Here is a 57,671-nt window from a genome sequence, read left to right as displayed (position 1 = left end):
TGCCAGCGCAGGCCGCCGTCGACCTGGCGCGTGCGGATGGCCGGCAGGGCGGCGTTGCGGTTGGCGGTGTCGTCGGGTGCGACTCCGCTTTCCTCCAGCCCCTGCGCATAGCTGGCATAGGCGGCCAGGCGCGGACCGAGCAGGGCCGAGGCGGCGGCGTTGAACAGCAGGGGCTTGTCCTGCGTGGCCACGGCTGCCAGGCCCGGCTGGGCGACGTGTTTTTCGTAGTCGGTATGCTGCACGCCGAGGTTCAGTTCGCCGACCTTGCGCCAGCGCAGTTCGTAGCCCAGGCCGACGATGGATTGGCTGACCTCGTCGCGCGTGCGCGGCCCGAACACGAAGCCTGCCGGTTCGGCGACCGGGCGCGCTTCGCCCAGCGGACGCTGGCCCAGGTCCAGCGGCGCGGCGGAGCCGCCGTACAGGCTTTCGACACGGCGGCCGCGCATCACCATGTGCAGCAGATGCAGGCGCGGCCCGGCGCTGAAGCTGCGGCTGGCGCGCAGCTCGCCGCTGCTGGACGCGGAAACCTGGCGCGGATCGGCAATGATGATCTCGCGGGTGAGTCCTTCGCGCGTGGTGCCGGTGAACAATTCCGCAAATCCACTCGGTACGTCGTAGCGCGAATGGAACAGGCCGCCAGCCACGGCCCAGTGCTGGCCGATGCGTGCCTTGGCGATCACGCCGGTGTTCGTGCTTTCGCTTTCCTGGTCGGTCCAGCGCTGGCCGAAGTGCCGGCGCAGGCGTACCTGCGGCGGCTGGTACGGCCCGGCGGTGACGATGACCGGCGCGATTTCCTCGTCGCGGCCGCGCGACAGGCTCCAGAACGGAATGATTTCCACCGTCTCGCTGGGCCGCCAGCGCGGTGCGAAGCCGGCGCGCACGTAGTTGGCGTCGGCGCCGTCGTAATACTCCTCGCGTGCCGCGGCGATGCCGGCGGCGACATTGAGCGTGCCGGGCAGCAGCGGCTGCTTGATGCCCAGCTCGAACGAACTGCCGTTGTACGGCCCGACCGCGGCGATGGCGCTGAGCACGCCCTGGTCGCCGGCCTTGGCCAGGCGGTAGTCGACGATGCCGGTCGGCGCCGGGAAGGCATAGCCCTGCGCGCTCAGGCCGACGCGGATGGACGAGCCTTCCGCCAGTTGCGGCGGCAGCGTGCCCTGGCGGTCGAAATACAGGCCTTCGATGCGCACATTGCCGGCTTCGATCGGCGAAAAGCCGCGCACGCGCCGCGCACTGTATAAACCGATACTTTCGTTGCCGAGCGTGGCGCCGAAGGCGTCCTCGGCGGCGGTGACGGCATTGTCGTCGGCGCGCTGCGCCGCGGCGGGCGCAAGGCCGCACAAGGTCAGGCTTCCCAGCAATAGCGTGCGGCGCATCTCACAGCTCCTTGGGCCAGCGGCGCAGGCGCCAGCCGGCAATGGCGCCGAGCAGGGCGGCAGCGGCGAGCAGCCAGGCCAGCAGCGGCAGGACCGCGCGTACGCGCGCGGCAGCGGGTTCGTCGGCGGGCGCAAACGCGGGAATGTCGGCGTGGGCGGTGAAATTCAGGCGCGCGTAGCTGCCCGCCGGGCGCGGCGTCGGCGCGGCGATCTCGCGGCGGATGCGCGTAGAGAACCAGTCGCGCAGCTGCAGCTGGTAGGCGCGCACCTGGGCTTCGTAGCGGGCCTGGCGCGCAGCGTCGGTACCGGCCAGCACGGCCAGCGCCGATTCCAGTCCCAGCGGCACGGCGATCAGTCCGGCTGCCTGGCCCAGGCGTTCGCGCGCGGCGCGGGCCTGGGCGAAGCGGTCCGGCCAGTCCTGCAGCTGCTGTTCGCGCACGGGCGCGAGGAAGCTCATGCGCGTCGCGTAGTCGAGGCCGGCGATGCGGTCGATATGCGGGGCCAGCAGGGGATCGGCGCGGAAGGCCCGGGTCAGCACGCTGTCGCGCTGCTGGTTCAGTGCATCGTCGATGCGGCGCTGGGCATCGACATACAGCACGCGCGAAGGCAGCGGCAGCCAGGCATCGGCGGCGAGCTTGCCCAGCAGCGGCAGACCCAGCGCGAACAGCAGCCAGGCCGACAGCAAGCCGCCCAGGGCGGCGCTGGCGCCGGGCCAGGCACTCAGCACGACCGCGGCCAGTGCCAGCCAGAACAGCACATAGGCGGCGAGCAGCGCCTGCGCGGCGAGGAATTCGGGCCAGGCGGCGGCGAGGTCGGCGCCGCCGAGCAGCAGGGCCAGGCTCAGTGCCAGCGCCAGCAGCGGCAGCAGCCACGCGGCCAGGGCGAGCAGGCGCACGCCTAGCCAGAGGCGCGGATGGATCGCCTGCGCCGCGATCAGGCGCAACATGCCGCGGTCGCGCTCCAGCGTGGCCAGCAGCGCCACCAGCACGATCAGCGCCAGCGGCAGCACGCCGACGATGGCAAAGCCCAGGTCGAAGCGGCCCAGGGCGAGGCCGCGGGGCGATTCGAAGTCGTAGCCGGGTTCCAGTCCGAATGGCGTCTCCAGTTTCACCGGCCAGCGCGACGGTGCCAGGTCGCTGCCGCCGACGGCCAGGGCCGCCAGCGGCAGCACCGGCTTGTAGGCGTGCTGGCGCAGTTGGTAGCGGCTGAAGCCGGCCAGGTCGCTGGGGTCTTGCCAGTAAGGTGCGGGCTGCGCGGCGGGGCGCGCGTAGGCCTTTACGCGGGCCAGGGTCTCGCGCATCCAGGCCGCATCGGCCTCGGCCTGCCGCTGCTGCGCCTGCTGCTGCGCCTGTTGCAGGCCGCCGCCGGACCAGGCACCGACGCAGAACGCCAGTGCGACCAGGCCGCTGACCGCCCACAGCAAGGGGTTGCGGCCGATGCAGCGCCATTCCCAGGCAAACAGTGCGCGCCAGGGGGCGGGCTGTCCAGCTGCGGTTTCTACATGTGGCAATATAAATTCTGTCGCATTCATGTGCGGTAGCTCCGCGCGCCGTACAGCAGGCCGGCCAGGGCGACGAGCAGCCAGGCGGCCAATGCCGGCAGTGCACTCAGTTGCGCCAGGTGCAGGCGCGGCGGCGAATAGTCGAAGGCGGGCTGGGCGGCCCACAGGGCGGCATCGCCCTTGTGCGCCTTGCCGGCCGCGTCCGGCGCGTGCGCGGCAACCTGTTCGTTCATGCGGTTGACCAGGGCGCGGCGATACTGCTCGGCGGCGTCGACGAATTGCCGGTGCTGGGCGAAATCGGTGCCGCTCAAGGCCATCGACAGCTGGTTGGCCGCAATCGCCGGCGACAGCCAGGCCTGGGCGCGATAGGCCGCGTCCTGAGCCAGTACACGGTCGTGGAAGGCGCCGAGGACGCGGTCGAACACGGCGTGGGAATGGCGTTCGGCCAAGTCCAGCTCCAGGCCGCGGTAGTTGCCGCCGAGTGCCTCGCGGCTGGCTGCTCCGCTGCGGGCGAGGATGGCGGCTTCGTTGGCGCGCGAGGTTTCCGCGCTCCAGAACGCCGGCGCTTCGTCGAGCAATTGCTGTTTCACCGACTGGGTCGACGGCAGCGGCTGCACTGCCTCGGCGGCGGAACTGGCCAGCCGCGGCAGCGCCAGCGTGAACAGCGCCCAGGCGCCGAACAGGGCCGCCAGCGCCGTGCGCAGGCCGCGGGCGCGCAGTGCCACGGCGACAGCCGCCGCCGCGGCAATGGCCAGATAGATGGCCATGACGGCAGCCCAGCCGGCCAGGCGCAGCAGCGTGTCGCCGCTCCAGCCGCCGGTGCAGAACGCGGTAGCCAGCAGCAGTGGCAGCAACAGCACCAGCAGCAAGGCCAGCCAGATCGCCAGGCATTTGCCCAGCGCCAGCCGGCGCGGATCGCGCGCCGCGCCCAGGGCCAGGCGCAAGGTGCCGCGTTCACGTTCCCGTGCCACGCCGCTGAGGGCCAGCACGAAGGCGGCCAGCGGCGCGAAGGCGATCAGCAGCGACGCCGGATGGCGCAGGCCGCTGCGTTCCAGCGGTGTGGCATCGGCCTGGGGGCGGTACAGCAGGTCATTCTGTACATGGGCTTCCAGCCAGACCGCCTGGCCGACGAAGGGCTCTATGCCCAGGTCGAGCAGGGCCAGCGCCGGCGCCGGCTTGAAGGCATAGATGCTGTAGTGCGCGGCGGAGTGCGGATCCTTGGCTTCCTGGCCCAGCCAGCGCGCGCGTTCCGCTGCTGCCACGCGGGCCTTGTCAGCCTGGTCGCGGGCCAGGCCCCAGGCATTCGCCAGCAGCGTCGCCAGCAGCAGCGTGGCCAGGCCGGCCAGCGTGAGCGCCGCCCAGCGGTCGCGCCAGAGCAGTTTCCATTCGTATATCAGTAGTGAACTATTCATGCGGCCAGCTGCTGCAGATACAGCGTCTCGATCTGCGCCGGGTTCAGCGCGGCCGTATCGCGCTGCAGTACCAGGCGGCCGCCGCGCAGCAGTCCCAGCCGGTCGGCCACCTCAGTGACGCGGAACAGATCGTGCGTCGCCATCAGCACGGCGATGCCGCGGGCAGCGGCAGCGCGCAGGCAGCGGCTCAGATCGTTCGCCGCGGCGGCGTCCAGGCCCGAGGTCGGTTCGTCCAGCAGCAGCAGTTCGGCGCGCTTGGCCAGGGCGATGGCGACACCGACTTTCTGCCGCATGCCCTTGGAAAAACCCTCGGCGCGGCGCGTATGCGCGTCGGCCTGCAGGCCGGCTTCGGCCAGCAGCTGGCGTGCCTGCGCCGCATCGATGCGGCGGCCGCCGAGCAGGGCGAAATAGCGCAGGTTCTCGATCGCGTCGAAGCTCGGATGCAGCATCACCGTTTCCGGCAGATAGGCGAGCCTGGCGCGGGCGCCCAGTGCATCGCGCGTCACGTCGATGCCGCCGACGGCGATGCGTCCGCTGTCGGCGGCGACGAAGCCGAGAATCAGGTTGATCGTCGTGCTCTTGCCGGCGCCGTTGGGGCCGAGCAAGGCATAGATTTCGCCGGGCGCCAGGCAAAGACTCAGCGATTGCACGGCCTGCTGTTCGCCGTAGCGTTTGCTCACTTCGTGCAATTCGAGGGCGGAAGCGGCGCTCATCGCGTCACCATCCAGCTCAGTTCGACGCTGCGCGGTGCGCCCAGGATCAGCTGGTCCGCGGCGCCGCCGCTCCAGTCGGCGTACAGCGCATCGCCGAGATTGCGCCCGCGCAGGCTCAGGCGGCCCAGCGGCAGCTGCCAGTCGATCGCCGCATCGACGACGGTATGGCCGGCCACGCGCAGGGTATTGGCGTTGTTGCTGAAGTAACGCCCGACATGGCGCGCGCCCAGGCTCAGCGCCAGCGGCGTATTCGCAATGCGGTAGTGGGCAAACAGGCTGGCGAAACGCTCGGGCACATTGGCCGGCGTGTTGCCGCGCCGGTCTGCGCCGCCGGCTTCGCGCAGTTCGTCGAAGCGCGCGTCGAGCAGGGCGAGGCTCGCGTCCAGGCTGAAGTTGTCGCTGAGCCGCGCCGAGGCGCCCAGTTCGATGCCGCGCGAGGACTGCCGGCCGCCCTGGATGCTCAGGCTGGCATTGGCCGGGTCGCGCGTGACGATGTCGTCCTGGCGCAGCTGGTACAGCGCGGCGGTCAGGTTCAGCCTGTCCTGCCAGGTTGAAGATTTGACGCCGATTTCAATGGCGTCGCCGTGGGTCAGGTCGAAGCGCGCATTGGCCTGGGAGATCAGGAACAAGCTGCCGACCGGCGCGACGGCACGACTGTACTGGCCGTAGAGCTGGGTCTGCGGCGTGGCATCGAACACCGTGCCCAGGCGCCAGGACAGCGGCGAATAGCTGCGCTCGAACTGGCTGCGTGCGCCGCTGTTGTAGTCGATGACCTTGCGCTGCAGGGCGATGGAATCCTGGCGCAGGCCGCCCAGCAGCAGCCAGCGGCTGCCCAGGTTCAGCGCGTTCTCGACGAACAGCGCGCTGACCTGCGAAGCGGAATCGAAGTCGACCCGGTTGCCGGCGCCGGGGAACAGGGTGGCTTCGTCGCCGCGGGGGAAGGTGCCGCGCACCGGCGCGTAGGGATCGAGCGGCGTGGCCGTGCCGAAGCGACGAATATTGTAGAAGTTGCTTTCGCTATATTCGGCGCCGATGCTGAAGCGGTTGCGCCGGCCGGCCAGTTCGCCGTCGGCGGCGAAGCTGGCGCGCTCGATCCAATACTCGTGGTCGTGGCCAATGCGGGTGGTGCTGCGGCGCAGATTGGCGGCGGCCGCGTCCCAGGTATAGGTTTCGGTGTTCTGCCATTCGCGCGTGGCGTCGTAGTAGTCCAGCTCGTTGACGAAGCGCCAGGTGCTGCCGATCTGCCAGCTGATCTGGCTGCGCGCCCAGTCGGCGACCGAGCGTGAATAGCCATCGGCGACATTGAAATTCGCCTTGCGCAACGCGCGGTCGATCACGTAGCCGTTGCTGCTGCGCACCAGCGAGGCCGGGTCGCGCGCGACGCTGGACGGTACCAACGGCGTGCCCCAGTACGGCGTTTCGTTGTCGTCGCGGAAACGATCCACGGCCAGATCGACGCGCAAGGCGTCGCTCGGCATGAAGCTGAAGGCGAGCGTGCCGGCGCTGGCATCGCTGTCGCTGTCGGCGATATAGCCGTCGCTGCGACGGCTGCTGGCGACGGCGCGCAAGGCGGCTTGTTCGCCGGTCGGCAGGTTCAGGTCGACCGCGGCGCGATAGCTGCCGAAGCTGCCGCCGCTGAGCAGGACCTGGGCCTGGGTGGCAGCGAACTGCGGCCGCTTCGGCACCAGGTTGATCGCGCCGGCCAGCGCACCTTCGCCGTACAGCACCGAGGCCGGTCCCTTCAGCACTTCGATGCGTTCGAAGCTCCAGCTGTCCAGGTCGCGGGTGATCAGCGGACCGGCTGTCTGGCGCACGCCGTCCTGCAGCAGCGCAATCGCACCGCCGCTGAAGCCACGCATGCTGGCGATGCCGGGCGAAGAGGGGAGGTTGCCGGCGAGCACGCCTGCCGTCGCGTTGAGCGCTTCGATGCTGCTGCGTGCGCCGCGCTGCTGCAGGTGTTCCTGATCCAGCACCTCGATCGCCGCCGGGGTTTCGCGCGCCGACAGGCCCAGGCGCGAGCCGGTGTCGGTGGTCTCGTCCAGTGCCGAGGCGCTGGCCTGGCCGGTGACCTCGATGCGGTCCAGGGTCCGCGCCGAGTCGGCCGCATCGGGCGTATCTGCCGCGGTTGCTGCGCCGGCCGTGGCCAGGGACGCAAGCACACACCATCGCAAGGTCGGCGGCCGACCCAAGTTCCTGACACGCATGACATCCCCGGACAATGACTAACAATAGAGATGTTATAACATAACAAATACGCGTCAAGATCTTATCGCTGCCGTGCTCATGACATCGAGTGATTAGCCGCCTGCCTGGCCGGCGCCGCGGTCTTTGCGGTGCCATCCGGCGCCCGCTGCCCAGGCTGGGTACGCGCATGCGGTGATCCGGCCGAAGCCAGTAATGGAAATTGCACGGCAGGGCGTTACCATCGCTGCCCTGCCTGCTGCCGGCCTGCCGCCTCATGCTTGAGGATCACGACCCGTTACCGCCGGGCGATGTGCGGGAACCGCCGTTGTCCGCTGCGCTGCAGGCGTATGCGCTGGATCAACTAATACAAATGGAAGCGCAGCTGCGCCGGCGCGGCCGGCAGCGCCATGCCGGCATTCACGAAGCGCGCAAGGCGGCGCGGCGGTTTCGTTCGGTAGTGCTGCTGGGCACCGGCGCGGCGCAGACAGCGGCAGCCGAAGCCGCCGTGGCGATACGCCTGGTGTGCAAGCGCCTGTCGCGCCTGCGCGATGCGCATGTGGTTTCGGAACTGGCCTCGGCCGGACCGGCGGGGCTGGATGCCGCCAGCATGAAGCTGCTGCGGCAGCGGCTCAAGCAGGTGCGCGACGAGCTGGCCGAAGAACTGCTGCAGCGCGATCCGGAACTTCGCCGTAAACGCCGCAAAGTTCACAAAGCGCGGACTGCGCTGCTGGCCGAGCCCTGGCCTGCCTTGTCCGCCGAAGGCCTGCTGCTGGCGCTGCGCCGCAATGCGGCGCGCATGCACAAGGCGCAGCGCGACGCCGAGAAAACCGATTCGCTGGCCTTGCGCCATCGCTGGCGCCGGCGCGTACGCCGCCTGCGCGTGCAATTGCAGATCCTGGCCGAGATCGGCCACGACAAGGCCTGGCCGGCGACGACCCGCGCCGCGGCGAAATGGGTATTGGCCGAGGCCGCCGACTGCATGCCGTCGGTGGACGAACTGCGTGCGCTGGGCGATGCGCTGGGCCAGCAACAGGATCGCGCCCTGCTGCGCAGCGCCGTTCGGCGTGCATTCGGGCCACCGCAGCGCGAAGTGCTGCTGCAGCTGCTGCAGCCTGGCAGGTCGAAAAAAACCGTGCGCCCCTGAAACGCCCGGCCTTTCGCCCGCCGCAGCCCGCCGGCAACCGGCGAAAGAACGCACCGTAGGGCGCGATGAGCAACGCGAATTGCGCCGCAAGGTCCACGGCATGCGCCCAGGCTAAAGGCCGCGGCGGTGCCATTCGCTGCGCTCATCGCACCCTACGAAAAGCGTCGGCTGCTTCCGGCAGCTGCTGCGGGCTCAGGCAGCCGCTGCGGGGGTGCGTAGCGAAGATCAGGCGATCGCGCTATTCGCCGGCGAGTGTGGTGCCCGCGCCGGTGCATCCAGTTCCACGGTCACGTCGTCGCCCTGGTGCTGCGAGGCCAGCAGCGAATAGAACACCGGCACGACGAACAGGGTGAACACAGTGCCGACTACCATGCCAGCTACCAGGATGATGCCGATGCTGTTGCGCGCCTCGGCACCAGGACCGCTGGCCAGTACCAGCGGCAGCTGGCCGAAGATCATCGCAGCCGACGTCATCAGCACCGGACGCAGGCGCGTCAGCGCCGCTTCGCGCAAGGCCTGCTCGCGGCCCAGGCCGGCGGACTGGCGCGCATTGGCGAATTCGACGATGAGGATGCCGCCCTTGGCGATCAGTCCGACCAGGGTGATCAGGCCGACCTGGGAATAGATATTGATGGTGGTCAGGTCGAGGAAACTGAACAGCAGGGCGCCGGAGATCGCCAGCGGTACAGAACCCAGCAGCACGATCAGCGGATCGCGGAAACTGTGGAATTGTGCCGCCAGCACCAGGTAGATCAGCAGGATGGAAAAGCCCAGCGTCACCGTCAGCGCCGCGCTTTCGTGGCGGATCTGGCGCGATTCGCCCGCATAGTCGATTGTGACCAGGCGGCCGCCGGCCGCGCTCGCGGCGGCTTCCAGCACGGCCAGTCCCTCGGCCTTGGTCACGCCGGGATTGACGCCGCCGAATACGCGCACCGCATTGCGCTGCTGGAAGCGGTTCAGGCTGCGCGGCGCGGTGCCGGTCTCGATGCGCGTGAAGGTCGACACCGGCACCAGGCTGCCGTCCGGCGTCTTGATCTTCAGGTCCAGCAGCGACTGCACCGAGGCGCGGTCTTTCTCGCCGATCTGCGGAATCACCTTGTAGCTGCGGTCGAAATAGTTGAAACGGTTGACGTAGCCGCCGCCGAGCAAGGTGCCCAGTTCCTGGCCGACCGTGGCCAGGTCCAGGCCCAGGTCGGCGACGCGTTCGCGATCGATCACCACGCGCGCCTGCGGCAGGTCGATCTTCAGGTCGGTATCGACGTAGAGGAACAGGCCGCTTTTCCAGCCTGCATCCAGCACGCTGGCGACGGTTTCCAGCATTTGTTCCGGCGGCAGCTCGCTCTGCAGAACAAGCTCCACGTCGTACTGGCCCGGTGTCGGCAGCGGCGGGTCCAGGCGCGGGAATACGCGCAGGCCGGGCACCTGCGATACGGCGGCGTAGACGTCGCCGTACATCTGCTCGGTGGAACGATCGCGGTCGTGCCAGTGCTTGGCATCCAGCCCGCCGAAGCCGCCCCAGGGCGCGATCAAGGCCCAGGTCGACTGGGTCTCGCTGAAACCGCGCACGATCTGCATCACGTTCTGTGCCTCGCGATCCACGGCGGCTAGGGACGCATCGGGCGAGGCTTCGAAGAAAAAGCTGATATGGCGCTGGTCTTCCACCGGCGCCAGTTCCTGCCGGGAAAAGGTATACAAAGGCCAGGCGGCGACGGTGATCAGCAGCGCCGCCGCGACGATGGCGGCGCGCATGCGCAGGGCGCCGTCGAGCAGCCAGGCGTAGGCCGTGCGCACCGACTCGAACACGCGGTTGACCCAGCGGGTAAGGCGGCCTTCATGGCCGTGGGCATGCACGAAGCGCGAACTCATCACCGGCGACAAGGTCACCGCGACCACGCCGGATACGATCACCGCCACCGCCAGCGTGATGGCGAATTCGAGAAACAGCGCGCCGGTAAGCCCGCCCTGGAAACCGATCGGCGCATACACCACGGCCAGGGTGATGGTCATGGCGATGATCGGCCCGATCAGCTCGCGCGCGCCGACCAGTGCAGCCTCGATGCGGCTCTTGCCCTCGTTGACGTGACGCTCGACGTTTTCCACCACGACGATCGCGTCGTCCACCACCAGGCCTACCGATAGCACGATGGCCAGCATGGTCAGCAGATTGAGGCTGAAGCCCAGGCCCAGCATCACCAGCGCCGCGCCCAGCAGCGATACGGGCATCGCGATCAACGGTACCAGCGCCGTGCGCAGCGACCCCATGAACAGGAACACGATCAGCGCGACGATCAGCACCGTCTCAGCCAGGGTCTTGACGATCTCGCCCAGCGCCGCCTCCATGAAGACCGTGCCGTCGTAGGCCATCTGCATGTCGATGTCCTTGGGCAGGCTTGCCCGCAGGGTTTCCATTTCCCCGCGCAGGCGATGCGCGACGTCGATCTCGTTGGAGCCGACCAGCGGCCACACGCCGAGGTAGACCGCATCCTTGTCGTTGAACTTGCCGACCAGTTCGGCCTCTTCCGCCCCCAGTTCGACCCGGGCCACATCGGACAGGCGCACCAGGGCGCCGTCGCGCTCGGCCACGATGAGGTTCCTGAATTCCTCGGCGGAACGCAGGTCGGTATCGGCCAGCAGGTTGATCTGCACCAGGTTGCCCTTGGTCTGGCCGACTGCGGCGAGGTAGTTGTTGCGCAGCAGGGCCGACTGCACGTCGCCGGGGGAGAGATTCAGCGCAGCCAGGCGCTCGGGCTCTATCCAGACACGCATGGCCAGCTGGCGGCCGCCTTCGACGGTGACGCGCTGCACGCCGGCAATCGTGGCGAACTGCGGCTGCAGCGTGCGCGCCAGCCAGTCGGTGATGGCGGGCAGGTCGCGCTGGCTGGAGGAAAAGCTCACGTAGAAGGTGGCATACGGCCGGTCGGCGCGCTGCACTTCGACCATCGGCGGCTCGGCTTCCTGTGGCAGTTCCGAGCGCACCTGCTGCAGCCGCGCGGTGACCTCGGCCAGGGCCTTGGTGCTGTCGTGGTTGAGCTTGAGCCGCACCGTGACCGTGCTGACGCCGGCACGGCTGTTCGACTCGATATGGTCGACGCCGCCGATGGCCGACACGGCGCGTTCGATCGGCGTGGTCAGAAAGCCGCGCACGGTCTCGGCGCTGGCGCCGGTATATACCGTGGTGATCAGCACCGATGTGCTTTCAATCTGTGGATATTGCTGCAATGGCAGCGCGCTCAGCGCGCGCCAGCCGGCCAGCGCCAGCATGAGGTTGACCACCACCGCCAGTACCGGGTGCTTGATGAAGATGTCCGTGAACGAACGCATGTCGCTATCCTTTTCCGGTTCGGTGCCTGGCGCTTACTGGCTTTTCGCCGCGCCCGCCGGTGCCTCGGCCACGGCGACGAGGGCCGCGTCGCGCAGCTTGAACGAGCCTGCCGCAGCGATTTTCTCGCCCGCTGCCAGGCCCGACTCGATCACGACCTCCTCGCCCAGCTGGGCCGTGACCTGGATAAGCCGCTGCTGCGCCCGGGTCTGGCCCTGGGCATCGGTGGCGAGCACGAAGACATGGTCGCCACCCGGGCCTTTGCGCAGGGCACTGGCGGGAATCGCGATGGCGCTGCGTTCGATCGCAGTCGGTACGCGTACCCGCACCGAAGCGCCTGGCGCGGGTGCCTGGCCGGCGCCGTCGATGCGAGCGCGCACCGTGGCATTGCGTGTCGCCGGATCGATGCGTGCGTCGATCGCGACGATCCGCGCCGACACTGCTTTGGCCTCGTCGCCGGCGTAGACCTCGACCGTATCGCCGCTGCGCAGCGCGGCGGCGACCTGCTGCGCCACGGCGAAATCCACGTGTGCGGCATCGTCCACACCTTGCAATGTGGTCAATTCAGCGCCTTCCTCGAGAAACTGGCCAGGATGCACGTCGGCGATGCCGATGCGGGCGCGGAACGGCGCGCGCAGGGTCTTGCGTGCAATCACCGCCCGGGTTCGCGCGATCTGCGCCAGGGCGACGTCGCGTTCGGCGCGGGAGCGTTCCAGGTCCGACTGCGACACGGCGCGCTGCTGGCTCATGCGTTCGGTCCTGTCGAGCATGCTCTGTGCCAGCGCAGCCTGTGCTTCCTGTGCGCGCAGCTCGGCCTGTTCGACGCTGACATCCAGCGCCACCAGCACGCTGCCGGCTTCGACCACGTCGCCCGGCACCAGCGCCACCTGGCGTACCGTGCCGGCGACTTCGTTGCGCAGGCTGATGGAGCGCAGCGCGCGCACCGTGCCTATGGCCGTGGTCGACGCGCGATGCTGCAATGCGCGCGCCACCGCGGTGGCGACGGTTTCCACCGGCTCGGGCTGGTCGGCGGCGGCGGCCACGGCCGCCTGTACGGAGGAATATTTCCATAACGCCAAGCCGCCACCGGTTGCGGCCAGGGCGGACAGCAGCAGGGTAGGGGCGATCCAGCGGGCGACGCTCATGACGGGAGTCCTTTCTTCGGTTTCTTTTGTCTGGTGGCAGCCGGCGCTTTGCGCGGTACCGGTTTCTTGCCTGCCGGCAGGGATTGCGCCAGCAGCTGTTCCAGGGCACCGCGAACGCGGACGACCAGATCCTGGTTCACCTCGGCCAGGCCCAGCACCCAGTACAGCCATAGCCCGTCGATGGCCGCGGCGACCGCTTCGCCCACGCCCGGCGGCAGGCCGTCGTCGGCTACGCGGCGGTGCAGTTCGGCGTAGACGTCGCGCATGGGCTGCATCAGCTTGGGGTTCTGCGCCAGTGCGGCAAAGCAGGCCGACGAACTGCGGCGCAGTTCCGTGGTCCAGCCCTGCGCATCCGACAGGCAGTGTTCGAGCAGCGCCCGTGCCATGCGGCCGGGGCCTGCGGCGGCGCGTTCGTAGCCGTCGTTGAAGCACTGGCGCCAGTCGGCGGCAGAGCGCGCGACCAGCGCTTCGACCAGGCGGTCCTTGGACGGAAAGTGATACAGCAGGCCGCCCTTGCTCAGCCTGGCCTCGGCAGCGACGGCTTCCAGCGTGAGGTTGGCGATGCCCTGGCGCTCGACCACGGTTTCCGCGGCATCGAGCAGGGTGTTGATCAGTTCGGCGTTGTCGGTTCTTCCCATGGCGCGGAAACATACCGGCTGGACGGTTCAAATTCAACCGTCCAGCCGGTCGGATTTGTTGCGGAAATTGCCGGCAGGCCGAAGGCGCTGCCGAGCCTGTTGCCGGCAATCGGGCAGGGCTGGCTTCAGCTGCGGTCTGCAGGCGACGTTGCTGCGGCGCCTGGGCTGGCCGGGCAGATTGCCCAGGCTGGGGCCGTTGTCGGCGATGTTCCGGCTTGTGCGGGCAGGTCGGCTCGGCCAGGATTTCTTGCCGGGCAACACCGCGTTGCCGGAAGACGCGGCGGCCTGCGCCTTCCTAATGGAGAAAACGTTTTATAAAAGATGACGGACTGCAGGAAGGTATTTTTCCATGGAGCCGGTGTTGACCACGACGACGCGCTCGCCGGCGCGCAGCAGTCCGTCGGCGAGCAGCCGCGGCAGCGCGGCGAAGCAGGCGGCGCCTTCGGTGCCTATCCAGTCGTGCCGGGTCTGCCACAGCCGCCGCGTCTCGGCGGCAATATCGTCTTCGCTGACGGCAATGGCGCTGCCGCCACTGGCGCGGACGATCTGCAGCACGCGCGCATGGCCGACGCCGCCCGGCACGTTCAGGCCGGTGGCCAGGGTGTCGGCGCCGGCGGTCGGCGTGGTGTCGGCCGCACCGTGTACGAAGGCATCGACCAGCAGGCGCGTCACTTCGCTCTGCACGCAATACATGCGCGGCCGGCGCGCATCGATCAAGCCCAGCTGCTGCAGCTCGTCCCAGGCCTTCCACATGCCGAGTACGCCGGTGCCGCCGCCGGTGGGGTAGATCACTGCATCGGGCAGCGACCAGCGCGTCTCGCCGGCGGCCGGCTCGGCCAGTTCCAGCCCCAGCGTCTTCTTGCCTTCGATGCGCCAGCCGGGTTCCTGGAATGTGGCTACGGAGAAATAGCCCTGCGGCAGGTATTGCTGTTTGAGAAACGCGCCGGCTTCGCGAATGGTCGGCCCGGCCAGTTCCAGTTTTACGCGCTCCGGGTATTGCAGCGCGGCGGCGGCGACGCTGCCGAGTATCGGCAGCGGCGTGCTCGCCGGCATGGCCACGGCCAGCGACAGGCCGCCGGCCAGGCCGTAGCGCAGCAGCGAATCGCCGGCATTGCCCTGGGTCGGCACCGACAGCCGCGACAGGCCCAGCCGCCGTGCCTGCGCGACCACCATCGCCATGCCGCGGTCCTTGAAACTGCCCGTGGGGTTGGCGCCGTAGCCGGCATGTGCGCGGCCTTCGTCCTTCAGCTGCAGGCGCACGCGGCTACCGCGCACGGCGGCATCGTCGGAATAGTCCAGCAGTGGCGTCGCGCCTTCGCCCAGACTGACGATATGTGCTGCATCGGCTGCGTCGTCGATGTCCAGCGCGAGCAGCGCGCCGAAGCGCCACATGTCGCGGCGCTGCGGCCGGTACCAGGTGGCGTGCGGGCGTTCGCGCGCGAGGCGCTGCAGATCGAGGATCATTTCCACCGGGCGCCCGTCGACCGGATCGAGGTTCATCGGCACGTCGGCCGGATACTCCTGGCCCGAGGCGATACCGCGCAGGCAGCGTACGAACGACATCGGCACTCCGGGGCGCAGGGGCGAGCGCCGACGATACCCGATGCACGGTCTCAGGGCGCGGGGCTGTTGGCCAGCGGAAACAGGTTGAACTCCTTCTGCGCCGATTCCATCAGCAGCTTCTTGGCCGTATCGCTCACGCGTGGATCGACGGCGACGCGGTAGTACAGGCGGATCACGATCTGCAGCGCGACCGTTTCGCTGTAAGCCTCCTTGATGCGGCGCAGTTCCTTGGGCACGTCGTCCTCGGGCTTGTCGCCGCCGCTGCCGGGTACGCGATGAGGCAGTTCGCGCAGCTCGGCGTAGATCTCGGTTTCCAGATAACCGTACGAGCTGTACACCGAATTGCCGCCGGACGTGGCCTTGGCGCGTTCCTCCGGCGTCAGCCTGGCCAATGCGGCCTGCATGATCTGCCACGACCAGGTGTCGCCGAATTCTTCGTGTCCGCCCAGTTCGTGGGCAATGCTCTGCCAGACCCGGTCTTCGCCTTTTTCTGCGTCCCTGACCCAGCCGCGGCCGAAATACAGCTTGTTCTTGCCCGAGACATAGGCATAGGCATTCAGCTTTTCGGCTTCCTCGGGAATGAATACCAGCTCGCCGCGCTTGAGTATCTGTTCGAGCTGGGTACCGGCGACGCTGGCGGTGACCTTGGCGATGGCCTTGGCGGCGCGTTCGCGCCAGGCGTCCTGGGCATCCTTGTCCAGATCGTCCCAGGTCGATTTCGATCCGCCGTAGCCGGTGCTCTGCACCGTGCTCTTGATGACTTCGCCCGCATCGACCGGGTTGCCGGCTTCGTCCTTCTGGTTGCGGAAGAAACCGACCTGGTCGCTGACCAGCTGGTTGAATTCGTCGCGGATACTGTCCATGCGCAACAGGAAGGCGCGGTATTGGCTGGCCTGTTCTGCGGGCAGTTCCTCGCGCAGCCTGTCGTAGATGCCAGAGTTGACCATCTGCGCCACGACGGTGCGCAGCTCCTGCGATTCCAGGCCGGCCAGCACCATCAGTGCGCGCGTCGCGTCGTCGTCGGTGATGGCCCAGTCCCAGGTACCGTAGCTGAGCTGCGCGATGATCCATTCGCCGGTATGCGAGGTCGAGCGATGCCGGTTGATGCGGCCGATCAGCACCGCATAAGTGTGCTGGTCTTCTTCGGCGATGTTCTCCATCAGCCGGTCGAGCAGGCCGTCCCGGTCCATGGCGGCGGCGGTGTCGGCGAGATCGAGATCGCTCAGGCCGTTGAGCAGGTTCAGTACGTCGCGCGCATTGGCATCGGTGATGGCCCAGTCGAACAGGCCGTAGGTCAGGCGGTCTTCGATGAGTTCGTATTGCGGCGTGACATCGCGCTGCAGCTGCAGGCCGCCGTTGCGCTGCTGGATGACATGGGTCAGCTCGTGTGCCAGCAGGGTATTGCCGGCGCTGGAATGTGTGTCGTAGTGGCCGCGGGCGAACGTGACGTCGTTGCCGACGGTATAGGCCCGCGCACCCAGCGCATCGGCCGAGGCTGCGGCAGTGTCGTCGGTATGCACGCGCACGTCGGCCAGGTCGTGGCCGAAGCGCGGTTCCATGAAGGCGCGCGTCGCTGCGGGCAAGGGCTGGCCGCTGTTGTGGGACGGTGCAATACCCGCTGCTGCGACGGTGGCAGCGGCTTGCGGCTTGCGCGCGATCGCCGGCCCTGCCGCCGCGATCGGCGGCGCGGCTGTAGCGGCGCTGGAACCGACGATGTGCGCGGCGACGCGGTCGGCCTCGCGTTCCTGCGCATCGCCGGGATGGCTGACGCGCAGGCCGCTCGCGGCTTCGCTGCAGCGCGGACAGGTGCCGCCGCAGCTGCAGGCCTGCTTGCGCTGGATCAGCGGTGCCAGCGTCGGCGCGGCAGGCGCAGCGGCGCGGCGCAGCTCGGGCTTGCGCGGATTCACCGGGGACAATGGCTTGCGCGAGGTCTGATCGAGAAAACGATTCATGGCGGCTCCGGCCCGGCGGGGCGTGGCATGTCGTGGCGATCGGCCGCGGCACAGCGATCCAGTGCAATGTGGATTTCCGCGGCGACGCCGGCCTCGGCGGCACCCGGCAAGGCTTGCAGCTGCAGCAGCACTGCCTGGGCTGCAGCGTCGCCGATATCGCCGAGGCAGCAGGCCAGCCGCAGCTGTTCGTCGCCGTTCAACGGCATCTGTTGCAGCAGCTCGCGCAAGGGGGGCACGGCATCGGGCAGGCCCAGCCTGCCGATCAGTTCGATCGCCGCGGGGCGTGCCGCTGCCAGCTGCAGCAGTGGCAGCAGCTGTTGCAGCAGGGCGTGCGGATCGCCGGCCAGCGCGACGATCGCATCCTGCAATTCCAGTTCGAACGACTCGGCCGATACCGGGCCGCGCTGGTCTGCGTGCGGCGGTTCGGCCAGCAGCGACAGCAGGTCGTCCAGTGCGGCAGCGTCCTGCGTAGCCAGCCAGGCGCGGCGGCGCAGTTCGTGTTGTGCGTCGCTGCTGAACGGTCCCCGCGGTCCGGCGAAATCGAGCAGGTGTTCGAGCAGCGCGGCGCGGTTCATTGCTGCACCTCCTGATCCTCGTCGACGACCAGCTCGTACACGGTCGTCGTCACTTCCGAACCGATGAAGTAGCCGATGCCGCCGGCGATCAGCGTGCCGACGCCGTGGCCCAGCCAGGCCCAGGGGCCGGCCGTATCCGCCGGTGTATACCACGCCGCAAATGCCGCACCGGCTGCCGTTGCACCGCCCCAGCCGCCGACGCTGCTTACTACCGCTTTGACGTGATCCTTGGCGGTATAGATCTTGTACAGATCGTTGGCGATGGCGACCACGATCAGCACCTTGCCGCCGTGGCGGAACGCGCCGCGCACGCGGCCGGCCCAGCGTTGCTGGACGGCCATCTCTTCCGCCGCGGCGGTCAGTATCGGATCGGACTTTACGCCTTGTGCTTCCAGCGTCGTCATCAGCTCGGGTATGCCACCGCGCAGGCGTACGTCCGAGGCATTGGCGGCGACGGCGAAGCGGCCGTTGCCGCCGCGGGAGAATTTGCTGTTTTCCAGTATCACTTCGCCGACGCCGTTGGGCGAGGCGCGCACTGTTTCGCCGACGCTTTCCCACATGCGCCGCTCGGCCGCGCGGTCGAGCAGGCGGACGATGCTTTTCTTCATGCGGTTCGTCAGCGGTGTCGATTCGCTCAAGCCGGCCTGGCTGCGGAACTGTGCCTCGATGGTCGGTTCCAGTGCCGCGCGTTCACGATTGAATATCTCCAATAGTTCCGGCTCGCGGAAGACGATGGCGTTGGCCGCATTTTTCAGTTCCACGCCGATGGTGATGCCGCCGCTGCCGGAGCCGACATAGGGCGTGCCTTCGGTGATGAACCACGCCACGCCGCCGACCTTGCCCAGCTCCGGCTTCCACGGATACTTGCCCTCGGCCGCATTGCGCAATATCTCCAGCGCGATGCTTGGCTCGACGCCAGCGTTGGCCGGCACTGCCGGGGCCAGGCCGCGCGGCAGCGCGAGGCCGAAACCCGGATGTTCCGGGTCGTCGATGCGGCGTTGGAATTCTGTTTCTACCGCCAGCAGCAGGGTGCTGTTGCCGCTGTTCAGGGCGTCCATGTACTGCTGGCCCAGTTCCGAATCGGACAGGCCAGTCAGATCGATAGTGATCGGCACGGCTGGCGGCGGTGCCTGCGATTTGTCGAAATTCTGCGCGCGCAGGTGCTCTTCGCGCGCCGCCTCGGCTTCCTTGTCGGCCAGCCCGATCGGGCCGGTGGGTTTGTCCTTGGCCGCGTCCGGCGGCGGTGCCATTGCCAGCGGATCGGCAAACTCGCCGGCCGTGCCGCGGTCCTGCGCCGGCTTCAGCTCGAAATTCAGCTGTTCGGTCTCGAAGGTATCCAGGTGCGGTGTCTTGCACGGATAGCGCGAGGCGTCGCCGCCGGTCATATTGGCATCGCCGAAAAAACTTTCCGGGGCGAGGCCGTTCAGCGGGTTCTGTGCGGGGTTGTCCACAAAGCGCGTTTGCAGATACGTCATCACGCTGGCCGAATCTCCCGGCAGTCCGCCCAGTGGATCGTTGCTGCTGGCGATCAGGTAGTCGCTGAAATACGGCAGGTCGGTGACCTTGCGTTCCCAGGCGCCTTCCAGCCGGCGCAGCATGCAGGCGTTCTGCGGCTGGTAGGGCTGGTTCAGCGCATGCGCGCGCACGGCGATCTCGCGCAGGCTGAGCGGATCGAGTTCCGCATCCGAGCCGCGCGAACTGGGCGCCGACAGCTCCCAGAATTCGCCCTGCGACGGCACCGTCGCCGCCTCGCGTTCCTTCAACGGCTCGGCCTGTGCCGACATGCCGGCGCCGCTCTTGATCATGCCGCCGAGCTGGTCGTGGTGCTCCTGGCCGACGACGAAGAACTCGGCCGGGACACGTCCCTTCAGGCCGAAGACGCGGGCGATATAGGTGCGCTTGTCCTCGTCGGCGGCCGGGCGCATTTCCAGCGGCAGGAAATCCTGTGCGATCAGGAAATCGAAGGCTTCTTCCGGCGTGCGCAGGAAACTCGATCCGATCGGAATGCTTTCGTAGCCCTGATACGCGCGCGGCGCCCATACCGAGGGCTGGCCGCCGAACAGCGAGCGCAGCACGTCGACCGCTTCTTCCTTCTGGCCGAATTCGCAGCCGCGTACGATCACACGCGAGCTGTCGTCGATCAGCGCCGCGACGACGGCGCGACGGCGCTCGCGGAAGCGCTGGTGCAGGCCTTGCTGGAATTCCTCCTGCAGGTCGTCCACATCCCACAGGTTGTACATGCGCTTGCGCGCGACATCGTCGCGGGTCAGCGGAATCTTCATGCCGCCGGCAGCATTGGCATGAGTGACGATGATCAGCTCGCGCAGGTGCGCCTCGCCTTTTTTCTGCGCCTGGCCCATGTCGCTGTAGAGGCGGTCGAACATGTCTTCCAGGCTGCTCGAGCGGATCAGCCGGTGCTCGGGGTAGTACAGGCGGATAAACGCTTCCGCCGCCTGGCCGTAGGCGCCGCCGGTGAAGACGAAGGCGTAGTCCAGTTCGTTGACTTCCGGCCGCGGCGGTGGCGGCGCGGCGGCGCTGTCGTCGCCGGTGGCTTTTTCCGCGGCGGGTTCGGCTTCGGTTGCGGCATCGGCGCCGTCGTCCTGTGGCGTGCGCCGAAGCACTGCGCTGGCGCTGCTCGCCTGTTGCAGGGTATGCACTAGCTCGTGTGCCAGCAGATGCTGGCCGGCGGTGCTGTCCGGCTGGTATTCGCCGCGGGCGAAGGCGATGTCGTTGCCCAGGGTGAAGGCGCGCGCGGCCAGGTCGTGCGAAGCGGTTGCGGCCTCGCTGCCGGTATGCAGCCGCACGGCGCCGAGATCGCGCCCCAGGCGCGCTTCGAAAAAGTCGCGTTGTGCACTATCCAGCGCGCTTCCGCTGCCGTCCAGCGCGGCGATTCGCCCGGCCGTTGCCGGTGCTACGGCGGTGTGTGCTGCAGGTGCTGTCGTTGCGGGCGCTGCTTTCAGCTGTACGGCCGCGCCGCGTCGCGGCGTGGTGCGGGCAGTGGACGGTGCCGGTTCCGCCGCGAGAATGTCGCCCGCAATGCGGTCCGCTTCGCGTTCCAGCGGATCGTCGCGCGGGCCAAGCGACAGCTCGGCCGGTTTGCGCTGCAGGCCGCTGCTGTCGGCGGCGGTGCAGCGCGGACAGCTGCCGCCGCAGGCACAGGCCGTGCGCTGCGGTGTCGCTGGCGCCAGGCCTGGGCGCTGCCGCGACGGCACAGCGTCGACATTCGCCGCAGCGGCGGCGGTACGGCGTGCGGCGGCAAATCCTCGGCTCATGGTCGTGCCTCGGCGCGTTGTCGCGGGCTTCAGCGCTTGTTCTTGCCCTTGGCTGGGCCGGCCTTGGCCGGTTTGCGCGCGGCTACGCGTTCCGCAGCCGGTGCCGGCTCGGCAACCGGTGGCGGGGTCGGCTTGGTCGGCGGTGCCGCGGCGGGCCGGTCGGGTGCGCCGCCGAGCAGGTATTCGCGATACACCGTGCCCTGGTCCAGCGGCAGCAAGGTGGTATCGCGCAGCAGCAGGTTGCCGCGGGTATCGAAGATCTCGACCCGGCCGGCGCGTGCCGGTTCTGCGGCGGCGCTGTCCGCTTGGGAATCTGTGCTGCTTTTTTCAACGCTGCTGCCGCGCGGCGGTGGCTTGACGCCGCTGCCGGTGCGCTCGCCCAGGTCGATGCGGAAATAGCCGTCGTCGGCCGTGCGGCCTTCGAGCGCGTGGGAACTGCCGGTGGCATCGCTGCTGATCCGCACCAGCAGGCCGCGTTGCGGCTGCAGTGACTCGTCGGAGACGAAGCCGTGGAACGCATCGCGCTCCCGCGCGATCGCTTCCAGCGTGCGGTCGATGCGGGCGCGACCGAGATCGGCCGTGTCGCGCAGCACTTGTGCCTGTTCGATCGACAGCTTCAATGCGCGAACGCGCGGATCGCTGTCGCCGACGCTGCGTACCAGCCGTTCCAGTTCGCGCCGCTGCGAATCGGCGAATGCCGCCGGCAGCAGCTGCAGATAGGCATAGACGCCCAGCGCCGCGTCCATCATCGGCTGGCGTGCGGCGGCCATCGGCGCATCGATGAAGTTGCGCCGGATCGACCCGCCGGAAGCGCCGCCGGCACCGGCAACGAAGGCCGCGGAATTTTTTTTGTTCGAGGAACTGGCCATGGCAAAGTTTCCTGCACGAGAGGGAATGTCGACGCCTTCAGTCGCGATCGCCGTAGCCGCGCTTGCCGCATTCGTTCGGGCAGAACGCGCGGACCAGGGCGATGTTGTCCTTGAATACGATCTGCTCGGCTGGCAGTGCCACTGCCCGCAGGCAATGCGTCGCCTGGTTGTCGGTGGTGGTATTCATCAGGCCGATGAAATAGCCCGAGGTAAGCGCGCGCATCCAGGTTTCGGCAAAGCGGTTGTCGGCTACGCGCAGGCTGCCGGCAAAGGCCATGGCATTGGCCAGATAGAGCACGTTGGTGCTGACAATCTCGCACTGGTTGTCGACGAAGCCGATATCGTCGAGGGAGAACAGCAGTATCGAGCTGATACCGAAATCGATGTTTGGCGCCTCGCCCAGGTCCAGCGTCACCTGGTTCTCACCGAACAGCGTTTTGCCGCTGCACCAGCGGTTGACCAGCGGCGGCAGGAATACCGGCGTCTGGCCCGGCGCATTCGGATTCGGTTCCTGGATGGTGCCCTCGACCTTGGCCAGTTCGCACAGGTCCTTGCTTTCCGGATCCTTGCCCAGGATCAGGTTGATGAAGATCTGCAGCAGCTTCGCCGTCCATTCGTTGCTGATGCCGAGATTGCCGATCAGCACGGTCGCGGCGATCAGGTCCAGGCCGCGATGGGTGCTGGCTTCGCTGACCAGCCGGTTGCGCGCGACCGTGACGCTGCCCAGGGCAAAAAAGCTCAGCGCGCGGCCCAGCGGGGCACTGACGATGTTGTCGCGCAGGGCGACCGCGGGCAGATTGTTGCGGCGGCGCGGACTGCGCAGCGCCAGGCTGCTCGCGGCATAGGCCGGCTGCTCCATCGGCGGCAGCACCAGCCAGATGTGCACGCCGCCGCGCACGCCGTTCTGCGCGTTTTCCACCGGTTCGCCCGTGCGCAGGCCGTTGTCGAGGATGCGGTTGGTATCCAGCTGCAGACCTTGCACGACGATGGCGAACACACCGCAGATCGGCTGCAGGTAGCTGTTGCCGTTGGCGACGATTTCGTTGCGCAGGATGCGCAGGTCAGAAACCTTGGCCAGGGCAATGCCGCCGTAGCCGATCTGCAGCAGCATGGCCTGGCTGACCTGGGCCAGGTCGCGCCGGTTGCAGCGCGTGATGACGTTGTCGAGGATATGCAGGCCGTGCACGCCGATCATGTCGCCGCCGTTGGCGAGGTTGAAGAAGCGCACCACGCCGATGCCATTGATGCCCATGTCGCTGATGCGGTTGCGCGCGATCTCGATGTCGTACAGATCGCCGGCGGACACGTAGCGCGGCAGTTCCAGGTCCGGGTCGTCGTCGCCGAGATCCGGCGGCTTGCAGGGATGGCAGGGGTCTTCCGAATTCGGCACGTCGGGCGTGTCGTCGCCGGGCCGCTGGATGTCGACCAGACTGCCCAGGGTGATGCCGTTCCAGATACCGCCGCGAATGAGATTGTCGATCACGCGCACACGATCGGAACCGCCAGCCAGCTGGATGCCGCCACGCGTGGCCAGGCCCGGGTTGATCGCGGCGGGCGGCGTCTGCACACCGGCCGGCGCGCCGGGCCGGCCAACCCTGGGCGGAACCTCGGCACGCGGCGGAATGCCGGTGCGCGGCAGCACTTCCAGCGTGTTCGCCTCGATGCAGATATCGTCGCCGCGGGAATAGATCGCCTGCCACAGTGTGGCGAGATCGCGCATCTGGATCAGGCAGCGGCGCACGCTCACTTCCCGTGCATTGTCGATCTGCACTGCGCTGCGTGGGCCGGCTTCGATGGCCAGGTCTTCCAGCACGATGGCGCTGGAGGTGGCGATGAGGAAGGCAGGTTGGGCCGTGTTTTTCGCATCGACGCTTGCGCGCACGCGGCTCTGCGCGCCGCAGCCGTGGATGCGGATACTCGTGCGCCTGGCGATGCGCACGCTTTCGTCGTAGACGCCGGCCAGCACGCAGACCGTGCCGCCGTCGGCGGGCAGCGCATCGACGGCAGCCTGGATGGATTTGAACTGGCCGTAGCTCTGCTTGCCGTCGCCGACCGTGACGGTGCAGCAGCCGCGCTGGCGCGCCAGCGGCAGGAACGGCTGGCGGCAGTCGTGGATTTCGCCGTCGGCAGCGCTGATGTCGACCACCGGTGCGGCAGTCCATTCCAGAATGCCCAGCGAGGCGCGCCGGTGCTGCACGCCCTGCGGCGCGGCATTGGTCGGCCAGACCGAAGGATCGAACGCGGTACCGGCGCTGCGGACGGGAAAAGTCCAGTAGTCGCCATCGGAATAATTGCCATTGTCGGCAGTGGCGGGGTCGAAGGCGAGGCGGATGCCGTCCTTGAGTTCGTTCGCCAGCATCAGCCCGGTCGGGAAATCCTCGATCTGCGCTATGCCGTTCCACAGGCGGAAGAACGCCGTACTGCCGGCCGGCCAGGCGCCGGCGATGCCGCTCAGCGACAGCGTGCCGGCGCTGGGCAGGGTGGCGTCGGCGCTGAGTACCACGCGCCAGCGCCCCAGTGCGGCGTCGAAGGCGAGGGCTTCGAGATAGAACGCATCCAGGCCGCTCTGGTCGATCATGGCATTGTTGGCGCTGATCGCGACCGTGGCGGTGCTTGCGCCGGTACTGGTGAAGCTGCCGCGGCCGACCAGGCCGCCGTTGAACTGCGACCATTTGAAACGCGCCTTGCCGCCGCTGTCGGCCGTGGCGATCTCGATGCGATACAGGTAATGCGCAAAGCCGCTGTAGCCGCCGCTGTCGGGCACCGGGCAGGGGCCGGCGATGACGCTGGTCGGCGACGGCGTTACGCTCAGGCGTCCCTTGGCGCCGAAGTTGTCGGCGATGGGCAGGTCGCTGCAGCCCTGGCCGTCCTGCAGGCGCAGCAGCTTCAGCGCCATCTGGGTCTTGACGCGCTCGGTCGTGTCCGGCCCGCCCAGGGCGGGTTCGAGCAGGCCCAGCGGATCCTGGTAGGCGCTGAACGCGTCGTCCCAGAGTTCCATCACGACCGCATCGCGCACGCCGGCGGCGATGCTCGCCGGCGTTGCCGCCGGGCTTTGCTGCGGCGGGCCGAAATATTCGGCCAGCAGTGTGAGCGGCGCGGCTGCGTCCAGCACGTAATGCTGGCCGTCGACCCAGGCGCGGCCAGGATTCAGCGTCACTGTCACTTCGCTGGTCGTGGCCTTGGCCTGCAGCAGCTTGAAGCTGTCGGGCACGGCCACCGGCACGGCGACCAGGCCGCCGCCGACCACGTCCTGGCCGACGCTGTCGCGCCACAAAGCCTGTATCTGTGCCGCGGCGTTCCAGTCCTGGTCAAGCAGCACGCGGCCCTGCTGGTGCAGCACGCCGCTGAAATTGTCGGCGGGCGTGAGTCCCCATTTCGAGAAATCGCCTTTCATGCTGCTTCTCCGTGAGTGGTTTGCGCGCGGTCCATCAGGTGACCGATACCAGCACCGGGCAGATCCCGACCGGCATGTACTCGCGATAGCGTATTTGGATATTTTTCAATTTGTGGCTGTTGCGGCGGAAGCCGAACGCGCCCATCTCGTCGTCGCCGGGACCGCGTTCCAGCACGCGCGGATCGCAGTCGCGTCCGAGCTGGGCATAGCCCGGCCGGCCGAAGGTCTGCGCGACGAACTGCAGCCTGGCCTCGCCGCCGAAGACGCAGGCGTGGTGCGGCGGCAGGCGGTTGGCGCTGCTGCCGGCGAACCAGCTGTGCCTGATGCAGCCGCTCTGGTTGTCGTGTACGCGCAGCGCATGCAGCCACAGGCCGCCGCGGCCGCTGGCCGATTCCACGCGCACGCGGCCGAACAGCGTCGCGCCGGCGATACGCAGCGGCGCGCCCCAGGTCAGTTCCGGATTGCCGCTGGCCGCGCCGATGGCCAGGGCCGGCGCGGCCGCGTCGATGCCGCTGCCGGCGTCGACGATGCTGTCGGCCAGTTCGATGCGGTAGTTGGCGTCGACGCCGAGCGGGCCGCAGATGCTGCGTTCGATCACGATCTGCGGCACCTGGTCGAATGCGGTTTCCTCGGCCGAGCCGGTGACAAAGCCGTAGTGCTCGTCCAGCTGCAGCGCGGCGCGGATCGGCGCACGCACGCTGTCGAGCGCAACGACGCCGCCCGGGTCGAGCGTGCAGCCGTCGATATGCAGCTGGTTCAGCGCGGCGCGGGCGACCAGCGCCGCGTTCGCGGCGAAGCCGGGCGCACGTGTCAGATACAGACCTTCCAGGCGCACGGTCAGCGTGGCCATGACGGCGGCCGCGCCGGTACCGAGTACATCGGCGGGGCGGAAGGCGAGTGGGCGGGCCAGGCGGATCACGGGCCGTTCGCCGTCGGCCGCGCGCAGCCACAGCGAGCGGCCCAGGCGCAGGCTGTGCAGGCCGAGTTCGGCGGCGCTGCCGGCCACCGCGGACAGGTCCAGCGCGTGCACCAGGCTGTCGCGGATTTCCACGATCAGCGGCGTGGTGCGCGCGGGCAGGTTGGCCAGCGCATCCTGCAGGGTGAACGCCGGCGCATTCAGCGTATCCACCACGACCAGGCTGGGCACCTGTTCCAGCCACAGCGGCGGTCGCGGCGCGCGCACGACGGGCTGGGCGCCGACCGGGCCGGAGTAGCCGTGGGTCACGCCGAGGTACAGGCCTGCCGCGAGCGGATCGGCCTCGTCAGCGGCGGTCGCGCCCATCAGGCCGAAGACGACCCGGCCGCGCAGCGGATCGACGGCGATCTCGTAGCGCCGCAGCGGCGGCTGCAGCCCGGTTTCCCAGGCGCACAGGTTGGCGCCGCGGAAACGCCAGGGTGTGGTTGCCGCAAATGGTGCGTTAGGTACTTGTAGCGTAAGTCCCAGGCGGGCTACGCGGGGCGGCACGCTGCCGGCCGTATACGGCACCACTTCGACATAGCTGGCGGAACGCCCGGCGGGACTGTCGTCGCTGAGGCGCGCCGACGGCATCGGGCCGGGTACGGCATCGGCCAGGCTGAGGTCGGGGGGCTCGTCGTCGGCGCGGAAGCGGTAAGTGTTGAACAGCACCATCGGTTCGCGCTGCGGATGCAGTTCCACGCGGACGGCAAAACGCGCATGCGCCGGCGTCGGCGGCACCAGCGCGACAACCTGGGTCCGCCCCGGCCGCGTACGCGCCACCGTATACGCCTCCAGCCGCCAGAGAAACACGGCGAGATTGGGCAGGTTGTGCAGGCCGGGCAGGCCGCTAGCCGGTTTCACATCGGCGACATGGGCGAAAGGATCGAACGGCGTGTCGATCAGGCTCAGCAGCGCCGCATCGCGCAGGTTCACCGTGCCTCCGCGGCGCGCATCGCCCAGCCACTGGCTCAGGCGCAGCGGCGGCATGCCGCCTGCGTCGGGACGCTGGTGATTCAGGTGCTGGTTCCACACCAGCCGCTCGCGCATTTCCACCGCGTGGGCGGCCCAGCCGGACAGGGCATAGGTGAGCGACTCGATCGCGCCCAGCGTGCCTTTGCGCCGGCGGTGATGCACGGTGCGCGCGATATCGGCGCGCAGGGTCCAGGGATCGCCGTCCAGGTGCGAGCTGCCGAGGCGGTCGCCGATATACGGAATCACCCAGTCGGCACAGGTCTCGATGAACAGGTCGTGGCCCAATGCTTCGATATTGTCGCGCAGCGCCGCATGCGCTTCGTCCATGAGGGCCAGGTAAGCCTGCAGTTGTCCGGCGGGAAACTGCTCCTCGTCGCGGATGCGGTAGATCTCCGGCAGGCGCGCATACAGGGATTGCCGCGGACTGGTCATGGCGGGCACTCCGCACTGAGCCTGGCGTCGACCAGGGCCAGGTTCAGATGGCTGTCGTGCAGGGCCAGCAACTGCCGCGGTGGACAGCTCAGGGTCGGCGACGGAATTGTCTTCAGCAGTGGCAGCGGCAGCAGCAGCGGATCGTCGCCCGCCGGCAGCACCTGCGCCGCGCGCAGGCGCACCCAGACCACGCCGGGCACCTGTTGTATGGCGGCGATGATCTGGGAAATATGCACATTGCTGTGGAATTCGCGTTGTTCCAGGCCGAAAAGGCCGGCGTCGCCGCTCACCACGTCGCTGCCGGCCGGTCCCAGTGCGATACGGATCGCGTGCGTCACCTCGTCGGGCAGATGTGCCGCGTCGTAGCCGACCAGCGCATCGATGCGCACATAGCGGCGCGTACCGTTGAAGGCCAGGAACGGATGCCGCGCCGGGCCGCGGCACCGGCTGTAGTGAGTCAAGGCATCGCGGATCTGTTCCAGGTCGGCGGCTGCGCCGCTGCGCGTCAGCACGGTCAGCACGATGGCCGGCACGCCGTCGGGCGCGTCCCAGCGCGCATTCGCCTTGAGCACATTTGGCAGCATGCGCGTTTCCGCTTCGTAGTCGGCAATGCTGACCAGCCGGCCCAGGCTCTGCAGCCGGGCCGGCGCCGTGCGCCGCGCGCTGCCGGCGCTTTCTGCCTCGCAGCCGGTGGTGACGGCGGCCGGTAGCAATACCTTGTCCAGCCCAGCCAGCTTGCCGCTGGCCTGGGGCGTGGTATCGGCCTTGCGCAGGCCATGCGCGCCGATGCCGGTGCGATACACCGCAACGATGTTGTTCTGCCCGCTGCCCGGCCGCGCGCCGGTCTTGCCGTCGCCGAACTGCACGCAGCTGCTGCCGTCTTCGGCCTCGCGCACAATGTATACCGTGTCCAGCGGGCCGGCATTGAACAGGGTATCGACACGGTTCCAACGGATCGCGTCGACATACACCTCCAGCGCCGGCACCTGCGCCGGCGTGCGCGCCGCGTCGAACAGATAGGTCAGCGGCGACTTGGGCAGGGCGAAGGTCTGGAACAGCGCGCGCGCATCGCCGGAACCAATGGCGCTGCGCGCGATGGTCTTGCCCTGGCTGGCATCGACCAGGTTGGCATGGACGCCGAACAGGGCCTGCTCGTAGGGAAAGTCGGCATAGGCGACCGGCCGGTCCAGCTGCACGAGATGGAACGCGTCGCCCGCGACGGCCTGGGTGCCGACCGACTGCACGCGCAGGCTCTGCGTTGCGCCGGCCGCGTCGGCCAGCAGCAGGCGGCGGCCTTTCAGCGCGCGTGCGTCCTCGGCGCGGCCGTAGTAGCGCAGGCTGTTGCCGTTCGTGGCTGCGGTAGGCGCGTAGTCGGAATATACGGTAAACGGTTCGGCCGTCACCTGCATCACGCCGAGGCTGCGCACGTCGGAATACGGATGACCGTGGCCGCCATCGTGGACGAGCAGGCTGGCGTTGAGGCTCAGCACGTTGCTCGCGCCGGTCTGCATACCCCAGGCCAGCGAGCGCGATTCGCTGTCGGTCACGCGGCGCACCAGGCTGTAGCGATGCGCCACGGAACCGGGCAGGGCGGAGAAGCGCCCTTGGACGACTACGTGATCGCCCGGGCGTATCGCGTCGAATTCGCGCTCCAGCGGCAGATCCAGCGCGGCCAGCGCGGGCGAGACGTCGCCGCCGGTGGTGCTGTCGACGCGGCGCAAGTACGAGGTAGTGCGCGTGCTCGGCACGCCGTCCGCCGATACCGTGCTGATCGTCGCCGGTGCCGCATGGCCGAAGTGGCGCAGGCTTTCGCCGATCTTGTACGCACGCAGGCTGCCGACCGCTGTCGTGCGCACCAGACCGGTCTTCAGCGTGGCGAAGCGCTGGCCGAAGGATTCGTGGATTTTCTCGATTTCCACGATTTCCGTATTCAGCAAACGCGCCGCCTGGGCATTGCCTTGCGCCTGGCCCAGCAGCAGCCTGTCGCCGGGCTTGAGCGCGGCCGCGCCGGTGCCCAGGCGCAGTACGCGCGATCCGTTGGTGAGTGCCGGCGTGAGGCGCGGGCGATACAACGCAAACGCGCTGAGCGCCGGCACAGCCTCGATGCCATGGCGGGTCTCGAACTCGACCGGCTTGTCGCTGGCTTCCAGCTGCGCCTTCAAGCCGAAACCCGCCGGCACGCTGATCGGGCGATTGCCCTTGACCAGCAGGGCGAAGGTCGCTTCGCCGGCCACGCCGGGCGCGAGGCGGTAGCCGCTCAGGCGCACCAGGTCGGCGATGCTCTGTGGCCACTGTGCCGTGCGCAGATAGGCTTCGTTGGCGTACAGGCTCTGGTAGAAGGCCAGGATGTCGATGACGATCGCATCGCCTTCGAGCAGGGCAATGGCCGGATCGTCGGCTTCGCGATGAGTCAGTCCGGCCAGCAGCGGGCTGCGGTCCAGCTGCGCCAGCAGATGGGCGCGCACATCGGCGTAGTGGCCGATGCGGTAGTCGATGCGCGCCAGGCCGGGACGGTTGTCGATGCGACGCGGAAACAGCGGCGGTGTTTCGCAGTCGTGCTTGCAGCTCATCGGCGGCCTCCGGAAATAGCGAGCGTGAGCCGGCCGGTTTCGAGGCGGCTCGGGTCGTTGGCGACCTGGATGATTTCGAAGCTGCGCACCTCCAGCGTCTGCAGCGCCGGCAGCGGCGCGCCGGCGGGCAAGGTCAGCGTGCCCAGGCTGGGGCCGGACAGGCCGTGCAGGCGGCGCATGCCGACGTGCAGCACGCGGCCTACGCCTTGCACGGCCAGCGCACGGCCGATCAGCTGCGAGGCATGCAGCGGCTGGCCGAAGGTCCATTCGTCGGCATGGAACAGGCCGCGCCGGCCGTCGGCGGTATAGCTGTCGGAAAACTCCAGTTCCAGCGCGCGGCGCAGATGCTCGGGCCAGTAGTCCGGATGCGCGCAGACATGGATGGCAATATCCAGCGGCACGTAGCTGGCCGGGCGCACTTCCAGGTCTTCGCCGATCAGGCGCACCGCATCCAGGTGTGCGGCGATGCGCAGGCGCAGCGCTTCGTCCAGTTCGGTACTGCCGCGGGGATCGATGGCCACGCGCACGCAGCGCCAGGAGCCGGTCCAGGCATAGGCGGCGCGGGCGTGGGCCACGCCAGCCAGTTCCTCGGCGCGGCGCGCATAGTCTTCCAGGGTCACCGCGCGCAGCTGGCGCGCACGGAAGGCTTCGGGCACGCGCCGGATGATTTCCGCCACCGGCTCGGGCTGCACGCCGTCAACGGCGTCGAACGGATTCCACACCTGTACAAGTGCAGGATTGGCGGCGCGGTCGAAGGCGCGGATCGCATCGCTGCCGACATTGCCGTCGATACCGCTGCCGACCTGGTAATGACAGGTCAGCACGGCACCTTCCGGCAGCGCGCGGCCGTTGCTGCCGTTGCCGAAGCGCAGCCGGCTGCGGCGGTATTCGTCAGTCTCGACGAGGAAATGCGTGCTGTCGTCCTGCGATTCGATCAGGTCGCTCTGTTCGCTCCAGGGGGTGGCGAAACCGCTGACGTGGACGTCCAGGGTTGAGCGCGGGGCAGCGATGCCGTCTGCAGGCGTGCGCCGGTAGGCCAGCGGTGCCTGCGGCAGTTCGGCCAGCACGCCCCAGGCTGCGGTCGGCTCGTACCAGGCTTCGTCCTTGTGCAGCAGGGCGGCCGGATCGGTCACGCCAAGCGGGCTGCCCGGTGCGCGCAGGATGCTGCGATGCGGCCGGCCGTGCGCCAGCGGCAGCAGGTTGCCGTGGAAAGCGCTGACGTCGCTGACGGCAACGCCGCTGCACTGGGCGATGAAGCAATAGCGGCGTGCCAGCCTGTCGCTGTCCTGCCAGTGCACGCGTACGCACCAGCGTGCGGCGAACGGATCGAACACCGCTTGCGCATTGGCCAGCAGATGCAGCAATTGCCGCGCGCCCGGATCGCGCCCGGTCGGCGTGCCGGTATGCGGGTTCAGCTGCTGCTGGATCAGCAGCCGGCCGCTGCCGTTGTTGAGCAGGTCGCGCAGCACCAGCGCATCGGCATTGTTGGCCGCGTTCAGCGGTGCAGGCAGGGCCAGGTCGGCGCTGCGGCTGCCGGCTTCCAGTGCGGTCACGCTGCCGCCCCAGCTGTACAGCCCAAGCCGGTTCAGCAGCGGCTCGCACTGCAGCGCCTCGGTCGCGACGAAGATGCGGCTGCCCGCATCGTTCCAGCGCTGGCCGGTCCAGGCGGCGAAGCCCGCGGCGATGCCGCCGGGCAGCAGGGTGGGCGCGCTTGCTTCGACCGCCAGCCAGGTGCTGGCCTGGTTACCCTGGTGGATGTGGTAGTCCATCAGCCGCGCATGCCGCGCCAGCGAGACGCGCTTGCGCGCGCTGGCGAGGAAGGCTTCGTTGAGCATGCGGTCCTGGAAATCGGACAGTTCGTCCGCGTCGGCGGCGATCAGGTCGATCAGCACCTGGTCGAGGTCGGCCTCGCTGGTCGGCTGCCAGCCCGGTACGCGCTGCTGCATGGCGCAGATCAGCGTGTGCTTGAACGAATCGAAGTCCTTGGCCAGGTAGTCGATGGCCGGCTGCGGCGGCAGGGCGCGCGGCCGTTCCACTTCGGCGCAGTTCATGTTGAAACAGGCCGGGCGGAACTTGAAGGAAATTTCCGCCAGCAGTGGATCGAACTGGGCGAATTCGACGCCGAGTGTATAGGTGGAATAGTCACCGATGGGACGAATGCGCAGGCGCAGCTGGTTCGCTGCCGGGCCGGCCAGCACCTGGTCCACGCGTACCTGGCCGGCGGCGGAACCTGCGCGCAGGCGCGAACCGCCGCTGAGCGGAAAGATCGTATGCGGCGCGGCACCGCCGCCGATCGCGGCGAGGATATTCGCCAGTTGCAGCGTGTTGTGGAATTCCAGGTCGAGCACGGCCTGGGTCGGCGCCGCGGCCGGCAGCAGCTGCACGAAGACCAGATGCACGCCGTTGAGGGCGTGCGTGGCGAGGTTGTCGATGCGCTGCTGCAGCGCCTCGCCGTCGACGATCTTGCCGCTCAGGGCGCCCATCACACGCCTCCGCCGCGCTCGAAGCGCAGCCGGCGCTGCTCGCCGCTGTCGATGACCTGGTAGGTCAGATCGATGGCGAGCGTCGCCTCGTCGTTGACCACGTCCAGCGACAGCACCCTGACGCGGTGTCCCAGCCAGTTCGCCAGCGCCTGGCTGATGCCGGCCTTGGTCAGGCCGGCGGTGACGGCGTTGTTGCCCTGGAATACCAGCCGGCGCAGATTGCCGCCGAAGCCGGGCAGGAACGGCCGTTCGCCGCTGTTGCTGAGCAGCAATTGCAGGATCTCGCCGCGGATATGCGCGTCCAGCGACTCCGGCGTGGCGCTGCGGCCGTCGCTGCCGATACGGAACGGAAATGCCAGGTGCCGGCCGCTCACAGGTTCAACTCCAGTTGCGTGACGCGAAAGGTTTCGTCGGTGCCCAGGTTGTTGTCTTCGCGCAAGGTGATGCGCAGTGCCAATGCGTCTTCGTGGTTTTTTAGAAACGTGAACAGTCCGCGGGCGATGGCGACCAGCAGCAGGCGCCGGTCTTTTTCGCCGGCATCGGGCAGCGGCGTGTTCTTCGCTGCCAGCCATTCGTCGCGCATGGCCTGTTCCATGTCCGCCGCCAGACTGTTGGCGAAGTCGGCGACGCTGCCTGCCTTGAGTGTCATCAGTTCTTCATCCTGTCTTGACCTTCAGCGACAGCAGCGCCGGCGTAGCCGGCGGCATCGGCGGCAGTGGCGTCATCGGCGTCACCGGAAACACGCCCAGCGCCATTTCGCCCGGGTGGGTATGGGTCTGGTAGATGTTGATCATCTGGTTGAGGAAGGTGAGCAGGTCGTCGCCGAAGACCAGCGGATGTGCAGCGTTTTCCACCAGTTCGATCTGCGGTGCCTCGACGACCACCTTGCTGGTCGCCTGCACGGTGATCTTGCCGGCCTGCACGTCGATGACGAGGAAGTTCTTCGCGCCGTCGTCGCTGAGGGTCAGCGTTTTTGCATCGTCGTCGAGCGCGACCACCAGGCCCGATTCGCTGCGCAGGATGCGCCGCTGCGGTATCGCATCGGCGCCGTCGGCACTCTTCGGCGCTTCGCCGTCGGCCCACCAGGTGCCGCTCCAGATCGGCCGCGACGGATCGCCGGCCTCGAACTCGATCCACACGCCGGCTTGTACCGGTGGAATCGCGAACAGGCCCTGGTTTGGCCCGGCATAGGGCGCGCAGGGCAGCGCCCAGGGCGACTCGATCTCGGCCAGCACTTCCGGCACGAAGGCGCGGATGCGGCCCAGCGTGGCGGGGTCCGCATTGTCGCTGACGATGCCGCGGTACTTGCCGTAGAAGCGGTTGCGCGTCTGTTCGGCGAGATCGACGATCAGCTGTTCGAGGCCGGCGGCGAGCATCAGAACACGCCTCCGCCCAGGCCGCCGCCGCCGGCGGAACCGGCCGAGCGCGCATTGCGCTTGAGGGTCAGGTTCTGCCGGTAGCCGGCGTCGTCGATATGGTGATGCACGCGGCTGATCAGGTACTCGCCGCCGAGATAGCCGCCCGGGCCGGCCACGCGGATGATCTGGTAGGGCGACAGCGCCTGGTCGTAGTCGTTGGCGTCGACCTCGGTGCTGGCGGTATAGGCGAAGCTGGACAGGTCGACGGCGGCGCGCGTGGCGGCATCCAGGTCGTTCTGCTCTTCGCGTGTGCGCGCCAGCAGGCTGACCGCCGTCGGTACCAGCGTGTCGTGCACGGCGTCGCTGCCCAGCGGGTCGAGATCGGGTGCCGTGGCCTCGCTGCTCAGGCGCGCCTTGTCGCTGATGCGCACCGTGCCGGCACGCGCGCTGAGCGGCTGCAGCGCATCGAACTGCACCGAGAAACTGTGGATATTGCGGCTTTCGCCAAGCAACAGCAGTTCGCTCGCGCCGCCCGGCAGCAGTGACGGCCTGGCGAACACGCAGACGCTCTGCCCCGGCGTCTCGCCCGGCTTGACGTAAACGAACATGCCGTTGCGCCGGGCCAGGTCGCGCAGCAATTGCATGGCCGTGCCGCGCTGGACCACGTAGCGCGTCTGCGCGGCGCCTGCGCTGGCGACATTTTCCACTTCTGGCGTAAGCCCGCCCTGGCTGATCAGCGCCTCGGCGATTTCGTGCGCGGCCATGTCTTCGTACAGGTTGACCGCTTCGACCTGGTTCAGCAGCACACTGTCGTCGTGTACGACCAGGGTCAGCGAGCTTTCGCCGGGTTCTGCGCTCAGTGCAAAGCGCTGCGCCACGACCGGGCCGTCGATCAGCGCGCTGAAGTCGCCGTCGCCGAGCTTGACCTCCACGCGGATGCGCCGGAACGCCTGCACGAAATCGTCCTCGATCACCGACCAGCGGCCGTCGTCGGCCAGGGCCAGGTCGATGCTCAGTTCCGCTTCGCTGGCCATGCCGATGGCCTGGTCGACGCGGATTTCGCGGAACAGGGCCAACTGCTCCGGCGTGGCGGCGGCATCGTCGAGATAGAGGCGGATCGCGGCGAGGGCCATGACAGGCTATTTCACCGGTACGTCGATGGCGCGGCCGCTGCGGCGTACCAGCGTATTCGCCTCCAGCTCGCTGTTGGCGTCGGCGATATGCCAGAAGCGCGTGCCGTCGCGAAAGCGCCGGTAGGCCATCACGTCGAGCTGGTCGTGGTCGTGTACGACGCTGCGTTCGCCTGGCGTCGCCGGCAGGCGGCGCAGCATCACTGCCTGCACCTCACGGCCGGTGAGATCGGTCGTGACCACCGTCGGTATGCCGTAGTAACGCGAGTTCTTCAGAAACATGCTTGCTTGCCTCCCGCTCAGAACAGAACGATCTCCACCGCCGGCGCGACCACGCCGGCGAGATTGAGAATGGCCTGGGCATCGCGTGCGCCCCGGGAATACATCAGCGCGCCCTGGCCGATGGTGTCGCTGCTGCTGGCCGCGAAGGTCATCACGTCCAGGCCGATCTGCACCTCGGCTTGCACCGGGTTGAGGAAGGCATCGAATTTCTGCTCGGTGATGGACATCGATTTCACGCGCACCGGCAGCACCCGCGTGACGCCCCAGATAAACAGGATGCGCGGCAGCGTTTCCGGCGGAATCGGCCGCTCCGGCGCGTCGTCGCCGCCACCGCCGAGGGCATCGCCGATCGCATCGATGGCCTTGCCGAGCAGGCCGCTGAGCGGACCGGCCGGGTAGACCATCTTTTCCAGTGCCGCCAGCTGCGGCCCCACGCCGAATACGCGCGGAATGGCCGAGCGCGCGCCGCCGGCGCCGAGATCGTCGGCGGCGGAAAAACGTGCGGTCACGCTGATGCTTTCGGTTGGCGGCGCGGAGGTGCGCGAGGGTTCGCGCTGGCGCGGCTGGTTGGCGCCCGGCGCGGCCGCGCGTGGCTGCGGAATGCCGATCGTGCGCGTGATCTGTTCCGGATTGAACTGGAAGATGACGATATTCGGGATAGGCCCGAGGAATTCGCCGCTGTATTCGACCAGCACGCCACGCAGCAACAGGCCCGACATATCAGCGTTCCTCCACAGGCTCGGCGGCCGGGGCCGCGGACAGAAACGCGGCCAGCGCATCGGCGATGCGCGCACGCAGGGTTTCCGCGTCCATGGCCATGCCGGTTTCGATGGCCGGCAGGCGGATGGACGGCGCCAGTTCCCGCGCTGCCAGCGCATCGAGGGCGCGCGGGTCCAGCCGCTTGAGCAGTTCCGCATCCAGCCCCTGCAGCGCCGCGCGCGCGGTTTCGGCCGAGATGCCGTGGGCGCGCAGGGCCAGCTGTTCGATGCGGATCTGCGTCACGGGCCGTTCTCCGCGTACAGATCGCGCACCAGATCGGCGTAGTCGCCGAAACTTTCCGCCGAAGTGGGGCGGTCGAGCTTGTCCAGCTCGCGCTTGAGCGCAGCCAATACGCCGCGCATGTCGACGCAGGCAGTGCCGCTGCGCGCGGCCTGCAGGCAGGCATTGAACGCGACCGAGCGGATATGTCCGCCGGCCAGCGGCAGCAGCCGGGCGAGGAAGGCGAAATCGATCGCCGAGGTATCGACCGCTGGCGGAAACACGTAGCGCCACAGGCGTTCGCGCTCGGCTTCGCCCGGCAGCGGAAATTCCACCAGGTAGCGCAGGCGGCGCAGGAAGGCGTCGTCGAGATCGTCGCGCCGGTTGGTAGCGAGTATGGCCACGCCCTTGAGCCGTTCCATGCGCTCCAGCAGATAGCTGATCTCGATATTGGCGAAGCGGTCGTGCGCATCCTTGACACTGGTGCGCTTGCCGAACAGGGCGTCGGCTTCGTCGAAGAACACCACGCAGTCACTTTCCTCGACTGCGTCGAATACGCGGCGCAGGTTCTTCTCGGTCTCGCCGATGTATTTGTTCACCACTTGCGAAAGATCGATGCGGTACAGCGGCAGGCGCAGCGCGTCGGCGACGGCTTCAGCGGCCATGGTCTTGCCGGTGCCCGGCGCGCCGCAGAACAGCAGCGACAGGCCGGCTTCGTTCCAGGCCGCCGCGGTGCCCCATTCGTAGTGCACGCGGCTCAGTGCGCGCGCGGCGTTGACGCATTCGTCCAGATGCGCGCGCTGTACCGGCGGCAGCACCAGTTCGTCCAGGCGGAAGCGCGGCTGCACCAGCTGGGCCAGGTTGCCCAGGTCGGGACGAGTCTGCGCGCGGCACAGGGCGTGCAGGTCGTCTTCCTGCAGCGGGCCGTCGAAGGCGCGCGCGGCGACGCCGATCGCGTCGATGGCATCGGCGCCGATGCGGAAACGCTGCGCCACTTCGGCGATGACGCTGTCCAGTCCGCGCGCACGCGGCCCCAGTGCCGTGCGCAGGCGCTGAAGGCGGCTGGCGTGATCGGTCGACGGCAGCGGCAAGGGCGGCTGCAGCAGCGCGGCGGGCAGGCTTTTGCTGGCCTGCAGATCGCGCATCGGCAGCAGCCAGCGCACGGGCACGGCCGGCCATTCCTGGCGCCGCGCGTGCTCGTCGGTCGCGGCCATGCCGACCGGCAGCAGCACGTCGACGCCATGCAGCCAGCACCAGGCGGCCAGCGCGGCGAGCCGCGCCGGATCGTACGGCGCAACACCGCGAAGCTCGACGATGAGGCGGCCGCTGAGACGCGCCACCAGTGCGGCCCAGGCCGGGAAATCGCTGCCGGCATCGCCGAGCAGCGGCAGGAACTGCGGCAGGCGCGGCGTCTCGCGCAGCAGGCTGCAGGCGGCGCGCAGCGCTGCCGTGGGTGCTGGCGACGGTGCGGCAGGCAGGCGATGCAGTTCCGGCGGCAGGCGGCCGTCGTCGTATAGCAGCGCCGCGGCGATCAGCGCGCTGGCCTCGAATCCCTGCTGCGCGCGCGTGCCGTCGCCTTGCAGCAGCAGGCCGAAACGGAACAGTGCATGCGAAGCGTCAAGGGCGAGTACCGCCAGCGGGTCGTCGCACAGCTGCTGCAGCAAGGCCGTCGACGGCAGGCTGCGCTGCGCATCGCTGTGGCAGGCGGCGAACACCGGGCCGGCGGCCGCATCGGCGCGCGCGAGCAGGCCCAGGGCGAGCATCAGCTGCGCCGTGTCGTCGAGATCCAGGCGGTAGACGATGGCGGCCCAGCGGCCTGGCGCTGCTTCGCGTGTGCGGCGCAGCGTGTCGATTTCCTCGCCGAGATGGCGTGCGGTGAGGTCGCTGTCGAAGAAGCGGCGCTTGGCGGCGTCGAAGCGCTTGAGATCCAGGCTTTCCTGCGCGGCCTCGCCGAACGGCGGCATGGCATCGCCGATTGCCGAGGTATCGGCGCGGCTGCGCCATAGCCAGCAGACTTCGCGGCGCAGACGCAAGGTGGCCTCGGCCAGCCAGCTGGCAGCGAGCGGGTCTTGCGCGCGGATTTGCGGCGTGAAGGTGCTGGGCGGCGTGGCGACGGCGGCGTTCATGCCCAGACCGCCTCGGGCGTGTGCACGGCCTGGGCGCCGTTGACGTGCAGGATCAGGTAGTACGAACCCGGCAGCAGGGCATGTGCCGCGTCCACCGTGGCGACCAGGCTGGTCTGCGCGGCGGTGCCATTGACTTCGAGGTTCAGCACCACAGCGCCGTCGCGGTAGAACGCGACCGATATCGCATCGTCGGCGCCGCCCAGGCGCTGTCCGCTCAGGGTCACCGCACCGAACAGGCGCGGACCGGCCGGCGTCAATGCGCCGACGCTGGCGCTGCTCACGCTGGGCAGCAATTGGGCAAATTGTGGATTACTGGTCTGCAGCCGGCCGCTGGGCAGATGGCGCCCGACCACGACCGGGTGATAGCCGGCCGACAATGCCGGTACGGCCGGAATCTGCGTACGCACCGCGCCGTCGCGGGCGGAAGTGATCGGCAGCGCCAGCGAGCCGACCAGGATGGTATCCAGGCTCGCATCGACGCCGCTGCCGGCCAGCTCTATCGTCGCGCCGGCTTCGAAGCGCGCCGGTGTGATGCTGGCGAGATTCGGCCCCAGCCCCGGCAGCACGATGACGCCCGGCGCCGCGGGCGGGCCGACGCTGAGCACCGGCGGCGCGTAGGCCGGCAGCACGTCGGGTGCAATCAGCACCGGACGCACCTGGAACGCCGCCGAGATGCGGTATTTCTCGTCGCTGCCCTGCAGCACCTTCGACAGCAGCTCGGTATCGCAGGGATCGAAACTGAGTTTCAGCGGCTCGGGGTTGTCAGCCAGCGCCGGCACGCTGGGCCGCAGCAGGGTCATTTCCTGCAGGGCGGCCAGGCCGCGCGCGAGTACGCGATGCGCGGCGATGGAGTCGCTGTCGCGCGACTGGTCGTACGCCGTCAGCAGGTAGCGCAGCACCAGCCACAGCGGCGGTGGCTGGCCGTCCTGCAGCGAGTGGTTTTTCAGCGAGGCGTCAAAATCGACCTGGAACAGGAACAGGTTGAGCTTGGGTTCGTTGTCGCGATTGGCGGCGACTTCGGGCCGGCCGACAATGGTCAGCAGCGAGGTGCGCAGCTGCAGCTGCGCGCGCACGGCCTCGGACACCGCGCCGATCGCTTCCTTGGTCGCGGCCAGAGGCATCAGCCACCTCGCAGATAGTGACGGTGTGCATTGAACGCGGCGACCTGCGGCGCGGCAGCAGCGGGCGCTGAGGGCGCTGCGGACAGGTCGGTGGTGACGGCGGCAGGTGCGACAAGTTCGATGTCGATGCGGCCTATGGTCACCTGCACCGCTGCCGCGGCAGCGGCGCCTGGCCTGTTGCGCAATGGCGCATCGCCGCCGGGACGCGGCGTGGCGCGGCTGCGCGTGGGCGGCTGGGACAGCGGTGGCGCCACGCGCATTTCCGCAGCCGCCTCCACAGGCCCGGCGGCTGTACCGACGGGGTTTTCCGACACAAGGGACGTTACCGCTGCGGCATGGCGCAGGGGCTGCGCGTCGCTGCGCCTGGAAGCTGCCGCCGCTGCGGCAACAGCGACTGCAGTGCGTGGGGAAGCGGCGGCACGTTCGTTTGCGCCCAGAGTGCTCATAGTGGAAGTTTCCACTAATGAGGCCGTGTCGGCGGGCGTACGCACGGCTAGCGGCGTGGCTGCCGCTGGCGGCACCTCAGTCGGTTCGGGCATGGCCGCGACTGGCGTGGCGCGAGTCGTCGCGGATGCGCTGGGCTGCGTGCCGGATTCGTGCAGCGGTTCCGGGTTGCGCTGCAGCGCAGGCAGTTTGTGCGCGCGCTGCACCGTGGGCGCATCGGGCGCGTCCGGCGCAGACAACGGCGCATCGACCGGCATGGCCGCGGTATGGCGCGGTGCTGCTGCTGCGGGCAGGGCGAGGCTGGCTGCTGCGGCTGCGGCTGGCGCGGTCGGTGGTGCCGCCGCCAGTGTTTCGATGCTGTATTCGCTCAGCGCGGTATCCGGCGGCGCGGCCGCAGCCGGTTCGCGCGGCCGCGCCGTGCGTGCGGCAATCAGGCCAGAACGTTGCGCCAGGCGGCTGAAATACGGCGTCATGAGAAGTGGGCTTCCACCTGGGCGAGATAGCGCGCGCGCCGCCAGGGCGGCAGTCCGACGATCTGCGCCTCGCTCCAGTGATAGATGCAGGCCAGGCGATGCACCTGCTCGATCAGGCTGCGCTGTTGCCGGCGCAGACCTTCGATCAGCAGCTGTTCCAGGTCGACATCGATGTTGTTATGGCCGCCGCAGTACGGACATTCGATGCCGACAACCAGGGCATTGAGCGGGTCGCTCGCATCGAGCAGGGCGGCAATCGACTCCAGCCAGGCCGTCGGCAGGCTCCAGTCCTGCGTCGGCGGCGCGTCGGCGACGCGTTCGACCAGGCGCTGGGCAAGCCAGCGTTCGCCGGCTTCGGTGGTCTGTGCCGTGTCGCTATCGGCGAATTCGCGCCAGGCGCGCTGGTCGTCGCCGGTGGGCAGGCGGCAGAGCAGGGCACTGCCGTCCGGCGCGACGCCGCTGGCGCTGTGCACCGTGTGCGGCGCGGCGAAGCTGGCCAGTTCCAGTTCCAGCTCGATGGACTGGCCGCAGCCAGCGTGGCCGCAGGATGCGACGGCGGTGGTATTCGGGCCGGTGGTGGCCAGCGCGACCGCCAGCAGCCCCTGCAGCCGCTCGGCGACGCTCCACTGCCACAGCGCCTGCGCAGTCAGCGGGCGGGTATCGGCAGCGCGCAGGCAGCGCGCCAGCAGGGCGGTGACCAGCAGCGCACGCGGTGCGGCGTCGAACTGCAGCGCCAGATCGCCGCACTCGGCCGCGTAGCGGCGCGCCGAGAAGCGCGCGCTTTCGGCGCTGCTGCCCGGCGGCCACGCCGTATACGTGTGCAGTCTGGCCATCGCCGGTCAGCCGGCTTCCGCCGGTTCGGCGGTATCGACGTCGCGCTCCCAGCCTTCCAGCTCGATCTTCATGCTTTCGATCGCGATGGCATTGGCATTGGCGTCGAGATCGGGCATGGCGGTGTATTCGCTGACCCAGCACGCGTGCAGGAAATAGCGCTTGGCCACCTGGCCTTTCTCGTTCATCACTTCCAGCGTGAGTTCTTTCTTGTAGCCGGCCAGGTCCATGGTCGGATCGCCGGCATAGGCATGTACCTTGTTGGCCCAGTTCTCGAACTCGGGATCGTGGGTGATGCCGCGTTCCAGCGTGATCGCCTCGTAGCTGGTGCGGCCGGGCGATTTGTGATCGATGCTGTTTTCGCCGCCGCTGCGATGCTTCACCACTTCAGTGGTGCGCTTGAGCGAGCCGGCCTTGCTGATGCCCAGCACGGTCTTGTTGTCCCACAGCACGCGAAACTTGAAATTCTTGTACGGATCGAAGCGATGCGTGTTTACCACAAATCCAGTATTAGCCACGACTGTCTCCTCTGACGATCTGCGCAAACGCCGGGTTCATGGCTGCTGTACCCGGCCGCCCGTCTCCACAATCCGGCCAGGCTCCGGCGTCGCAGGGGCCTGGCCGCCCCCTTTCTCAAGGCGGCTGCAACAGCAACAGCAACAACGGCCGGTTCCGCAGCCTGCTCAGAGATCGCCGGCAATCTGCTGGATCTTGATGACGACGAATTCGGCGGGCTTGAGCGGTGCGAAGCCGACCTCGATATTGACGATGCCCTTGTTGCGATCGTCCTGGGTGGTGGTGTCCTTGTCGCATTTGACGAAGAACGCTTCCTTGGGACTGGTGCCCTGGAATGCTCCCTGGCGGAACAGCGACATCATGTAGGCGTTGATGTTGAGGCGGATCTTGGCCCACAGCGGTTCGTCGTTGGGTTCGAACACCACCCACTTGGTGCCGCGGAACAGCGACTCCTCGATGTTCAGCGCCAGCCGGCGTACCGGGATGTATTTCCACTCGCTGCCGAAATCGTCGTCGCCGGCCAGCGTGCGCGCGCCCCAGGCCACCAGGCCGTTGGGGAATACGCGCAGGCAGTTGACCGCTTTCTTGTTCAGCACACCGTTTTCGTTGTCGGTGAGGCGCACGTCGATGCCGAGTACGTCGCGCACATCGGCTTCGATGCCGGCGGGGGCTTTCCACACGCCGCGGCTCGCGTCGGTGCGTGCCATCAGCCCGGCCATGGCGCCGCTGGCGCCGGTCTTCTTGTTCAGGCCGGCGTTGTCGAACACCACGCGCGGATAGAACACGGCGGCATAGGTTTTCAATGCGCCGGAGACATTCAGGTCGCCGATCAGCGCGGTATTGCCGGCTACGGCCGGGCGTCCGTCGCTGCTGGTCCAGTTCGCCGGCGAGTCGATCAGCAGGAAGGCGCGGTGTCCGGCGCAATAGTTGGCCGCGGGACTCCACACTTTCAACTGTTCGGCGGCGAGAACTTCCGCGTCCGGCGGCAGCACCATCAGGTTGAACAGATCGACCGGGTCCAGCGCGTGGAAGCCGGTCTGGTCGACCGGGTTGCCGACATAGTCGGACAGCAGCGGCGCGTCGCCGTCCTTGCCGGCGACACCGGCGGTGCTGAAGGTGCTGGTGCCGGCCAGGCCCAGCGTGTACTGGCGCGTGTTCGGAATCAGCGCATTGTCGAAGGCGGCGATGGTCGTGCTCGGCGTGCTGCTGGGCAGCTCGTTGACGCCACCGCCCTTGGCGCGCAGGGCCAGCTGATAGCCCCACAATTCGGCGCGGAACGCCAGCGCCGCGTTGTTGTTGATCGCATTCATGATGATGCGCAGCTTTTCGCGCACGCCGTCGTTGTCGCCGGTAGCGGAGCTTGTCGTCGGCGTGTTCATGAACCACGGATTGGTGTCCGGTGGCGCGGTCTTGAGGTTGACGGCGGTGTCGATGCCGTTGATCGTCACCTTGGTGATCGCGCCGGCACCGCCCTGGGGCAGCGCGCTCAGCGCGTTCAGGCTGCCCAGGATGCCCGGCGTGGCCGGGTCGCCCAGGCGCACCAGCACGGCGTTCGGTGCGGGGCGGAAATTGCTGAAGCGCGTGGTTTCGAGGCCACCCTGTTCGTGGCCCAGCATCAGTGCTGCGGCAATATCGCGATTCGACGCGCGGCTGATGCGCACCGACGAGAACGGCGCCGTGGTCGAGACGATATGGATGACGCGGCCGACACTGGCGATGTCCTCGACCGTCGCCGTGACCGTCTGTGCCGGCGCCAGCGTGGCCAGCTCCGCATTGATGCGCGTGGTCAGCTCGCTGCCCATGGTGGCGAAGTTCGACGGCACCGCCCACCCGGTCAGGTCGACCGTGACGGGCAGGCTGTCGTTGACGCGGATGACGAAGCTGGTCTGCGGCGCGGTTGGCGCGACGGGCGTGATCAGTGCGTTCAGCGCCGCGGCCACCGCGCCGACGGCGCCGGTGAACGGACGGCGCGACTGCGAGTAGCCGGAAAAACTATTGCCCGTGACATTGATGAACGCGAGGGGCAGGGTGGGGTCGCCCATGTTGGTCGACAGTTTCAGATCGATCAGCGCGGAACTCTGGCTGACGAAGCTCGGCGCGAAACGCGGCGATATCGGGTTCATCGACAGGTTCGGATGCACTTCGGTGGCGACGACACTGCCGCCTTCTTCCTGGATCACGCGCAGGTTGAAACTCTCGTGCGGACTCGCCGTGGCGTAGTCGACTTCCAGGCGCACGGTATTGCCCCATTCGCCATCGGCTTTGGCCGTGGCGACGAGTACCGATTGCGCCGCGCCGGCCAGGCTGCGCAGCGTGACCGAGGCTTTCTGCGTCGAGCCGGCCTTGGCCAGTCGCACGATGTAGCAATCGGTGCCGCCGTTGGCGAAGAAGTGGCGCACCGAATGCGACAGGTCGCTTTGCGGGTGGGGCGCGCCGAAATTGCGCAGGAAATCGGCCAGGCTCAGGCAGCGCACCGCCTTGTTCAGTGGCCCTTTGCTGGTGCGGCCGAAGAACGCGGCGATCGAGGTCGAAACACTGGTGATCGTATGTACACCACTGGACACTTCGTCGATGTACACACCGGGATAACTCACGGTTACAGCCATACCAGACTCCTTCGCGTGCGGCGCTTGCTGGCGCCGGGTGGCGTGTGCAGGGCGATGGACCCGTAGACGGCCGCTTCAGTCCGCGCCGTCGCTCGCTTGCGGTGGTGCACGGTCGTCGGTTGCGGCGGCGCGACCATAGAGTTCGGTGCCGTCGGGCAGGGTGCGCAGTTCCACCCTGCCCAGCGCTACCAGTTCCATGAGCGCCTCGCGCAGCGTATCCAGCGACACAGCCTGCAACTCCGGCGTCAACCACCATTGCCGTATTCCCGCAGGACTGTCTGCCGCGTCCGGAAAACGCGACAGATAGGTTTGCAGGGCCTGCTGCAATGATTTCAACCGTTGACCAGCACCAGTCGGCATCGAGATCGCTCCGAGCGGCGCCGCGGTTACAGTGGCAAGTCGCGTGCCACCGCTTGACGGCGGCGCGTCGCCAGAAAAATCAATGGCTTGTGCGGGTGACGCAGGAGCCCCGGTGGCGGCGATGACCCGCAGGCAACAACCAGCAAGGTATACAAGTGGCGCCTGGGCTGGCGCGCAGGACTGGGGCAGATCTGACCCGGCTGGGGCAGGCTGGGGCGACGCGGGTGGGCTCAATGCACAGGGCGAAAGCTGCAGCGCCTGCGCACGACAGCGCCGGCGGTTCTGCCCAGGCGGGCGCGCTGCCCGATGTGCCGGTCAGTGGAAAAGTACAGGAATGATTCGGCGCGGAAAGTAAACGAATGCTTCGCCGGCCGCGCAGCGGCGGGCGGGCTTGCGGTGCGGCTAGCCCGGCAGTCCGGCAGTGCCGGTGCGCTGGCCGATACCGTATTTCTTCAGCAGCTTGCCCAGCGTGCGCCGCTCCTTGCAGGCCAGCCGAGCCGCGGCCGAAACGCTGCCGCGGGTTTCTTCCAGCAGCTGCAGCAGATAGCTGCGTTCGAACTCGGCGATGGCCAGTGCCTTGGCACGCTGGAAGCTGGTCCTGTCGCGTGCCGTGTCCGCGCAGGGCTGGGCCGCGCACTCGTCCAGCAGTACTTCGTCGCCGTCGCACAGCAGCACATTGCGATGAATCACGCTTTCCAGCTGGCGCACATTGCCCGGCCAGGCGTAGTGCATCAGCCAGCTGCGGCTGGCCGGATGCAGCGACTTGGGTTTCTGGCCGTAGCGCGCGCAATACACCGCGAGGAAATGACCGGCCAGCAGCGGGATGTCGGACTTGCGTTCGCGCAAGGCCGGTATCGTCAGGCGCAGGATGTCCAGACGGTACATCAGGTCGCTGCGGAAGGTGCCGGCTTCCACCAGTTCGGACAGCGGCCGGTTGGTGGCGGCGATGATGCGCGCGTCGGACACCAGTTCGGCACTCTGCCCGACGGGGCGGTAATGACGGTCCTGCAGAAAGCGCAGCAGCGCGACCTGGCCCTTCCAGGGCAAGGCGTCCACTTCGTCGAGAAACAGCGTGCCGCCGCGGGCCTGGGCGATGACGCCGCTGCGTGCGGTCTTGGCATCGGTATAGGCGCCGCGCACATGGCCGAACAGTTCTGCTTCGACCAGTGCCTCGGGAATGGCGCCGCAGTTCAGCGGGACGAAGGGTTTGCTGCGCCGTTCGCTCAGATAGTGAATGGCGCGCGCGGAAATTTCCTTGCCGACGCCGGTTTCGCCTTCGACCAGTACGCAGGCGTCGGTACGCGCGATCTTGCCGATGCGGTCGACCAGGCGCTGGAACGCGTCTGAGCGGCCGATCATGCCGTGGCGCGACATGGCCAGCGCCGCGCTGCCGCCGAAGCCGGTTTCGCCGGCTGGCTGCGACTGCAAGGAGTGCTCTGCTTCGCTATCCACCGGCTGGCTCCGTTTGCCCTTGGTGTGGCGATTCGGCTGTCTGTCGAACGCGTTTGCCGTCTTCCGGCACGAGGCGTGGTTGCGACTTGTCGCCGTACTGCCACTGCGTCTTCCCGGCGCCCGGCCTAGCGCCGACATGTATCCGACATCGCCGTCCGGCTAACTGCCGGATTGCCGCGCAGGCAACGGAAATCGATGCGATTCGTGGCCAGGCAGCGATGTCGGCTCCTGCTGGAGCGAATTCGCGCAGCAGGTCATTGCAAAACGACAGCCAGGCTGCAAAGCGAACAAAAATACAATGCCTGCGCGACAGGCGGTGTGCATCGTCTTATTTCGTCACAGGACGCGCCAGCGTGGCGCGGGGCGACATTCGTGCTTTGTGCTTTGCCGGCAGTTTCGCTACAGGTAGCGACGTATACGAAGCAAAACGGGAGCTTGCGCCCTAAACCTGGCTGGTTGCAGAGGAATGGCGGCCCGCGGATGCGGCCTTGCCGCAGCGTTGCAGCACGGCGGGTGGGAGAAATGATCTGCTCGTCGCACCTAGGCACACAGATGAATGCGGATGCCGTTCCCTGACGCAGCCTGCGGCGGCGATGGCGGCTGCGGCGGCGGGCAAACTATTTCGTTCCTATGTCGGGGGCAAGGTGGGCAAGTTGCGCTTATCCGTAGTGCTGCGTGGTGCTGGCCGGCCGCGGCCGCCAGCGGGGTCTACCCGGTTCGAGATACGCAACATCGTTGCCGGCGTGGCGATCCAGGCCGCGATCGCGCCGCCGGCCTGCGGCATCGGGCCGCGGTGATGCAGCCGCCGACACACGCGGATCTGGCGGCGCTCGATTCGGCGGCGCTGCTGGACAAGGCGCAGGAGCTGGCAGCGGAACTGCGCCGCCTGCAGGCGCGCGACGAGGCGGTGCTGAGCCCGGCCTCCTGGCTGGGACTGGCCTCGTTGCGCGTCGCGGCAGGACGGCGGCTGTACGCCAGCACGGGCCAGTTCCTTGCCCAGGCGGTGGACTGGATGCGCAGTTCCGGCCGGCTGGCGTTTCCGGCCGACGCGGCGATCGCGCTGACCGCCGCGCTGCTCGACCGGCTGGTGCGCGTCGGCCTGTTTCGCGGCGCGATCCTGCTGATGGCGCCGCTGCTGCTGATCGGCCAGCTGGCGATACTGTGGCAGCAGACGCGCAGCGCGAATCAACAGCTCAGGGCCGAAAGCCGGGCGATGGCGCGAGACGCTTTCGATATCGGCCTGAAGGCGCGCATGGCGCTGTCGCGGCCGCCGCTGGATCGCGACGGAAAAGCCATCGATGCAGCGCCGGAGACCTTGCGCGCCGAGAGTTCCTCGGCGCGCATCGATCGCTGGGCCGCGCCGAACCCGTCGGCCGTGGCGCAGTTGCGCCTGTTCCTGCAGGCCAGCCGCGAAACCGCCGAGCCTCTGCTGGCGCCGTTGCTCGACGATGAAAATGTCAGCCTGGCCAGCGCGATGTTCGCGGTGTTCGCCACCGCCGGGCAGGGCGGTAGCGAGCACGCCCGCCACGGCGGCGGCGACGCGGCGACGGAACAATGGCGCAATGTCCACCTTGGCAAGGCCGACTTGTCGCGCATGGATCTTTCCGCCTTGCACTGGAGTGGCGGCTACGGCGCCGGACTTCGCCTCGACTACGCCGTACTGGACCGGGCGCAGTGGAGCAAATTCAGTTTCCCGGCCCTGCACGGCGAAGGCCTGCAGGCGCTGGACGCGGTGTTTCGCTGCGCCTCGCTCAGCGCTTCCCGCCTGGACGGGGCGAAGCTGCGCGGCAGCCAGCTGTCCGGCATGGAGTTTCGCGGCAGTTGCCTGCGTCGGGCCGATTTCGGCAATGCCCGCCTGCACAAGACCAGTTTCGAGAATGCGGATCTGAGCTGCGCAGTGATCGGCGGCGGCGCAGTCGACGCTGCGCATCGCGACTACGCCGATCTGAACTGCCCCTACCTGACGGAGAACCATCGCGGCGCGAACCTCTACCGGGTGCAGGCGCCGGCAGCCTGGCTGGCGCATGCCTTCTCCGATGGTGCGGTATGCCGCGGCCCGGACGGAACGAACTACGCGGCGAAGGACTGCCCGCTGTCTGCGGCCACCGCGCAGACAGCGGACGCGCTATGCATGCCGCCCAGCTTGCCCGCCTGCGAGTAGCTGGCGGTCGCCGCTCGACGGGCATTCGGCTGCAGACTCAATGCCCCAGCAGGAACTGCGCCGGCGCGCCGCCATCATCAAGGCGCATAGCGGCCAGGATTTCCTGCCAGTCATCCATGCCCTGCGGAAGAAGCCCGGCGCGGGGCTGCGTCCACTCCCTGCTGAATCGTGCCCTGGCGTTGCGCCAGAAAAAAAACCGACCCGCATGGCTGGCATGCGGGTCGGTCGGGAGCTGGCGTCTTACAGCTTGGCCCGGCTGCGCAGGTTGCTGCGGAGACGGTTTTTACGGCGGCGGGCGCGTGCTCTTTTCATGATCGGGGTCCTTGCAAGACGGTATGGGTCGGCGAGTATCGCACATTCGTCCAGCGCGGGCAGGGATTGTCTGCCCGCGGCGCCCCGGGCCAGGGGCAGGCCGCAAGGAGCGGGCTGGATTAAGCAGGGGGAATGCCACCCGCTCGCCGCCGCAGGGCGACCGGTGCCGGGCTGCAGGCGCCGTGGCTGCGAACCGGGGAACCGCTGCGCGGGCCTGGCCCGGACGCCGCCGCAGCAGCACCTGTGCCAGTCGCGCTTCCCCCGCAACCGAGCGGCCAAAACAAGGCAGGGAATTGTTGGCCTAAATAAAGATTATTGAAATAGTTTCAAAGAATGAATTTAATCATTATGTGCGCGTTGCGTGGATGCAGCGCTTTTGCCTTCCGGCAACGCATGCAGCCGTACTCGTTCGGGCTTTTCGTAGACCTTTGCTGGAGGTCGTCTGCCATCAGTAAGGAAGCGGCCGCGCAAGTCGACGAACTGGCCGCGCTGTAGGAGGACATGGCTACCTGGCCATTCCGGCGCGATATACCGACCCCCCAGCGTGCTGCAGCACATCGGCGACATCGACGGGTTGGTTCTGTTCGACTTCGGCAGCGGCAGCGGCAGCGGCAGCGGCAGCGGGCTGTATTCGCGCCTGCACAAGTCGCGCGGTGCGCGCCGCATGGTCGGCGACGATCCGGCTGCATTCGGTCCTGATCGAGTGCCACCGGAGCTGAGCAGATGCGGCTGGGCGGCGAGGCCGATGCTCTCGCCTGGCAGTCGCCGTGGCAGCACGACCGGTTGTGCTGCGCCCTGGTCGCCGAGATGGGGCTGGTGGACGAGCACGCCTGGGATGCCCTGGTCCGCGATAGCGGATTGCACCGGGGCCTGGTGCTGTCCTGCCAGGCGCTGCCTGGCGAGGTACTCGCGAGACAACCCCGGCGCACGCGCCGGGGTTGTCCAGTCTTTACTTGTCAAATAGTGAAAGGGTGTTCTTTTACGGTGTGGACGGGTCGAAGCCGTTGCTGAAGATCGCGTCGACGCCGCTGCTGCAGCTGGTGCCGGCGGAAATCAGCACGTCGTCCAGCCAATAGCCTGCCCCGGCGGTCGAATTGTCGGTCGCCAGGCGCCAGCGGAAGTACACGGTGCGTCCGCCGAAGTCGGCCAGGTTGACCACGGCGCGCACGAAGCCGTTGCTGTTGCCGGACCAGGCACGGCGGCCGCCGACCGGGCTGTCGTAGTTCGAGCTGATCGTGTCGGTATAGCCACCCTCGCTGAAGCGGGCGGGATTGGCCGGGATGGTGCCGCTGGCCGCGAGAATATCGACCCAGGTCGTGCCATCCAGCGAGTATTCGAGCACGCTGCCGTCGAACGTATCCTCGGTGTCGAACGAGTGCCAGAACTCCAGCGTCGCGCCGGGGCCGACAGCAATGGCGCTGCTGCTGGCCAGGGTGTGGTCGCCGATGTCGTTGCCGTCGGGCGAGAACCAGGAGTGCGTCGGCGAATGGCTGGCGGTGGTGACCTGGACGAAGTTCGCACCGACGCCGCTACCGGCCGCAGTCCAGCCGGCAATGCCGTTTTCCATGCTGTCGCTGAACGACACTGCCGGCGGGCCGGCCGGAATCGTCGTCTGGGCCGCGGTATTGGCGTCCTGGTTGCCGCTGTTGCAGGTGCCGCTGCCGTTGGCCGTGTCGTCCTCGGCGCGTGCGATGTAGTGGTAGCGCGTGCCGTTGACGACGGCGCCGTCGTGATAGCTGGTACCGGTCTGGCAGCTGGCGATGCGATTGCTGGCATCTGGCGTGAAGCCGGCTGTGGTCGAGCGGAAGATGCTGTATTTCGGCGTCGCCGCACCGCAGCGGTTGCTGCCTGCACTCCAGGCCAGGTCGACGCCGCAGGTGGCGGTTGCGCTGCTGCCTGCGCTGGTCAGGCCGGCGAAGGTCGGCGCCAGGGTGCAGAGGCCCGTCGCTGTCGCGGACGAGCAAGTGCTTTGCGACGATGCGCAGGTCGCACTGGCGCTGTAGGCGCTGACCGAATACGAGTAGGTGGCGTTGCCCGAGACGCTGGTGTCGCTGTAGCTGGTGCCGCTGACGTTGTCGGCGATCAGCTGCGCATTGGTGCCGGGGCAGGTGCCTTCGGCGCGGTAGACACGATAGCTGCTGGCGCCGGCGACGGCCGTCCAGGCCACGTCGAGGCGGTTGGCTGCCGTCGCGGTCACGCTGACGCCGGTCGGCACCGGTGGTGCGGTACAGGCATTGCGGCCGTCCAGGGTCAGCGCGCCGGTATTGGCCGGGTCGAGCCAGTCCTTGGCACGCGTGGCCGGCGTGCCGCCACCTTCCCAGGAAATCGACAGATGGCCGTAGACATCGGACAGGCTGTCGCCAGTCTGGCCGCAGGACGACGGACCGCCGTGCAACTGGCCGATAAAGCGGCGCTGCGCGCTGTACAGCGGCGAGCCGGACGAACCGCCTTCGGTCACCTGCGGCGGAATGGTCAGGCCAGGATTCGGCGGAAACACCGGCGTCGCATCCCAGTGCACCCAGATATGCGTGAGATCGCCCGGCACGGGCGGTATCTGGTTGCCTGCATAGCCCGACGACACGGTGTTGACCTCGGCGAAGGTGATGCGCTTGTCGGCCACGCTCGGGTGATGGATCGCGGCACAGAGGCTGTCGGCCGAACAGGCGAAATCGCCGTTGCCGACGCCGCCCGGCGCGACATACGGCGTGCGGTCCCAGCCGGCCCAGTACTGGCCGAAGGCCTGCGGCACCTGGCCGTTGAGTTCCAGCAGGGTGAAGTCCGAACCGGCGAAGGTGGCGCGCAGTGTCGAACCGGAAATCGACTGGTTGAGCGGGCCGTCGCCGTCCTGGCCGCTGGCCGCGCTGCCGGGAATACGGCAGGTCGTGTTGTTGTAGTTCCAGTAGGTGACGACGGTATCGGCCTCTGCCTGGCTATCGAGGCAGTGGTTGGCTGTGGCGAAGTAGAGCTTGGTGTCTTGTGCCGTATTGTTGACCAGCGAGCCAGTGCAGAAGCGAATGCCGTTCAAGGTGTATGCCGCGACAGCACGTACGTTGTCCTGCCAGGGATCGGCATTGAGCAGGCATTTCACGTCCATGTTGCAGGCACCGGAACTGTCGGGCGGCAGGTCGCCGCGCTTGCCGTCCTTGCGGCCGCCGAAGCCGCGATAGCCCTGGCCGACCTGGCCGATCTCCAGTTCCAGCTCGGCCACTTGCGCCGTCGGAATGGTCACTTCGACGACCAGTTCGGCTGCGCGCACCACCGGCGTCCAGTATTGGCGGGAAGCGCGGTTGTCCGCGGCGGTCAGCGGTCCTATCCGCTCCACGCCGTCAGGCGAGTACAGCCGTATGCTGGCGTCTTTCGGCAGCCAGAATTTGGTGAAGCCGATGTTCAGCGATGCCGCATCCGGCGTCTTCACGTGATAGCGCCAGATGCTGGTCGTGGTATCGATGCGTTCCCAGGTGCCGGCCTTGCCGGTGGTGATCTTCATTGCATGCGGCAGGGCGAAGCGCGGCGGCAGGCCGCGCGCTTCGTCGGCGATGTCTTCCCTATCGACCTTACTGCGGTTCATGGCCGGCAGTGCAACGGAATCGACCTGGGACAACGGCAGCACCTGGGCGCGGAAGGCCGTTGGCACCGCACTTTCTGCTGCGTATGACGCGCCACCCCAGGCGGTCAGCAACAGACAAGCAAAACTCCAGCGAATTCGCATCGAGAATCCCCAAATTTGGTTTGCCCCTGAAGCGATCAGTAATACCTCTGGCGATGCATGCCTGTCGATGCATCAAATGCCCCGATGACGAGTCTGTATGCGGGTGCGGAGGGGACAGAGCCTCAAATATTGGTACATTCCAAAATATTTGTTCTGTTTTCTGTATTTTCTACAGTTCAACCACAGCGGGTACGAAAATGCAGAAACCTCTTGTCGGTGCAGGACCAGCGGGCAGCTGGCGCGGCAGGGTGGGAGTATGCGGCGCGTAGCAACAGGCAGGACGGGGCGACGGCGCAGCGATGCTGCAGTGTGGCTGCAGCTGCAGCCGCCGGCAGAAATTACAAAGCCGGTCGCAGAAAATTTCCCTCTATGGATTACAGCCAATGTCGACAACGTCGTTTCGCGAGCTGCTGGTACGCAACCTGACCGGGCTCAATGCGAAGGAGCGCGAGCATCTGATCCGCTGGGCCTATCGGGGCGATATGCCCGGACTGCTGTCGGACTCGCTGATCAATGCGCTGCAGCAGCAGTCGCCGCCGATCATTGCCGCGTCGGCGGAATGCGTGTTCGCGGGCATGGACTATCACCTGGACTGGCTTTATGCCGCGCTGTATCTGAGCTGCCGGGGGCTCACCGTCGAGCAAGCCTGCGCACAAGGCATCGGCGAAGCGCTGCAGCGGGAAGCTGCAGACAACGACGCCTCGCTGCAGCCAGTTACCGGCACGCAGGAAGATACCGACCTGCTGGCCGTGTTTGCCGATGGCGAGAAAACGGAGGTGCTGTGCATCGAGGCCAAGGGTGTCGGCTCGTTCGGCGGCACGCAGCTGGCGCGCAAGCTTGTGCGGCTCGGCAACATGCTGCGGTCGGTCAAGCCGCTGCTGCCGGCCAGTTTCAGCTGTCGGCTGGTGCTGGCCGGTCCCGATAGACCCTACGCGGTGCGCGCGTCGGACGATATCGCCGCCTATGTCAGCAGAACGCTGCGCGACAGGGCCTTGGCCGCGCACTTGGCCGACTTGCCCGGGCAGTTGGGAAAAGGCTGCAGTTTCGTCACCTTGGACCGCTTCCCCGCATCGCTCATGAAGGTGACTCGCTTCGGCGATGCCACGTCCGGTCCCAAGGCATTCACGCATTGGAAAATCACCCGGCGCTACGGTCGCGATGCGGTAGCGCACAGCGAGAGCAAGGCCGGGGCGGACGGCAGCGAAGTCCACGGCATTCCCGAAGAATAGGCAGGTTGCCGGCGGTGCCCAGGAGGACCAGCGCATGCGCCCAGCGACCCTGCGGGCTGCAGGGATCGAGTGGCCGTAGCGTGGCGGCGTTGCCGGAACGCGATCGGCAGGTGTCGTGCCAGCGGCTAAAGATTTCGATAGCGGCCCGTGCAGCGCCAGTGGTCTGCTGTGGCGAGCTGGATTGCCGGCCTGAGCGGGAGAACGGTTTCTGTCATGAGTATCCATCGCACGGTCGCCGTGTTCGGCGCCTATGGACACACGGGACGCTTCGTCGTCGCGGAATTGTGCAAACGGGGATGGAGGCCGCTTCTGTGCGGCCGCGCCGCGGACAGGCTGTCCGCGCTGGGCGTGCAGTTCCCTGGCCTGGAAAGCCGTGCGGCGGCGGTCGGCGATGCCGCGTCGCTGGACCGCGCTTTCGAGGGCGCGAGCGCCGTCATCAACTGTGCCGGGCCATTTCTCGACACGGCGCAGCCGGTCATCCAAGCCGCATTGCGCGCCGGCATCCATTATCTGGATGTGTGCGCCGAACAGCGGGCCGTGCTCGACATCGTCGATCGCTTTGCTGATGCGGCGCAGCAGGCGGCTGTGACGGTCATGCCGGCGATGGCGTTCTACGGCGGGCTGGCCGATCTGCTGGCAACTGCCGCGCTGGACGACTGGCCGGATGCAGACGCCATCGACATCGGCGTGGCCCTGGACAGCTGGCATCCGACTGCCGGCACGCGGCTGACCGGTGCACGCAATCAGTTCCAGCGCCTGGTCGTCAGCAATGGCCGCCTGCAGGCGCTGGCCGATCCGGCACCGACGCGGCAATGGACCTTCCCGCCGCCGTTCGGAACGCAGCCCATGGTCGCTGTGCCCTTGTCCGAGATTGTCACCCTGTCACGGCACGTGCATTGTGCCGAAGTGCATTCGTATATGAATCTGGCCCCGCTGAACGACTTGCGCGCTGTGGATACGCCGGCGCCGGTAGCAGCCGATGCGGACGGACGCTCGGCGCAGGTCTTCGCGATCGAAACGCTGGTGCACAGGAACGGCCAAACACGGCTGGCCAGGGCACAAGGCCGCGACATCTATGCGATCACCGCGCCGCTGGTGGTAGAGGCATTGCAGCGCATCGTCGACGGCCGCGGCAAGGCGAGTGGCGTCGTTTCCCCTGGTGCGGCCTTCGACGCACGGGACTTTCTTGCATCGCTGCCTGCTTTGCAGGTTTCCCTGCCGCCAGCGTAGTGGCTGCAGTGCAGGCGATCGACAGGGCGGGGCCTTACGGCCGCAGGCCGGTGTACTGCGCCCGCGGCCGGATCAGCCGATCTTGCGCCTGCTGTTCCAGCGCATGCGCCAGCCAGCCGGCCAGGCGGCCGCTGGCAAAGATCACCGTCGCTGACGTCACCGGCAAGGCATGCAGCCGGCACAGCGCGGCCAGGCTGAAGTCGAGGTTGGGGTGCAGGCCGCTGACGGTTCCGGCACGGGCGATCAGTTCGTCCAGCTCGCCCAGCGCGGCGCTGTGGCCGTGCTGCCGGCGCAGCATCGCCAGCAGTTCGGCGGCGCGCGGATCGCCGTCGGGATAAAGCACATGGCCGAAGCCGGGCAGGTCGTCGCCGCGCTGCCAGCGCGCGGCGATTTCGTCGCTGCCGGCAGCGATCAGGGCATGGGCGCGCACGGTGGCGCCGCCATGGCGCGGACCGGACAGCGCGGCCAGGCCACTGCACACCGTCGCGTGCAGATGCGCGCCGGTCGAGGCCACGACGCGGGCGGCAAACGCCGAGACGTTGAGTTCGTGCTCGGCGCAGAGCACCAGCGAGGCGCGCACCAGCTCGCTGAATTCATCGTTGCCGGGCAGCCAGGCTTCGGCAATCTGCCGGTGTACCGGCGCGGTGGAGGGCGGCCGGCCCAGCAGCAGGGCGGCGTTCTGGCGCAGCAGCAGCGCGGCGATTTCGCGCCGCACCGACGCCGCCAGGCTGAAGGAATGGCGCACCTCCAGGCCCAGCAGCGGCATGGCAGCGAGCGTGCGCTCCAGTGCCGGCAGTGTCGTGTCGCCGGCAAACCCTGCCACGCTGGCCGGCCAGTGCAGGGCCAGCGGCGCAGTAAACGGGTCATCGCTGCCGCAGTCCCACAGCCGGCGCGCCACATCTTCCAGCGTGGCGCCGCCGCGCGCGGCGGCGATGGCGGACAGGCCGCGGTAATACGGACCGTCGGGCTGGATCAGCGATATCTGCGTTTCCAGCACCGGCAAGCCGCGATCCAGGCTTTGCGCCGCGCCGCGCGCCGCGCCGCGGCCGGCGCGACGCTTCTGCGCCAGGCGTTCGACCTCCTGGCGGCGATAGCAGCGGCTGCGATGATCCGGCCCCGGCCGCGATTGCAGCAGGCCGCGGCTGACATAGGCGTACAGCGTCGCGCTGCTGATGCCGAGCAGGCGGCAGGCCTCGGTGGCGGAAATCAGGTCGTGGTCCATGCCAACAGGTTGATTGAATCGATCAAGATTGATCAATGAGTCTGAGGATGCCAGATTGCGCTGTCCGATGGCCGCGCTGCGACACGGATGCGGTGGATGCATCGCCGTCTCCGTCCGGCGTGGAGGGGCAGGGCTATCATCCCACTCCGCCTGCGCGTCCTTCGCTTTTTGCGCCTGTGCCACGCATACGGCGCCGCCCGCCCACCTTGCCAGCGAACCCGCCATGAACTCAGCCAATCGCCAACCGCTAGCCGGAACCTCCCTGGATTACTTCGACGCGCGCGGCGCAGTCGAAGCGATCAAGCCCGGCGCCTATGCCGGCCTGCCGTATACCTCGCGCGTGCTGGCGGAAAACCTGGTGCGCCGCTGCGATCCGGCCATCCTGCGCGATTCGCTGATCCAGCTGATCGAGCGCCGCCGCGATCTGGATTTCCCCTGGTTTCCCGCGCGCGTGGTCTGCCACGACATTCTCGGCCAGACCGCCCTGGTCGACCTGGCCGGTCTGCGCGATGCCATCGCCGACAAGGGCGGCGATCCGGCCCAGGTCAATCCGGTAGTGCCGACGCAGCTGATCGTCGATCACTCGCTGGCGGTGGAGTTCGCCGGTTTCGACCGGAATGCCTTCGCCAAGAACCGCGCCGTGGAAGACCGGCGCAACGAAGACCGCTTCCATTTCATCGACTGGACCAAAAAGGCATTCAAGAACGTCGACGTGATTCCGCCGGGCAACGGCATCATGCACCAGATCAATCTGGAGCGGATGTCGCCGGTGATCCACGCTCAGGACGGCGTGGCTTTCCCCGATACCCTGGTCGGTACCGACAGCCATACACCCCATGTCGATGCGCTGGGCGTGATCGCCATCGGCGTCGGCGGCCTGGAAGCGGAAAGCGTGATGCTCGGCCGCGCCTCGTGGATGCGCCTGCCCGACATCATCGGCGTGGAACTGCGTGGCCGGCCGCAGGAAGGCATCACCGCCACCGACATCGTGCTGGCCCTGACCGAGTTCCTGCGCAAGGAAAAAGTCGTCGGCGCCTACGTGGAGTTCTACGGCGAAGGCGCTACCGCGCTGACCCTGGGCGACCGCGCCACCATTTCCAACATGACGCCGGAGTTCGGCGCCACCGCGGCGATGTTCTATATCGACGAGCAGACCCTCACCTACCTGCGCCTGACCGGTCGCGACGATGCCCAGGTGAAACTGGTAGAGACCTATGCGCGCACTGCCGGCCTATGGGCCGACGACCTGGCCACGGCCGAGTACGAGCGCGTGCTCGGCTTCGATCTGTCCAGCGTGGTGCGCAACATGGCTGGACCGTCGAATCCGCACAAGCGCCTGCCGACCAGTGCGCTGGCCGAGCGCGGCATCGCCGGCCCCTGGCAGGACGTGCCGGGACAGATGCCCGACGGCGCCGTCATCATTGCGGCAATTACCAGTTGTACCAATACCTCCAATCCGCGCAATGTGATCGCCGCCGGCCTGCTTGCGCGCAATGCGAATGCGCGTGGCCTGCTGCGCAAGCCCTGGGTGAAGTCGTCGCTGGCACCCGGTTCCAAGGCGGTGCAGCTGTACCTGGAAGAAGCCGGCCTGCTGGGCGAGCTGGAACAGCTCGGCTTCGGCATCGTCGCGTTCGCCTGCACCACCTGCAACGGCATGAG

Annotated in this window: 40 protein-coding genes (2 of these 40 cut by a window edge); 5 read left to right on the top strand and 35 right to left on the bottom strand. The window is 68.0% G+C overall.

Annotated elements, in window-relative coordinates:
* The 5 genes in view from DFR29_RS09730 to DFR29_RS09710 are tightly spaced (at most 1 nt apart) and all read right to left on the bottom strand, a layout consistent with a single transcriptional unit that may run on beyond the window.
* Nucleotides 1–1,376 carry the 5' portion of a TonB-dependent receptor domain-containing protein gene (locus DFR29_RS09730; protein WP_133818402.1) on the bottom strand. The gene continues 553 nt to the left of window position 1, outside the view, so the window shows 1,376 of its 1,929 coding nt (coding positions 1–1,376); its start codon is at nt 1,374–1,376; its stop codon lies off the left edge, out of view.
* Between the two features lies 1 nt (nt 1,377).
* On the bottom strand, nt 1,378–2,907 hold the full coding sequence (locus tag DFR29_RS09725) for a DUF3526 domain-containing protein (protein WP_133818401.1): 1,530 nt from the start codon (nt 2,905–2,907) through the stop codon (nt 1,378–1,380).
* Nucleotides 2,904–4,289 (bottom strand): DUF3526 domain-containing protein, encoded by a 1,386-nt coding sequence (locus DFR29_RS09720; protein WP_133818400.1) that lies wholly within the window; start codon nt 4,287–4,289, stop codon nt 2,904–2,906. Before DFR29_RS09720 ends, DFR29_RS09725 begins: the two co-directional genes overlap by 4 nt.
* Nucleotides 4,286–5,002: an ABC transporter ATP-binding protein gene (locus DFR29_RS09715; protein WP_133818399.1), complete on the bottom strand. Its 717-nt coding sequence runs from the start codon at nt 5,000–5,002 to the stop codon at nt 4,286–4,288. The genes DFR29_RS09720 and DFR29_RS09715 overlap by 4 nt, the downstream gene beginning before the upstream one ends.
* Nucleotides 4,999–7,161 carry a TonB-dependent receptor gene (locus DFR29_RS09710; protein ID WP_166653982.1) on the bottom strand — a complete coding sequence of 721 codons (2,163 nt, stop codon included), beginning with the start codon at nt 7,159–7,161 and terminating at the stop codon, nt 4,999–5,001. Before DFR29_RS09710 ends, DFR29_RS09715 begins: the two co-directional genes overlap by 4 nt.
* Before the next feature lie 299 nt (nt 7,162–7,460).
* Between DFR29_RS09710 and DFR29_RS09705 the strand changes: the two genes are divergently transcribed.
* Nucleotides 7,461–8,330, top strand: a complete 870-nt coding sequence (locus tag DFR29_RS09705; protein WP_133818397.1) for a CHAD domain-containing protein — start codon at nt 7,461–7,463, stop codon at nt 8,328–8,330.
* A 225-nt stretch (nt 8,331–8,555) separates the two neighbouring features.
* Here the strand turns inward: DFR29_RS09705 and DFR29_RS09700 are convergent, their stop codons facing one another.
* From DFR29_RS09700 to DFR29_RS09575, 27 genes are all read right to left on the bottom strand, one after another.
* Nucleotides 8,556–11,651 carry an efflux RND transporter permease subunit gene (locus DFR29_RS09700; RefSeq protein WP_133818396.1) on the bottom strand — a complete coding sequence of 1,032 codons (3,096 nt, stop codon included), beginning with the start codon at nt 11,649–11,651 and terminating at the stop codon, nt 8,556–8,558.
* 33 nt (nt 11,652–11,684) lie between these two features.
* Nucleotides 11,685–12,794, bottom strand: a complete 1,110-nt coding sequence (locus DFR29_RS09695; RefSeq protein ID WP_133818395.1) for an efflux RND transporter periplasmic adaptor subunit — start codon at nt 12,792–12,794, stop codon at nt 11,685–11,687.
* Complete coding sequence (locus DFR29_RS09690) at nt 12,791–13,432, bottom strand: TetR/AcrR family transcriptional regulator (protein WP_133818394.1); 642 nt, start codon at nt 13,430–13,432, stop codon at nt 12,791–12,793. The genes DFR29_RS09695 and DFR29_RS09690 overlap by 4 nt, the downstream gene beginning before the upstream one ends.
* A 312-nt stretch (nt 13,433–13,744) precedes the next feature.
* Nucleotides 13,745–14,995 (bottom strand): threonine synthase, encoded by a 1,251-nt coding sequence (locus tag DFR29_RS09685; RefSeq protein ID WP_133818393.1) that lies wholly within the window; start codon nt 14,993–14,995, stop codon nt 13,745–13,747.
* Nucleotides 14,996–15,045: 50 nt separating this feature from the next.
* Nucleotides 15,046–16,947, bottom strand: a complete 1,902-nt coding sequence (locus DFR29_RS09680; protein WP_133818392.1) for an eCIS core domain-containing protein — start codon at nt 16,945–16,947, stop codon at nt 15,046–15,048.
* Nucleotides 16,944–17,522, bottom strand: a complete 579-nt coding sequence (locus DFR29_RS09675; RefSeq protein WP_133818391.1) for a HEAT repeat domain-containing protein — start codon at nt 17,520–17,522, stop codon at nt 16,944–16,946. Before DFR29_RS09675 ends, DFR29_RS09680 begins: the two co-directional genes overlap by 4 nt.
* Complete coding sequence (locus tag DFR29_RS09670) at nt 17,519–20,794, bottom strand: eCIS core domain-containing protein (RefSeq protein WP_133818390.1); 3,276 nt, start codon at nt 20,792–20,794, stop codon at nt 17,519–17,521. The genes DFR29_RS09675 and DFR29_RS09670 overlap by 4 nt, the downstream gene beginning before the upstream one ends.
* A gap of 29 nt (nt 20,795–20,823) precedes the next feature.
* Nucleotides 20,824–21,663, bottom strand: coding sequence for a hypothetical protein (locus DFR29_RS09665; RefSeq protein ID WP_133818389.1), 840 nt, complete (start codon nt 21,661–21,663; stop codon nt 20,824–20,826).
* Nucleotides 21,664–21,700: 37 nt separating this feature from the next.
* Nucleotides 21,701–25,057: a DUF6519 domain-containing protein gene (locus tag DFR29_RS09660; RefSeq protein WP_133818388.1), complete on the bottom strand. Its 3,357-nt coding sequence runs from the start codon at nt 25,055–25,057 to the stop codon at nt 21,701–21,703.
* A 34-nt stretch (nt 25,058–25,091) separates the two neighbouring features.
* Complete coding sequence (locus DFR29_RS09655; RefSeq protein WP_133818387.1) at nt 25,092–27,419, bottom strand: hypothetical protein; 2,328 nt, start codon at nt 27,417–27,419, stop codon at nt 25,092–25,094.
* Nucleotides 27,416–29,989: a baseplate J/gp47 family protein gene (locus tag DFR29_RS09650; protein WP_133818386.1), complete on the bottom strand. Its 2,574-nt coding sequence runs from the start codon at nt 29,987–29,989 to the stop codon at nt 27,416–27,418. Before DFR29_RS09650 ends, DFR29_RS09655 begins: the two co-directional genes overlap by 4 nt.
* Entirely contained in the window at nt 29,986–32,472 is a 2,487-nt protein-coding gene (locus DFR29_RS09645; RefSeq protein WP_133818385.1) for a baseplate J/gp47 family protein, read from the bottom strand. The genes DFR29_RS09650 and DFR29_RS09645 overlap by 4 nt, the downstream gene beginning before the upstream one ends.
* Nucleotides 32,472–32,846: a GPW/gp25 family protein gene (locus tag DFR29_RS09640; RefSeq protein WP_208113555.1), complete on the bottom strand. Its 375-nt coding sequence runs from the start codon at nt 32,844–32,846 to the stop codon at nt 32,472–32,474. Before DFR29_RS09640 ends, DFR29_RS09645 begins: the two co-directional genes overlap by 1 nt.
* Complete coding sequence (locus DFR29_RS29635) at nt 32,843–33,121, bottom strand: hypothetical protein (protein ID WP_208113554.1); 279 nt, start codon at nt 33,119–33,121, stop codon at nt 32,843–32,845. The genes DFR29_RS09640 and DFR29_RS29635 overlap by 4 nt, the downstream gene beginning before the upstream one ends.
* A gap of 7 nt (nt 33,122–33,128) precedes the next feature.
* Nucleotides 33,129–33,848: a phage baseplate assembly protein V gene (locus DFR29_RS09635; protein WP_133818383.1), complete on the bottom strand. Its 720-nt coding sequence runs from the start codon at nt 33,846–33,848 to the stop codon at nt 33,129–33,131.
* Nucleotides 33,848–34,963: a contractile injection system protein, VgrG/Pvc8 family gene (locus DFR29_RS09630; RefSeq protein WP_133818382.1), complete on the bottom strand. Its 1,116-nt coding sequence runs from the start codon at nt 34,961–34,963 to the stop codon at nt 33,848–33,850. The genes DFR29_RS09635 and DFR29_RS09630 overlap by 1 nt, the downstream gene beginning before the upstream one ends.
* A gap of 6 nt (nt 34,964–34,969) precedes the next feature.
* On the bottom strand, nt 34,970–35,242 hold the full coding sequence (locus DFR29_RS09625) for a LysM domain-containing protein (protein ID WP_133818381.1): 273 nt from the start codon (nt 35,240–35,242) through the stop codon (nt 34,970–34,972).
* 17 nt (nt 35,243–35,259) lie between these two features.
* A complete protein-coding gene (locus DFR29_RS09620; RefSeq protein WP_133818380.1) occupies nt 35,260–35,961 on the bottom strand; it encodes a hypothetical protein in 702 nt (233 codons plus the stop codon).
* A gap of 1 nt (nt 35,962) precedes the next feature.
* Nucleotides 35,963–36,244, bottom strand: a complete 282-nt coding sequence (locus DFR29_RS09615) for a hypothetical protein (protein WP_133818379.1) — start codon at nt 36,242–36,244, stop codon at nt 35,963–35,965.
* Nucleotides 36,241–38,346: an ATP-binding protein gene (locus DFR29_RS09610; protein WP_133818378.1), complete on the bottom strand. Its 2,106-nt coding sequence runs from the start codon at nt 38,344–38,346 to the stop codon at nt 36,241–36,243. Before DFR29_RS09610 ends, DFR29_RS09615 begins: the two co-directional genes overlap by 4 nt.
* A complete protein-coding gene (locus DFR29_RS09605; RefSeq protein WP_133818377.1) occupies nt 38,343–39,467 on the bottom strand; it encodes a Pvc16 family protein in 1,125 nt (374 codons plus the stop codon). Before DFR29_RS09605 ends, DFR29_RS09610 begins: the two co-directional genes overlap by 4 nt.
* Complete coding sequence (locus tag DFR29_RS09600; protein ID WP_133818376.1) at nt 39,467–40,384, bottom strand: hypothetical protein; 918 nt, start codon at nt 40,382–40,384, stop codon at nt 39,467–39,469. The genes DFR29_RS09605 and DFR29_RS09600 overlap by 1 nt, the downstream gene beginning before the upstream one ends.
* Nucleotides 40,381–41,217 (bottom strand): hypothetical protein, encoded by an 837-nt coding sequence (locus tag DFR29_RS09595; protein ID WP_133818375.1) that lies wholly within the window; start codon nt 41,215–41,217, stop codon nt 40,381–40,383. Before DFR29_RS09595 ends, DFR29_RS09600 begins: the two co-directional genes overlap by 4 nt.
* Nucleotides 41,218–41,223: 6 nt before the next feature.
* On the bottom strand, nt 41,224–41,733 hold the full coding sequence (locus tag DFR29_RS09590; protein ID WP_133818374.1) for a phage tail protein: 510 nt from the start codon (nt 41,731–41,733) through the stop codon (nt 41,224–41,226).
* A 165-nt stretch (nt 41,734–41,898) separates the two neighbouring features.
* Nucleotides 41,899–44,337, bottom strand: coding sequence for a phage tail sheath family protein (locus DFR29_RS29990; protein WP_133818373.1), 2,439 nt, complete (start codon nt 44,335–44,337; stop codon nt 41,899–41,901).
* Between the two features lie 75 nt (nt 44,338–44,412).
* The gene (locus DFR29_RS09580) at nt 44,413–44,664 is read right to left on the bottom strand and encodes a hypothetical protein (RefSeq protein WP_133818372.1); all 252 of its coding nucleotides are present in this window, start codon (nt 44,662–44,664) and stop codon (nt 44,413–44,415) included.
* 435 nt (nt 44,665–45,099) lie between these two features.
* Nucleotides 45,100–46,149 carry a sigma-54 interaction domain-containing protein gene (locus DFR29_RS09575; RefSeq protein WP_243746005.1) on the bottom strand — a complete coding sequence of 350 codons (1,050 nt, stop codon included), beginning with the start codon at nt 46,147–46,149 and terminating at the stop codon, nt 45,100–45,102.
* Nucleotides 46,150–46,945: 796 nt separating this feature from the next.
* Here DFR29_RS09575 and DFR29_RS09570 point away from each other — a divergent pair.
* Nucleotides 46,946–48,310: a pentapeptide repeat-containing protein gene (locus DFR29_RS09570; protein WP_133818371.1), complete on the top strand. Its 1,365-nt coding sequence runs from the start codon at nt 46,946–46,948 to the stop codon at nt 48,308–48,310.
* 651 nt (nt 48,311–48,961) lie between these two features.
* Here the strand turns inward: DFR29_RS09570 and DFR29_RS09565 are convergent.
* Entirely contained in the window at nt 48,962–49,486 is a 525-nt protein-coding gene (locus DFR29_RS09565; protein WP_208113553.1) for a hypothetical protein, read from the bottom strand.
* Between the two features lie 115 nt (nt 49,487–49,601).
* Entirely contained in the window at nt 49,602–52,256 is a 2,655-nt protein-coding gene (locus DFR29_RS09560; protein WP_133818369.1) for an immune inhibitor A, read from the bottom strand.
* Nucleotides 52,257–52,714: 458 nt separating this feature from the next.
* Here DFR29_RS09560 and DFR29_RS09555 point away from each other — a divergent pair, with 458 nt between their 5' ends.
* Both DFR29_RS09555 and DFR29_RS09550 read left to right on the top strand, forming a co-directional pair.
* A complete protein-coding gene (locus DFR29_RS09555) occupies nt 52,715–53,560 on the top strand; it encodes a hypothetical protein (protein ID WP_133818368.1) in 846 nt (281 codons plus the stop codon).
* 213 nt (nt 53,561–53,773) lie between these two features.
* Nucleotides 53,774–54,790 carry a saccharopine dehydrogenase family protein gene (locus DFR29_RS09550; RefSeq protein ID WP_133818367.1) on the top strand — a complete coding sequence of 339 codons (1,017 nt, stop codon included), beginning with the start codon at nt 53,774–53,776 and terminating at the stop codon, nt 54,788–54,790.
* 34 nt (nt 54,791–54,824) lie between these two features.
* Here the strand turns inward: DFR29_RS09550 and DFR29_RS09545 are convergent, their stop codons facing one another.
* Nucleotides 54,825–56,012 (bottom strand): citrate synthase family protein, encoded by a 1,188-nt coding sequence (locus tag DFR29_RS09545; RefSeq protein ID WP_133818366.1) that lies wholly within the window; start codon nt 56,010–56,012, stop codon nt 54,825–54,827.
* Between the two features lie 223 nt (nt 56,013–56,235).
* Here DFR29_RS09545 and acnD point away from each other — a divergent pair, with 223 nt between their 5' ends.
* Nucleotides 56,236–57,671, top strand: the 5' portion of a protein-coding gene (gene acnD, locus DFR29_RS09540) for a Fe/S-dependent 2-methylisocitrate dehydratase AcnD (RefSeq protein WP_133818365.1). It continues 1,162 nt past the right edge of the window; 1,436 of the gene's 2,598 nt are visible here — the first part of the coding sequence; the start codon lies at nt 56,236–56,238; its stop codon lies beyond the right edge, outside the window.

Source organism: Tahibacter aquaticus (assembly GCF_004363655.1).
Lineage (GTDB): Bacteria > Pseudomonadota > Gammaproteobacteria > Xanthomonadales > Rhodanobacteraceae > Tahibacter > Tahibacter aquaticus.
The sequence above is the reverse complement of the archived record's forward strand: the minus strand, read 5'-3'. Positions and strand labels throughout refer to the sequence as shown.

Coding starts and splice junctions, on each gene's coding strand:
- DFR29_RS09725 (WP_133818401.1), bottom strand. CDS start 2,907: ATGAATGCGACAGAATTTATATTGCCACATGTAGAAACCGCAGCTGGA.
- DFR29_RS09720 (WP_133818400.1), bottom strand. CDS start 4,289: ATGAATAGTTCACTACTGATATACGAATGGAAACTGCTCTGGCGCGAC.
- DFR29_RS09715 (WP_133818399.1), bottom strand. CDS start 5,002: ATGAGCGCCGCTTCCGCCCTCGAATTGCACGAAGTGAGCAAACGCTAC.
- DFR29_RS09705 (WP_133818397.1), top strand. CDS start 7,461: ATGCTTGAGGATCACGACCCGTTACCGCCGGGCGATGTGCGGGAACCG.
- DFR29_RS09700 (WP_133818396.1), bottom strand. CDS start 11,651: ATGCGTTCGTTCACGGACATCTTCATCAAGCACCCGGTACTGGCGGTG.
- DFR29_RS09695 (WP_133818395.1), bottom strand. CDS start 12,794: ATGAGCGTCGCCCGCTGGATCGCCCCTACCCTGCTGCTGTCCGCCCTG.
- DFR29_RS09690 (WP_133818394.1), bottom strand. CDS start 13,432: ATGGGAAGAACCGACAACGCCGAACTGATCAACACCCTGCTCGATGCC.
- DFR29_RS09685 (WP_133818393.1), bottom strand. CDS start 14,995: ATGTCGTTCGTACGCTGCCTGCGCGGTATCGCCTCGGGCCAGGAGTAT.
- DFR29_RS09680 (WP_133818392.1), bottom strand. CDS start 16,947: ATGAATCGTTTTCTCGATCAGACCTCGCGCAAGCCATTGTCCCCGGTG.
- DFR29_RS09675 (WP_133818391.1), bottom strand. CDS start 17,522: ATGAACCGCGCCGCGCTGCTCGAACACCTGCTCGATTTCGCCGGACCG.
- DFR29_RS09670 (WP_133818390.1), bottom strand. CDS start 20,794: ATGAGCCGAGGATTTGCCGCCGCACGCCGTACCGCCGCCGCTGCGGCG.
- DFR29_RS09665 (WP_133818389.1), bottom strand. CDS start 21,663: ATGGCCAGTTCCTCGAACAAAAAAAATTCCGCGGCCTTCGTTGCCGGT.
- DFR29_RS09660 (WP_133818388.1), bottom strand. CDS start 25,057: ATGAAAGGCGATTTCTCGAAATGGGGACTCACGCCCGCCGACAATTTC.
- DFR29_RS09655 (WP_133818387.1), bottom strand. CDS start 27,419: ATGACCAGTCCGCGGCAATCCCTGTATGCGCGCCTGCCGGAGATCTAC.
- DFR29_RS09650 (WP_133818386.1), bottom strand. CDS start 29,989: ATGAGCTGCAAGCACGACTGCGAAACACCGCCGCTGTTTCCGCGTCGC.
- DFR29_RS09645 (WP_133818385.1), bottom strand. CDS start 32,472: ATGGGCGCCCTGAGCGGCAAGATCGTCGACGGCGAGGCGCTGCAGCAG.
- DFR29_RS29635 (WP_208113554.1), bottom strand. CDS start 33,121: ATGACACTCAAGGCAGGCAGCGTCGCCGACTTCGCCAACAGTCTGGCG.
- DFR29_RS09635 (WP_133818383.1), bottom strand. CDS start 33,848: ATGCTCGCCGCCGGCCTCGAACAGCTGATCGTCGATCTCGCCGAACAG.
- DFR29_RS09630 (WP_133818382.1), bottom strand. CDS start 34,963: ATGGCCCTCGCCGCGATCCGCCTCTATCTCGACGATGCCGCCGCCACG.
- DFR29_RS09625 (WP_133818381.1), bottom strand. CDS start 35,242: ATGTTTCTGAAGAACTCGCGTTACTACGGCATACCGACGGTGGTCACG.
- DFR29_RS09620 (WP_133818380.1), bottom strand. CDS start 35,961: ATGTCGGGCCTGTTGCTGCGTGGCGTGCTGGTCGAATACAGCGGCGAA.
- DFR29_RS09610 (WP_133818378.1), bottom strand. CDS start 38,346: ATGAACGCCGCCGTCGCCACGCCGCCCAGCACCTTCACGCCGCAAATC.
- DFR29_RS09605 (WP_133818377.1), bottom strand. CDS start 39,467: ATGCCTCTGGCCGCGACCAAGGAAGCGATCGGCGCGGTGTCCGAGGCC.
- DFR29_RS09600 (WP_133818376.1), bottom strand. CDS start 40,384: ATGACGCCGTATTTCAGCCGCCTGGCGCAACGTTCTGGCCTGATTGCC.
- DFR29_RS09595 (WP_133818375.1), bottom strand. CDS start 41,217: ATGGCCAGACTGCACACGTATACGGCGTGGCCGCCGGGCAGCAGCGCC.
- DFR29_RS29990 (WP_133818373.1), bottom strand. CDS start 44,337: ATGGCTGTAACCGTGAGTTATCCCGGTGTGTACATCGACGAAGTGTCC.
- DFR29_RS09570 (WP_133818371.1), top strand. CDS start 46,946: ATGCAGCCGCCGACACACGCGGATCTGGCGGCGCTCGATTCGGCGGCG.
- DFR29_RS09555 (WP_133818368.1), top strand. CDS start 52,715: ATGTCGACAACGTCGTTTCGCGAGCTGCTGGTACGCAACCTGACCGGG.
- DFR29_RS09550 (WP_133818367.1), top strand. CDS start 53,774: ATGAGTATCCATCGCACGGTCGCCGTGTTCGGCGCCTATGGACACACG.
- DFR29_RS09545 (WP_133818366.1), bottom strand. CDS start 56,012: ATGGACCACGACCTGATTTCCGCCACCGAGGCCTGCCGCCTGCTCGGC.